Origin of the sequence: Pseudonocardia sp. EV170527-09, assembly GCF_008369905.1 — a bacterium.
Lineage (GTDB): Bacteria > Actinomycetota > Actinomycetes > Mycobacteriales > Pseudonocardiaceae > Pseudonocardia.
Genome location: NZ_VRMC01000019.1, coordinates 1 through 55,526, shown reverse-complemented (window position 1 = coordinate 55,526; position 55,526 = coordinate 1). Strand labels below are relative to the sequence as shown.

Sequence of the window (55,526 nt, the reverse complement as noted above, 5' to 3'; positions counted from 1 at the left end):
ATTCGTCCGTCCTCCGTCAACATCCACAACTGTCGTTTCCCCGGGTGCGCGCTCGGGGCACGCGCCGACCCGTGAGACCACATTGTCCCTCATCACCGGCGTCGAGGTGCAACCGAGGCGATCACGGCTCGGGAGCGATACCCGCGGCGTTCACGCAGCGCAACGGCCCGGCGACCCTACGACGACCCCGGTCCGGTACCCCGCGGGCCCTCCGGGACGGCCCCGGCCCGCCAGCAGTACGCGACGTGGTCGTCGACCAGACCGGTCGCCTGCATGAGTGCGTAACAGGTGGTGGGCCCGACGAACCGGAAGCCGCGCTTCTTCAGTGCCTTCGACAGCGCCGTGGACTCCCGGGTGGACCCGGGGACCTCCGACAGCGTCGCCGGACGCGGGTGCGCGGCCGGGTCCGGCGCGTAGGACGCGAGGAACGCGCCGAGGTCGGCCAGGTCGAGCACGGCGCGTGCGTTCGACACGGTGGCCTCGATCTTCTGCCTGTTGCGCACGATCCGGGCGTCGCCGAGCAGGCGGGCCACGTCGTCGTCGCCGAAGCGGGCGACGGTCTCCGGGTCGAAGCCGGCGAAGACCTCCCGGAAGGCGGGGCGCTTGCGCAGCACGACGATCCAGGACAGGCCGGACTGGAAGCCCTCCAGGGTGAGGCGCTCGAACCACGCCGCGGTGCCGTGGACGGGCCGGCCCCACTCGTCGTCGTGGTAGGCGACGTAGTCGGGAGCGGAGAGCGCCCAGTCGCAGCGGCCGCGGTCGTCAGGGGGCGTGATCGCCGGCGTCGTCATCGGGTCACCGGCCCGCCCGGTAGCGGTCCTCGGTCGCCTCGGCCATCCGTCGCAGCGAGTGCGCGACGCCAGCCCGGAACGCGGGACGCACCAGCGGCCAGCCGAACTGGCCGAGCGCTCCCAGCGGCAGGTCGAGCAGCTCGGTCCACAGGAACCGCGACCGGGCCGGACCGAGCTCGACGACGACGAACACGCCGTCGCCGCGGATCACGGTGCCGGTGTGGGTCACGACGATCCGCCGCTCCCCCGTCGTCCCCGCAGGCGGTTCGGTCCACTCGGTGACCCGCATCGTGTCGGCGACGCCGAGCGGCCCGACCCCGGTGACCGCGCGCAGCTCGGTGCCGACCGAGCGGCCGTCGCCCGCGGTGATCCCGACGGTGGTGCCGAGCATCCAGTCCGACTGGCCCTCGAGGTCGGACACGACCTCCCACAGGACGTCGGCGGGCACGTTGACGTCGACCGGGACGGTCAGCTCCACCCGGCCGCCGCCGGCCGGGCGCACACCCGGGGTCCGGTCGCCGACCCCACCGTCGCCGCTCCCGCCTGCGGTCCCGCGGTCACCACTGCTGTCGTTGCCCGTCACCGGGGTCCTCCTCGGCGCGCATCCGCGCGATCGTCGCCTCCAACCGGGCCACCCGGTCGGCGAGCTCGTGCCGGTCGGACCGGACCCGGTCCAGCTCGCCGGCCAGCCGGTCGAGCACCCAGTCCACTTCGGCCATCCGATATCCGCGCAGCACCTGCTGGAAACGCAGGTCACGGACGTCGGCGCCGGACACCTCGCGGGCGGGCAGCCGGGTGGGCGTCGCGTCCGGGGCGAACGGGGCGAGTTCCTCCCCACGGCCGAAGACCGCGGCCGCCAACACGAAGACCAGCGCGGCGACGCCGGCCAGGACGATCACGTACGCGAGGGCGGTCCCCATGCCGCCATCACATCACGCCGGTCCGACGACGGGTCTCACCCCACGCGGGCGGCGGGCGCGACCACCGGCTCGGCGGACCCTCCGTCGCGCACCCGCCCTGGTGGGGGCCGGTCCACCTGACGCAACGGACGGGTCTCGGCGCGCCATCCCGTCTCCACGGCGTGGCCGGGACGGGCGTCGTCGGAGCAGACGTCGTCGGGGAGGAACGCGGTCAGGCCGGCACCGGAGTCGTCGACCCCACACCGGGCCAGGGCCGTGGCGAGGACCTCCCGGGAGGTGCGGCCGAGCTCGTGCAGCGGGCGGTTGCGGTGCCGGCGCACGCCCAGGTCGGCCTGTGCGATGGCCGCGGTCCCGCCGACGACGGTGTCGGCGTCGGTGTCGAGCAGCAGGCCGATGTCGACGCCGTAGCCGGTCGCGAACGGGAGCCGGTCGAGCAGCTCCCGGGTCGCGGCGTACTCACCGCCGATGGGCTGGCGGACGTGCCGCAGCCCGGGCCGGAGCGCGGCGAGCAGGGGGCGGGCGAGCAGCTCGGTGACGCGGCCGCCCTCGTGCCCACCCGCGTCGTCGCTGCCGCCCGAGCAGCCGGGGCCTACGGAGCCGCCGGGGCCGGTCAGCGGGCGCCGGTGGTAGCCCTTGACCAACGCTGTCCCGGGCCGGGTGAGCAGCGGGGCGAGGAGCCGTTCGACGAGCTCGGGGTGCGGGTCGACGAGGTCGGCGTCGACGAAACAGACCATGTCGGCGGGGCGTGGCCCGTTCCCCAGCGCGACCACGGCGCGCCACATCGCCTCGCCCTTGCCCGGCAGCACCGGGACACCGGGCACCGCCCGTTCCCGGCCGAGCACCCGCGCCCCGGCCGCGGCGGCGCGCTCCGCGGTGCGGTCGGTGCTGCCGGAGTCGAGGACGACGAGGTCGTCGACCAGCGGGAGGTCGCCCTCGCACAGCCGGGTCAGCCCCGCGACGAGCGGACCGACCGTCGCCTCCTCGTCCAGGGCGGGCAGGACGACGGCGACGCGACGGCCGTCCTTGCGGGCGGCGAGCCGGGCGGCGAGGGTCACGGGCTCAGACGAGCGGACGGGCGCACTCGTCGAGCGCCACGCCGGCCAGCCCCGCGGGGTCGGCCGGGGCGGCGTCGTCACCGCGGACCTGCCGCAGCCGCTCGATCGGGGCCCGCGAGGCGAACCCGCGGTCGACGAGCCCGGCGACCCACTCGACGAGGCCGTCCCAGTGGCCGTCGGGGTCGAGCAGCACGACCGGTTTGCCGTGCAGGCCGAGCGTCCCGGCCGTCCAGACCTCGAACAGCTCCTCGCAGGTCCCGATGCCGCCGGGGAGTGCGAGGAACGCGTCGGCGCGGTCCTCCATCTGCTGCTTGCGTTCGCGCATGCTCTCGACGACGAGCAGCTCGTCGCTGTCGTGGTCGGCCCACTCCCGCTCGACCATGGACCGCGGGATGACCCCGACGGTGCGACCGCCCGCGTCCCGGGCGCCGGCCGCGACCGCCCCCATCATCGACTTGCGGCCCCCACCGGAGACGAGCGTCCAGCCGCGGGCGGCGACGGCGCGGCCGACCTCGCGGGCGAGGTCGAGGTAGTGCGGGGCGACGCCGTCGGAGCTGGCGCAGTAGACGCAGACGGCGAACCCGGGCTCCGGACCGGCCATCAGTGCGTCTCCTCCCAGGCGTGGTAGGCCTCGTTGACCACGTCGACGGCGTCGTCGATGTCGTCGGTGACGTGCAGCAGGTCCAGGTCCTTCTCGCTGATCTTGCCGTCCACGAGGACGGTCCGGGCGATCCAGTCGTAGAGCCCGCCCCAGTAGTCGCTGCCGAGCAGGACGACCGGGAACTTGGTGACCTTCTTGGTCTGGACGAGGACGAGCGCCTCGAACAGCTCGTCGAGCGTGCCGAACCCGCCGGGCAGACAGACGAACGCCTGCGAGTACTTGACGAACATCGTCTTGCGGGCGAAGAAGTAGCGGAAGTTGATCCCGAGGTCGACCCACGGGTTCAGGCCCTGCTCGAACGGCAGCTCGATGCCGAGCCCGACCGAGAGCCCGCCCGCCTCGGAGGCGCCGCGGTTCGCGGCCTCCATCGCGCCCGGACCGCCGCCGGTGATCACGGCGAACCCGGCTCCGGCGAGCCGCGCCCCGAGCTCGCGACCCAGCTCGTACTCCGGTGAGTCGACCCGTGTGCGGGCCGAGCCGAACACGGTCGCCGCGCGCGGGAGCTCGGCGAGCATCCCGAACCCCTCGACGAACTCGGCCTGGATCCGCAGCACCCGCCACGGGTCGGTGTGCACCCAGTCCGCCGGGCCGCGCGAGTCGAGCAGCCGCTGGTCGGTGGTGGTCGGCTCGATGCTGCGTTCGCCGCGCAGCACCACCGGGCCTCGCTGCTTCTCGGGCTGCTTCTCGTGCAGCGTCCGGGGATCGGCGTTCTCGTCGGCCATGGTGATCACGGTATTCGGGCCGCGACGACCGGGCCGCGCCGGTGGGGTCGTGGGCGGCGTCGGCCGCCCGACGAGGTGTCCGCAGCAGTGCCGGCAGCGGTATCAGCACAGCCTCGGCGCGGTGTCACCCGGTGCGAGCCCGTCCGGTGCAGGCCGTCCGGCGGGCTTCGGTCAGACAGTCTCCGGCCAGAGGGGCTCCGGCCAGACGAGCTGCGATCAGACGAGCTCCGATCAGGCAGGCTCCGATCAGGCGGAGTCGCCCGCGAGATAGCGGCGCAGCACCGCGGTGCAGGCGGTGATCGCGTCCTCGGCGACGTGCTCCTCGCGGGTGTGGGCGAGGTTCGGGTCGCCGGGCCCGTAGTTGACCGCCGGGATGCCCAGCGCGGCGAAGCGCGAGACGTCGGTCCAGCCGTACTTCGCCCGCGGCACCGCCCCGGTCGCGGCGACGAACTCCGCGGCCGCCGGTGAGGACAGACCCGGCAGCGCACCCGGCGAGAGGTCGGTCACCACGAGCGGGAACCCGTCGAACACCTCCCGGACGTGCGCGACGGCCTGCTCGGCCGACCGGTCCGGGGCGAACCGGAAGTTCACCGTGACGACGCACTCGTCGGGGACGACATTGCCCGCGACCCCGCCGCCGATCCGCACCGCCTGCAGCCCCTCGCGGTACTCGCAGCCGTCGATGTCCACCCACCGCGGCCGGTAGGCCGCCAGCCGCGACAGGATCTCCGCGGCCCGGTGGATCGCGTTGTCCCCCAGCCACGAGCGCGCCGAGTGCGAGCGCCGCCCCGCGGTCCGCAGCTCGACGCGCAGGGTGCCCTGGCAGCCGGCCTCGAGCGCGCCGTCGGTGGGCTCGCCGAGGATCGCGAGGTCGGCGTCGAGCCAGTCCCGGTGCTCGCGCTCGATGCGGCCGAGCCCGTTGCGCTCCGCCTCGATCTCCTCGCAGTCGTAGAAGATCAGGGTGAGGTCGTGCCGCGGCGCGGCCAGCGTGGCCGCGAGGTGCGCGAACACCGCGTCGCCGGACTTCATGTCCGAGGTGCCGCAGCCGTGCACGATCCCGTCGGCACGGCGCGACGGCACGTTGTCCGCGATCGGCACCGTGTCGATGTGCCCGGCCAGCAGCACGCGGTGCGGACGCCCCAGGTTCGTGCGCGCGACCACCGCGTCACCGGAGCGCAGCACCTCCAGGTGCGGCGCCTGGGACCGCAGCGCGGCCTCGAGCGCGTCGGCGAGCCGCCGCTCGTCCCCGGACACACTGGCGATGTCGACCATCGCAGCGGTCAGGGTCACCGGGTCGGACGTGAGGTCCAGCGCGGGCAGCGTCGTCGTCACCGGCCCGACGCTACCGACCCACCAGGACGGCCCTCCACCAGGACAGCCCTCACTCACGACCCGCCCGCACCCGGGAGCCTCGGACCGGTCCCGTGCGTCCCCGGGTCGGTGCCCCGGCCCGCCGCTGCGCCACCGGGGAGGGCTCCTCGGCCGTCGCTTTGCTCTGCTCACCGATACGCAGCACGGGCCCACGAGCGCCTCGCACGCCCCTGCCATCGCCGGGCACGACCGGGGTGCGAACGGTCTCCGGCCGCCTCCAGGGCCCGTCCCCGGTGGCGCCCGCTGCGTATCGGTGAGCAGAGCAAAGCGACGTGCGGACGACCACTGCCAGGACGGCCGCCCGGGCCCGCGGGCGCTGCGTCGCCCGTTGCCGGAAACGCTGACGGGCGGTTGTCCACAAGCGGGCGAGTTGTCCACAGGTTCGCAGGTCACCGGTGCATCCCGGGCTCGTGGGCGCAGGGTCGGTGCATGGACATCATCGAGGGCGACCGGTTGCCCGAGGAGCCGCCGCCGGCGCCGGTCGACGTCGTCGTCCCGGATCTGTCCGGGCTCGTCCGGCGGGTGCGGCGCAGCGCGGACCTGTCACAGCGGGAGCTCGCGGAGCGCACGGGGCTGGCGCCGTCGACCATCGCGCGGATCGAGAGCCGGTCGCTCGCGCCGGCGCTGGAGACACTGGCGGCGATCCTGGCCGTCGCGGGGCTGCGGATGATCGTCGTGGACGCGGAGAACCGGCGGGTACCGCCGATGGAGGACCCGCCGGGTGACCTGCGTGACGGGGCGGGCCGCCGGTTCCCGTCACATCTGGACGTGATCCTCGATCCGCTGCCCGGTGAGTGGTGGGGCGACCGGTACGGCTGCGCGCGCCCGCCGGAGACGTTTCACCGGGATCGGTCGCTGCGCGACGCGATGCGGCGGCGCAGCGTCTGGGAGGTGCGGGTCGCGCAGTTCCGCACCGCGCCGCCACCGCCGACGGTCGAGCACTGGATGGTGCTGCAGGCCCGGTGCCGGGCGTGCGGGCGACTCCCGGACCCACCACCGCCGCCGTTCGCGCCGGCAGCGGTGCTCCGCTACCTGCAGGCCGCCGCGGTGCTGCTCGCGGTGCGGGCGGCCGATCATGCCGACGTGTCCCGGCGCACCCACCGCGGCGTGCCGTGGGCGACGGCGGGACGGTAGGTTCGGGGCCCGTGAGCACCGAGTACCGCCGCGAAGGCGCTTCCGGAACCGGCCTGGCCACGGTCACGACCGACGGCACCGTCCTCGACGTCTGGTACCCGGCTCCGGTGCTGGGCGGGGACGCGTCCGACGACGGTGCCGAGCTGCAGCCCCTCGTCGGGACCGACGAGCTGCGTGGGGTCCGCACCGAGGTCGTGCGCACCGAGATCGGCTCGCTCGCCGACGCACCGGCCGATGCCGCCGACGTCTACCTGCGGCTGCACCTGCTCAGCCACCGCCTCGTCCAGCCCCACCAGGTGAACCTCGAAGGCCAGTTCGGGCTGCTCGCCAACGTCGTCTGGACCAACCACGGCCCGTGCCCGGTCCCCGGGTTCGAGCTCACCCGGGCGAAGCTGCGCGGGCGCGGACCGGTGACCGTCACCCACGTCGACAAGTTCCCGCGGATGGTCGACTACGTGATCCCCGCCGGCGTGCGGATCGGTGACGCCGACCGCGTCCGGCTCGGCGCGCACCTGGCCGAGGGCACGACCGTCATGCACGAGGGCTTCGTCAACTTCAACGCCGGCACCCTCGGCGCGTCGATGGTCGAGGGCCGGATCTCGGCCGGTGTCGTCGTCGGCGACGGCTCGGACGTCGGCGGCGGTGCCTCGATCATGGGGACGCTGTCCGGCGGTGGCAAGGAGGTCATCTCGATCGGCCGCCGCTGCCTGCTCGGCGCGAATGCCGGCCTGGGCATCTCCCTCGGCGACGACTGCGTGGTCGAGGCCGGCCTCTACCTCACCGCGGGCACCAAGGTCACGCTGCCCGACGGCAGCACCACCGCGGCACGCGAGCTGTCCGGCCGCAACGGGCTGCTGCTGCGCCGCAACTCGGTGTCCGGCGCGGTCGAGGTGCTGGCCCGCACCGGCGACGGCATCGCCCTCAACGCCGCGCTGCACGCCAACTGACGGCCCGGCAGCGGTTCACGGCGGAACACCCACAGGAGCAGGACGGCAGGCACATGGTGGGTACGGACGGGGCTGCGCAGCCTCCGGGGAACGACCTCTACGGCGCCGCGGACCTCGGTGAACCGCTGACCGCGGGCCCGCAGGACCCGGCGGTGGCGCACGTCCGTGCGCTGCTGGACAAGCGGCTGCGCGCGATGCTGCGGCACGAGCCCGGTGTGCGCGACGGATCCGACATCGAGGACCTCCACCAGATGCGGGTCTCGGTGCGGCGGATGCGGGCGGCGCTCAAGGCCGCCCGCCCCCTGCTCGACCACACCTGGGCGGACCTGCTGCGGGCCGAGCTCGGCCGGCTCGGCCGAGCGCTCGGCCCGGTGCGCGACCTCGACGTGATGATCGACCGCCTGCGCGGCGAGGTGTCCACGCTGCCCTCGGCCGAGCTGGCCGCCGGTGAGCGGCTGGTCGCGGTGCTGGAGGCCGAGCGGGTCGGCGCCCGCGCCGAGATGCTGGACGAGCTCGACTCCGACCGGTACGCCGCACTGCGTCGTTCGCTGGTCGAGGCCGTCTCGGCGCCGCTGCCGGAGCCGCCGGCGGAGGTCGCCCGCCCCGAGCTGATCGAGCTGGTCCGGGCCGAGACCCGCAAGCTCGTGAAGGCGGTGCGTCGCGCCGGGCCGAACCCGCCGGACATGACCTTGCACGACCTGCGGATCCGCACCAAGCGGTTGCGCTACACCGGTGAGCTCGTCGAGCCGGCGATGCGCGACGAGGACGGGTCCCGCACCGAGGACGCCCGCCAGGTCCGGCGGATGCTCAAGGCCGCCGCTGGGCTGCAGGAGGTGCTGGGCGACCACCAGGACGCCTGCGTCGCCGAGCACCGCATCCGCGCCCTGCTCGACGAGCTGGGCCCCGGACCCGACGCCCACGAGGTCTTCGTCGGCGGCCGGCTGGTCGAGCGCGAACGGGCCCGCGCCGAGGCGCTGCGCGAGCAGTGGTGGGCCGCGTGGGAGCACCTGGCCGAGCAGGCCGAGGTCCTCTGAGCCAGCCGCTCAGCGCGGGCGATCCCCGATCCGGACCACCGCGACGCCCTGCAGCACGGCACCGATCAGGAGCAGCCCGATCGCGGGCGGGAACCCGGCGGCGTCGATGACCACCCCCATCACCAGCGGCCCGATCCCGGCGCAGAAGTAGCCGATCCCGAGACCGAACCCGCTGACGGCGGCGCTGCGGGCCGGGGTCGGCGTCCGCCAGGCGATCACCGTCAGCCCCAGTGGGAACCCCGCGCCGACCCCGATGCCGATCAGGACCGCCCACAGCCACGGCAGCGGTGAACCCGGCGCGGGGGCGAGCAGCACCCCGAGCGTCCCTGCGGCGGAGCTGAGCACGGTCAGGGCCGCCCAGAACCGCCACCGGCGCCGTCGCTCGGCCGCGGCCGGGAACAGCAGTGCCGCCGGGATCTGCGCGATGCTCCACACCGCGAGGAGGAGCCCTGCCGCCTGCGGTGACCAGCCCTGGGACTCGTAGAACGGGGACAGCCAGGTCAGCCAGCCGTAGAAGATCGTCGAGGAGCCCGCCAGGTAGCAGGCGATGCGCCGGGCGAACGGGTCGTGGCGGACCCGGACCTCCTCGACGACCGACGGGCCGTAGTCGGTCGTTCCCCCCGCCTCCGAAGTGTCCGGACGGGCGCGACCGATCCGGCTCGCGACCGGTGCCCACACCGCGACGGCGAGCACCGCGGGCACCGCCCACACCGCGAGCGAGAAGGACCATCCGCCCAGCGCGACGGCCAGTGGAACCGCGACGGCGGAGGCGACCGTCGCGCCGATCATCATCGAGACGACGTAGGCGCCGGTCACCGCGCCGGCCCGCTCGGCCAGGTGCTCCTTCACGACCCCGGTGAGCAGCACCCCGGACACCCCGATGCCGAGCCCGACCAGCACCGAGCCGCCGACCAGGGCCGGCAACGCCGCCACCGACCGCAGCAGGCTGCCCACCCCGATCGTCGCCACGGCGACCCCGAGCAGCCGTTCACGGCCGACCCGGGTGGCGACGGCGGCCGCGCCGAACGAGCCCGCCGACATCATCAGCACCGCACCGGCCTGGACCAGACCCGCCGCGCCCGCCCCGATCCCGAGGTCGGCGCGCGCGGTCTCCAGCAGCGGCGGATACCCGGCGAGCCCGGCCCGCAGGTTGACCGCGAGCGCGAGCACCCCGAGCAGGACCAGCGCGGGCCGGACGACCGGTCGCGACCGGGCCGCGGGCGCCTCCGGCCCGGCGCCACCGGGAGTACCCGGACCGCCGGGACGCGGTGCCTGCATTCGACGGCTCCTTCGCCTGCCGGGGTCACCGGATCGGTCCACCGGCGTCGTCGCTACCGGGCCGATCCTCTCCCGAGGTCCTTGCTCATCGCAACGACAGGGGTCAGGCCGCGCCGAGCCGCTCGACGGCGGCATCGATGCGGTCGTCCGGCGCGGTCAGCCCCACCCGGACGTGCCGGGCGCCCGCGGGCCCGTAGAACTCGCCGGGAGCGACGAGGATCCCCAGACCGGCCAGCCGGTCCACGGTGTCGCGGCACGGCTCGTCCGCGCTCGCCCACAGGTAGAGCCCGGCCTGCGAGTGCTCGATCGTGAGCCCGGCCTTCTCCAGCCCGGCACGCAGACGGGTGCGACGGGCGTCGTAGCGGGCGGCCTGCTCCGCGACGTGCGCGTCGTCGGAGACGGCCGCCTCCAGCGCGGCCTGCACCGGACGCGGCACGATCATGCCCGCGTGCTTGCGGACCTCCAGCAGCCCCGCCACCAGCGCCGGGTCCCCGGCGACGAACCCGGCGCGGTACCCGGCCAGGTTCGACACCTTCGACAGCGAGTGGACCGCCAGCAGACCGGTGGTGTCGCCGTCGCAGACGTCGGGGTGCAGCACTGAGTGCGGCGCCGGCTCGGCATCGCCGGGCAGACCGAGATAGCACTCGTCGGAGGCCACGACCGCGCCCCGCTCCCGGGCCCAGGTCACGACCTTGCGCAGGTGCTCGACCGGCAGGATCCGGCCGGTCGGGTTCGACGGCGAGTTCAGCCAGACGAGCCGGACCCGTGCCGGACCGGCGGCGGTGAGGCCGTCGGAACGGACGTGCTCGGCCCCCGCCAACCGGGCCCCGACCTCGTAGGTCGGGTACGCGAGCTCCGGGATGACGACGGTGTCGCCCGCGCCGAGTCCCAGCAGCGTCGGCAACCAGGCGACCAGCTCCTTCGAGCCGATCGTGGGCACCACCGCGGCCGGGTCGACCCCGCTCACGCCGAAGCGCCGCTGCAACGAGGCGACGACCGCCTCACGCAGCGACGCCGGGCCGTGCGTCGTCGGGTAGCCGGGCTCGGCGGCGGCCGGTCCGGCCAACGCCTCCCGCAGCACCCCGGGGACCGGGTCCACCGGGGTGCCGACCGACAGGTCGACGATGCCGTCGGGGTGCGCCGCCGCGCGCTCGCGCGCGCCGGTCAGCGAGTCCCACGGGAAGTCGGGGAGGTCGAGCCTGCTCACTCGTCGTGTTCCTGCGGGGGCAGGCTCTTGGCAGGCTCCACGTCACGGTCGACCTTGCCGAGCTTCGACGCGCCGCCGGGCGAGCCCAGCTCGTCGAAGAAGTCCACATTGGCCTTGGTGTAGGCGGCCCACTGGTCGGGGACGTCGTCCTCGTAGTAGATGGCCTCGACCGGACAGACCGGCTCGCACGCACCGCAGTCGACGCACTCGTCGGGGTGGATGTAGAGCATCCGTCCACCCTCGTAGATGCAGTCCACCGGGCATTCCTCGATACACGCCTTGTCGAGCAGGTCGACGCAGGGTTCGGCGATCACGTAGGTCACTTCGGTGGTCCTCCACTCGGAGCAGCGGGCACCCGGCGATCATGTGGTGGTGGGGTGCCCGGTCAAACTGGGACGCTCGCAGGTTAACCCGCGGCCCCCGGCGGGGCAGGAGTGAGGTGGTCGGCTTCATGCTCGACGAGCTGGCAGGACGGCGAGTGGCCCTGCGCCACCGCATCGCGCCGGAGGACGCGCCGGGTCCCGGACTGACCGACGCGGTCGGTGAACTGGAACCCGACGGGCCCGACGCCGTCGTCGTCCACACCCGGTCGGGGCCGGTCCGGGTGCGGCGCGACGCCGTCGTCGCCGTCCGGGAGGTGCCGCCGGCCCCGGCCCGGCGGGCGTCGCGGGCGGCGGTGGACCGGCTGGAACGCGTGCGGGCGGCGGCCTGGCCGGCACCGGTCGTCGAGGAGCTGGGCGGCTGGCTGCTGCGCGCGGCGGGCGGCTGGACCCGGCGGGCGAACTCCGCGCTCGCGCTCGGGGACCCGGGGATGCCGGTGGAACGCGCCCTGGAACGGGTGCGGGAGTTCGCCGGGCGGCACGGCATCGTCCCGGTGGTGCAGGCACCGGTGGACGCGCCCTGGTCGAACCGGGTGATCGAGGCGGGCTGGACACGGGACGAGTGCCCCGGGACCTGCAGCGTGCTCGTCACCCGCGCCGCGCCCGACGCCCCGGCACCGCGATGGCCCGCGACGCCCGGACCCGACTGGTGGGCCGCGCAGGGCGAGCCGGAACCCGCGCCCGGCGCGCCCGCGTGGGCGGTGCTGACCAGGGCGTCTGCCGGGATGCTGCGTCCCGGTGAGCAGAGCAGGGCGACGAGCACCGACCCCGTCGAGGTCGGGTTCGGCACGCTCGCCGACGCCGACGGGACGCCGGTCGCGTCGGTGCGCGCTGCCGTCGTCGACGACCACGTCTACGTGTCACGCCTGTGGGTCGTCCCGGCCGCGCGGCGGGGCGGGCTCGCGTCCCGGCTCACCGGACAGGCGCTGGCCTGGGGCGCGGCGCACGGTGCACGGCACGGAATGCTCGACGTCGCCGACGACAACAGCGCGGTGCTCGCCCTCTACCGCGGCACCGGCTGGACCGACCACCACCGCTACCACTACCTGATCCCCCCGGAGCCTGCCTGACCGAGGATCAGGAGCTTCAGGCGAACCCGCGGTCGAGCAGCCAGGCGCGGGCCTGCTTGGCGGCACGCTTGAGCCCCGACCACTCCCCCAGGTACTTCCCGACGACGCCGACGACCGGCAGCAGCCCAAGCCACTGGTGGTAGAAGCGGCCGTGCGGACGCTTGTCGAGCTCGTCCTCGACGCCCCACAGGGCCCGCCCCAGGCGCCAGACGGCGCTGCCCACGCGCTTGAGCGTGGCCCGCTTGCCGCCGTCACCGGCGAGGTCACCGGTGAGCTCCTCGGCGCGGGCGTCGGCCGCGGCGTCCTCGGCCGCGGTGAGCTCCTGGGCTGCGAGGTCGAGCTCACGCTGGAACAGCACCGACGCCAGCAGCTCGACGAGCCGGTCCTCCGAGCGCACGCCGTGCTCGCCCGCGATCGCGACGAGCAACAGCCCCTCCCCCGCCGCGCCGACGGCGTCGGACACCGGCAGGGTGCGCGCCAGCGCCCCGCCCAGGCCCGGGATCGCGGCGATCAGCGTCGTGAACCGGCCGACCCGGTAGACCCACCAGTCGCTGCGGGCGGGGACGTCCATCGCCGCCCAGGCCGAGGTGCCGGGGACCTTCACCGACGCCAGCGCGTCGAGGATCTTGTCGGCCAACGAGCGTTCCTCGTCGCTCGTGTCCGCCGCACGGTCCGAGCCGGGTGTCACCCGGGCGCGCAGGCCGAACGGGTCGGACTCACGCAGCCCGTCGAGCACCGGCCGGGTCGCCCGCACGAACGGACGCAGGACCCGCACCAGGTCGTCGTCGGAGATCGTCATCAGCTGACCCTACGGTCGCGGCCGTCCGCCAGCCGGTCGAGCGCCCTGCGGAACGACACGACACCGGTCACGGCACCGGCGACGAGCAGCAGCAGCGACTCCCAGTTCACCGGGAGCAGGAGGTCCCCGCCCGGTCCGAAGAAGCCGAGCACGAGCACCGCCGCGAACCACACGACCAGCGGGGCGGCGGCACCCGCTGGGGTCGGGAGGATCTCGGTGGCCGTGGTGTGGATCAGCCACGGCAGCGAGACGACCACGATCACCGTGCCCAACGGCACCGGGACCGGCCCGATGTAGAGCATCTGGGACATCAGCTCGAAGGCCACCAGCAGCACCGAGATCACCAGCAGCACCAGCGCGAGCGGGAGCCTCGTCACGTCGCTCATCCGTCGACCCCCTCGAACAGGTCCGACTCCGTCGTGCCGGGCGGCGCACCGGCGAGCACGTACTCCTCGACCCCCAGCAGCGGCTGGACGATGCCGTTGCTCATCGCGAACGCGATCCAGCCGTCGCCGCTGCGGACCTCGATCTGGGTGGCGTGTGCCCGCATCGCGGCGACGCGTGCGTCGTCGTGGGCGTCGACGTCGACCCGGGTCGTGACGGCCGCGACGTCGTGGCCGGGGTGCTCGTCGGGCTCCGGCCAGCGCAGCCCGGTGCGGTCCGGGTCCCCGCCGAGGGCGGAGTGCAGCTCGGCGAGCCCGGCGTCGAGCAGCGCGCTCGACCGGACCGCGAAGTACAGCTTGGCGACGACGTCCGGGCGCGCTCCGGCGGCGGCGACGGCCAGCTCGTGCGCGCGGACGTGGTCGGGGTGGCCGTAGCTGCCGTCGGAGGCGTAGGAGACCAGCACCTGCGGGCGGACCTCGTCGATGATCTCCAGCAGCTGCGCGAGCTGGGTGCCGAACGGCTCCGGGGCGGCGAACGCCCGCGGGTGCAGCTGCGGCGGCAGCGCCGCGCGGGTCCCGTGCCCGGCCAGGACCATGCCGGAGTCGCGCCAGCGCCCGGGGCCACCGAGCCAGCGGTGCCGGGGCCCGCCGAGGGCGGCCAGCGCCGCGTCGAGCTCGCGGATGCGGTAGCCGCCGAGCTGGTCACCGCGGTCCGGGGCGAGCTCGGCCAGCTCCGGTCCGATCACCTCGCCCTCCTCACCGAGGGTGCAGGTCACCACGGTGACCTCGCAGTCGGGGTCGGCGGTGTAGCGGGCGATGGTCCCGCCGGTGGTCAGGGTCTCGTCGTCCGGGTGGGCGTGGACGAGCAGGAGGCGACGAGCAGGCACCCGGGGAGCCTACGGGGCGATGATCGGCCCCGCCGCAGCGTGGGGCACGACGGGCAGCGGGTACTCCGCCGCCTCCCCCGTCGCCGGGGGGAACGTGATCGTCGCGCCGGTCAGCGGGACGGTCGGGACGGCGGTCCCGGCCAGCCCCGCGGGGGCGACGCCGTCGCGGACCAGCAGATCGCCCAGGGCCGCGATCATCGCGCCGTTGTCGGTGCAGAGCCGTGGCGCGGGTACCCGCAGGGTGATCCCGGCGGCGGCGCAGGCGCGCTCCATCTCGGTGCGCAGCACCCGGTTCGCCGCGACCCCGCCGACCATGAGCAAGGTGTCCGCGCCACGTTCGGCACACGCCCGCAGCGCCTTGCGGACCAGGACGTCCACGACGGCCATCTGGAACGACGCGGCGACGTCGGGCACCGGGACCGCGCGACCCGCGTCCTGGGCCGCCTCGACGTGCCGCGCCACGGCGGTCTTGAGCCCGGAGAAGGAGAAGCCGAACGCGGCGTCGCGCGGGCCGGTCATCGGACGCGGGAACGCGATCGCGGCCGGGTCGCCGTCGAGGGCGGCCCGCGACACCGACGGACCGCCCGGGTAGGGCAGGCCGAGCAGCCGGGCGACCTTGTCGAAGGCCTCCCCCGCGGCGTCGTCGACGGTGTCGCCGAGGTGCTCGACGGGATCGCGGGCCAGGTCGCCCAGCGCCAGCAGCGAGGTGTGCCCGCCGGAGACGATCAGGCAGACGCAGCGGTCGGGCAGCGGCCCGTGCTCCAGGACGTCGACGGCGGCGTGCCCGGCGAGGTGGTGCACCCCGTAGAGCGGCACGTCCAGGGCCGCCGCGTACGCCTTCGCCGCCGCGACACCGACGTGCAGCGCCGGCGACAACCCCGGCCCCGCGGTGACGACGACGGCGTCGACGTCGGACAGCGACACCCCGGCCGCCTCGACGGCCGCGCGCACCATCGGGGTCACCGCGCTCACGTGGGCACGGGCCGCGACCTCCGGGACGACACCGCCGAAGCGGGCGTGCTCGTCCGCCGACGACGCCAGCCCCTCGCCGAGCAGCACCCCGTCCCGGACGAGACCGGCACCGGTCTCGTCGCACGACGTCTCGATCCCCAGAACCAGCGACACGCCACCCAGTTTCGCACCGGGTGGCGTGTCATGGCCGTGGGGCCCTGTGACTACAGCAGCGAGCGGACCTCGGCGAAGTGGCACGCGACGGGATGTCCGGCCCCGCGGTCGACGAGCTCGGGTTCGACGTCGGTGCACTGCGCCTGCTCCGACTCCGACAGTTCCAGGGCGAACTTCGGGCAGCGTGTCCGGAACCGACATCCGGACGGGGGGTTCGCCGGGCTCGGCAGGTCACCCACGACCGTGATCCGCTCGCGGGCGCGTTCCCGACGTGGGTCCGGCAACGGAATGGCCGAGATCAGTGCATGTGTGTACGGGTGTCCGGGCGACTCGAACAGTGCCGCCGCGGGGCCGGTCTCGACGACCTTGCCGAGATACATCACAGCGATCCGGTTCGCGATGTGACGGACCACGGAGAGGTCGTGGGAGACGAACAGGTAGGACAGCCCGCGCTCGGACTGCAGCTCCTGCAGCAGGTTGAGCACCCCCGCCTGGATCGAGACGTCCAGGGCCGAGACCGGCTCGTCGAGCACGATGAGCTTGGGCTTCAGCGCGAGCGCCCGCGCGATGCCGATCCGCTGCCGCTGCCCACCCGAGAACTCGTGCGGATAGCGGTTGCCGTGTTCGGGCTTGAGCCCCACGGTCGCCATGAGGTCGCGGACCTGCTGCCGCCCGTCGTCCCCGTACAGGTCATGAATGCGGAGCGGCTCCGCGATCAGCTCACTCACCGGCATACGCGGGTTGAGCGACGCGTACGGGTCCTGGAAGACGAGCTGCATCTCCCGGCGCAGGGCCCTCATCCGGGACCCGGACAACCCGGTGATCTCGTGGCCGTCGAAACGGACCTCGCCCGACGTCGCCGGAAGGAGGTTCAGCGCCACGCGGGCGAGCGTCGACTTCCCGCAGCCGGACTCGCCGACCAGCCCGAGGGTCTCCCCTTCGGCGATGTCGAAGGACACGCCGGACACGGCCTGCACCGCTCCCACCTGCTTGCGCAGAAGTCCCCCCGAACGGATCGGGAAGTTCTTCACGAGGTCGCGGACCGACAGCAGGGTCGGCGTGGACGTGGTGGTGCTCATCGGTCGACCTCCGTCGTGACTGCGCCCTGCGCGTCGCCGACCGGATCCGGATCCGCGACCGAGCCGGCCTCGAACAGCTCGTCCGCAGCGGTGTCCACCATCCGGTCGGAGTGGTGGCACGCAGCCCGGTGCCCGGGTCGGACGGTCGTCAGCTCCGGTTCGGAGTCGTGGCACACCGACGACACCAGGGGGCAACGCGGGGAGAAGGGACATCCCGACGGCATGTTGACGACCGACGGCGGCGATCCGGGAATCGGGGTCAGCCTGTCGGTCGGCTGGTCCAGGCGGGGAAGGCTTCCCAGCAGACCCAGGGAGTACGGCATCCGCGGGCGGTAGAAGATGTCCTCCACATCCCCGATCTCCACCGGCTTCCCGGCGTACATCACGAGCACCCGGTCGGCGTGTCCGGCGATCACCCCGAGGTCGTGCGTGATCAGCACCATCGCCGCGCCGGTCGCCTGCTGCGCGACCTTCAGCGCATCGAGGACCTGGGCCTGGACCGTGACGTCCAGTGCCGTCGTCGGCTCGTCCGCGATGATGACGTCCGGGTCGTTCGCCATCGCGATCGCGATGACCACCCGCTGCCGCATCCCGCCGGACAGTTCGTGCGGATAGGAGTCGATCCGCTGCTCGGGATTCGGGATGCGCACGGTCCGCAGCAGCTCGACCGCGCGCTCCTTGGCCTGGGCCTTCGAGACTTCCCGGTGGGCCAGCACCGCCTCGGCGATCTGATAGCCGATCGAGTAGACGGGATTCAGCGACGTCATCGGATCCTGGAAGATCATCGCGATGCGCTCGCCACGGACCGAGTTGAGCTGGTTCTCCGACAGTTCCAGGAGGTCCCGGCCGTCGAACCTGATCTCTCCGGTGACCTTCGCGGTGCGCGGCAGGAGCCCCATCACCGCCAGGGAGGTGACCGACTTGCCCGAGCCCGACTCCCCGACGATGCCGAGCACCTCACCGCGGCGGAGCGTGTAGTCCACCCCGCGGACCGCGCGGACCGCACCGTCGTCGCTGGGGAAGGTGACGGTCAGACCGGATACTTCGAGGACCGTGTCGTCCGCCCCGTTCGTCGTCGCTGTCACTGGCGCACCTTCGTCTGCTGCGGGTCGAACGCGTCACGCAGGCCGTCGCCGATGAAGTTGATCGTGAGCGCGATGATGATGATGAACAGGCCCGGGAAGTAGAACAACCAGGGCCGGGTCGTCAATGCGGTCTGAGCCTCCGAGACCAGCAGCCCGAGCGAGGTGTCCGGCGGGAGCACCCCGAAACCGAGGTAGGACAGCGCCGTCTCGATCAGGATCGCGATCGCCACCAGGATGGTCAGGTTGACGAAGATCGAGCCCAGTGCGTTGGGCACCAGGTGCCGGAAGATGATGCGGGCGTCCGAAGCACCCAGCGCCCTGGCTGCCTCGACGAACTCCTTCTCCCGCAGTGACAGGACGACCCCGCGAGCGACCCGGGACACATAGGCCCAGTACAACCCGGCGATCACGAAGGCGATGAGATACCAGGTGCCGCCGAAGTTGTGCGCCAGCATGGCGGCAACGGCGATCAACGGCAGGGTCAGGACCAGATCCGCGATGCGCATCATGAGGGTGTCGACCCACCCCCCGAAGTAGCCGGCCACGGAGCCCCAGACGGTGCCGATGGCCGTCGCCATCAACGCGACCAGGATCGAGACCTGCAGCGAGGTGCGGGTTCCGCCGAGCACCTGGGCGAGCTGGTCCTTCCCGACGGCATCGGTACCGAACGGGTGGGCCAGCGACGGCGCCGCGGAGTTCGCGTCGGTGATCTCCCCGACGCTGTAGGTCCACAGTGCCCCGCCGACGTAGGCGAGCAGGACCAGCAGCACGAGGACGACCAGGCTGACCATGGCGGCCCGGTGCTGGAGGAACCGCCGGACGACGAGCTGGCCCTGGGTGCGCTCGGCAACGGTGAACTCGCGGTCCGGCACGGTGGCGGACGACGGCACGGCCGGGCGGGTGTCGGCGGCGTCAGGCATAGCGAATCCTGGGGTCGAGAACGCCGTAGAGCAGGTCGGCGATCAGGTTGAACGCGATGACGATCGTCGCCGAGACGAGCAGCCACGACGCGACCGCGTAGGTGTCGAACTGCTGGATCGAGACGAGAAGGAAGTCACCCAGACCGCGCCACTGGAACACCCGCTCGGTGACCACTGCTCCCCCGAGAATCGTCGCCATGTCCAGCGCGGTCACGGTCGTGAGCGGGATCAGCGCGGTCCGCAGCGCGTGCTTGAACATCACGGTGCGCCGGGACAGACCTTTGGCCCGGGCGAGCCGCACGTAGTCCGAGTTGAGCGTCTCGAGCATCGAGGCACGGGTGAAGCGACTCCACGCGGCGTAGGAGACCAGCGCGAGGGCGATGGTCGGGAGGACGAGGTGGCCTGCGATGTCGAGAACCCGTTCCAGCCCGTGTTTGGAGGGGATCGACTCCGCCCCGATGGTCGAGATGACCTGGGCCCCGACGATCGTGTTGAAGTCGATGCCCGCCTGCTTGAGCAGGATGGCCAGCCAGAACGACGGCATGGCGAGGAACAGGAAGCCGACGAACGTCGCGGCGTAGTCGGACTTCGAGTACTGCCTGACCGCGGTCCAGACGCCCACGAGAACGGCCAGGACGAGTGCGACGGCCATCGCCACGAGGATCAGACGCATCGTGACCCAGAACCTGGCTCCGAGTTCGTTGCCGATCACCTGGGTCGAGACGACGGATGGCCCGAAGTCCCCCTGGACCACCCCGCCGAGCCAGGAGAAGTAGCGGGCAAGGAGCGGCTGGTCGAGATGCAGTCGTGCTGCCTCGGCGTCGAGGACGCTCTGCGGTGGGGGCGGGTTGCGTAGCCGGAGCGGTGTGAGCGGGTCCCCGGACAATGTTCCGAGCCAGAACACGATGAACGACGAGACGAGGAGGATCGGGATCGAGACCACGACCCTGCGCACTGCGTACAGAAGCATGTGGGGTCTTTCCGACATGTGTGGTGGGAGGGCCCCGGCTCGTGACCGGAGACCGTAGAGGTGGCCGACGGGACGCGCCGGGCCGATCGTGGAGGGCGAAAGCCCCGGCCGGTCAGACGCTCACTCGACGCGTCTGACCGGCGGGGCCTCCGTCGTACTCGGCGTCAGCTGCCGGAACGCAGCGCCCATTCGGAGACGTTGTACATCGGGCCGTCCAGGGTCGCGTTGCCCCGGACGTTGGCCACGGAGTTCTGCGTCGCGAGCAGGGTCGGCTTCTGGTAGAGCGGGAGAACGTAGGCGTCGCCCAGGATGATCTTGTCGGCCTCGTTCAGCTGCTGAGCGGCCGAGGCCTTGTCCGTGCTGGACGCCGCGGCGTTGATGAGCTGGTCGGTCTTCGGGTTGGTGTACTTGCCGAAGTTCGAACCGGAGGTGGACAGCCACAGCTGCTGGGCACCACCGAACGGGAACGGGGACTGCACCCAGGCGAACACCATGATGTCGTAGTCGCCGGCCGTCAGCGTGGTGCCGAGGTCGTCGGTCGGGGCGACGGTGACGGTGACGCCGAGTTGCTTGGCGTACCCGGCGAACAGCTCTGCGGTGTTCTGCCGAATCGAGTTGCCGACCGTGAAGCGGATGCGCATGTCCGGAACGGCCTGCCCGTTCGGAGCGACGAGCTTGGTACCCACACCCGTGTAGCCGGCGTCGGTCAGCAGCTTCTTCGCCGCCTCGATGTCACCACTCCCGAGCGAGGAACCCTGGAGGTTGTCGACGTACTCCGGCTGCTGCGGGAGGAACATCAGGCTGTTCAGCGGCTTCACGTCGGGGTTGAACTGCCCGACGGTCTTGGCGATGATGTCCTGCCGGTTGGTGGCGGTGTAGAGCGCCGCACGGAGCGCCTTGTCCTTCAGGACGGGGTTCCGCAGGTTGAAGTCGAGGTGCTCCCAGGTCAGACCGAGCTGCTGGACCTGCGAGGTGTTCGGGATCTGCTGCAGCTGCGAGACGATGTCGACCTGTGGCTGCGGGTAGACGACCTGGACCTCGTTGTTCTGCAGCGCGATCGGCTCCTGGGTGGCGTCGGTGATGACGCGCAGGATCAAGGTGTCGACCCTGGGCTTCGTCGCGCCGTACCAGGTGGGGTTCGGCTTCAGCGTCAGCGCCTGGTTGTCCTGCCAGTTCGCGATGACGAACGGGCCGCCCGAGTAGGTCGGGACGTTCTTGCCCAGCCAGTCGAACGAGGAGGCCAGCCCAGCCGGGGTGTTGATGTCACCGTGCTGGGCGGCGATGTGCGCCGGGTACAGCGGAGCCGAGGAGTTGAAGAACGACTGCCAGTCGGTGTAGGGCTTGTCCAGGGTCAGGGTGATCGTCTTGCCGTTGTCGGAGCCGACGACGTTCTTGATCTGGTCGAAGCCACCGTTACCCGCCGTGGCGCAGTCCGGGCACTGGCGGGCGTCCTGGGTCTTCCAGGAGTAGACGAAGTCCGGTGCGGCGATCGGGGTGCCGTCGCTCCACTTCGCCTCCGGCTTGACCTTGTAGACGATCGTCGTGGGGTTCGTCTGGTCGGCCGAGACCATCAGGTCGGAGTTCAGCTTCGTCGTCAGGTCCGGCTGCGAGGTGAAGGCGTAGGGCAGGAACGCCTTCGTCGCCATGCCCGTCTCGAAGACGTTGCCCTCGGCCGAGTTCACGTTCCAGTTCGGGATGTTCTTCTCGATCGCGAACGTGATCGTGCCGCCCTGCTGCAGCTGGTCAGCCGGGACCGCGTTGCAGGTGTTGATGTCCGTGGCACAGTCGGCGAAGTTCCCGCTGGCGGTGCTGCTCCCTCCGCCACCGCCACCCACTCCACAGGCGCTGAGCAGCAGGGCACTGATTCCTGCTACAGCGATCGCGGCTGCCGCCTTGATTCTCATCGTCCGCCGTGCCTCTCGAGATGTCGTGGGTGCACGCCGTTGTCGCACCCGTCCGGGACGCGACGGACCACCGGATGTGTGCCGGGGCCCGTCAGGGAGGCACGCTAGGAATCGCGGCCCTCCAGCGGCGAGGTCCGACGCCGATCGTGGCGAAACGGTGACCATTGGTCGACGTGACGGGCTCGCAGCCGAACCGGACAGTAACAACGGGAGCGTTGCGCCGCACAGCCCTCGATGCACGCCGAAACATAGTTGGTACTTACGTACCACTCGCCGTCACCATGCAGCAGCGGAGCGCGCCCGAACGGGCGCATCCGACGGTGTCAGTTCGGGTCGTCCTCGCCGGTCGGGCGCTCGCCCGAGCCCTCCGGCTCGGCCCAGGTCCGTGCACTCGACATCGGACCGGTCGCGATCGGGCCGGGAGTGACCCGGGTGGCCGCGTCGGTCTGCGGGTTGCTGATGACCAGACCCTGCGCCTGGTAGAGCGGCAGCGCGGGCAGCTGACGCCACAGCACCCGCTCGGCCTCGGCGACGACGGCCGGGTCCGGGCTGTCGGCGACCAACAGCTCGTCGAGCAACGGCTGCAGCGCGGGGAAGCAGGCCACGCCCGGCAGCTCGCCGGACACCGCGTCCGCGGGGCAGCCGTAGTCGGAGTCCAGTCGCGGCCCGATAGCGCCGTAGGCGGCCCGGGGTGCGACGAGCACGTCGACCGCGACCGGAGCGCCGGACCCCGGGGCACCGGACGTCGTCGGAACGGTGGTCGTCGCGGGCGGGGGCGTGGTGACCGGTGCGGCGCCACCGACGACCGGGCCTGCGCCCGGGGCAGGCGTGGTGGTGGGGGTCGGTGTCGTCGGAGCAACGCTCGGGTCGGTCAGCAGGTCCGGTGCCGACGGGGCGACGATCGTGGCGCCGATCCCGCCGGCCTTGAGCTGCTCGGCCACGACGCGGGCGACGTTCACGTCCTCGGTCCGCTCGGCCCCGGCACCGATGACCACGCTGAGCGGGCGCCCACCGAGGGTCCACCGGCCGTCCTGACCACGGACGTATCCCGCCTCGGTGAATGCGGCCGCAGCCGCGGCCGCGTCGGGTCTGCCGGGTGCACCGGCCGGCGCGGTCGCCACGTATCCGGGGTCCGACGGGGCGGCGCCGAAGGCGTTCACGGCCACGGCGTCGGGGTTGACGCGCTCCCGGATCGCGTCGCGGTCCAGCAGCGCCGCGATGCCCTCGCGGACCCGGGGATCGGCCAGCGGGCCGTCGGCGGTGCGGAACTCCAGCTGTTCGACGGCCGGTCGCGGCCCGCGCTGCACGGTCGGGGGCTTCGGGCCCCGGGCCAGGACCTCGAGGGCCTGGGTGATCTCCGGCCGGGCGTCGGGCAGGGCGAGGTCGACGCCCTGGCTCTCCAGCGCCGTCGGCAGGGTGTTCGCCGGGATGCGGCGCAGAACGATCTCGTCGACGACCGCGGCGGTCGCCCAGTAGGGATCGTTGCGGGCGAGCAGCACCTCGCCGCGGAGACGGTCGACCTGCATCAGCCGGAACGGGCCCCCCGAGGCGGGCACACCGCCCGCGAACGGGGCCGTCCAGCCGCCCGGCGCGTCCTTGAGCAGGTGCGCGGGGAGCAGGTCGCCGAACAGCTCCCGCCAGTGCGGGTAGGGCTCGCGGAACACCACGTCGACGGCCTTGCCCGCGGCGCGCGAGCGCACGTCGGTGATCTCGCGGTAGCCCGCGGCGCCGATCGTGTTCGGCTGGCTGCGCATCTGCTGCCAGAGGTAGACGAAGTCCTCGGCGGCGATCGGGGCGCCGGTGGACCACCCGGCATCGCGGTTGAGCTCGTAGCTGACGGTGAACGGGCTCTGCGACGTGACCGTCGCGGACGTGGCGACGGTCGTGTCGAGCTGCGGCACACCCCGGTCGTCGGGCCGGAACACCGACGGCAGGGTCATCGACGCGATCGCCGTGGTGACCGGCGACTGGTCCGACCGCAGGTGCGGGTTGAACCCGGGCCCCAGGTCGTCGACACCGACCACCACCCGGGTGGGGGCGGTGACCGGCTCGGTCGGGCGGTTCGTCTCCGGCGGGGGTGCCGGCTGCGGGTCCGCCGCGCAGCCCGTCAGCGCCAGCAGGGCGACCAGCAGGAGCGCCGGGAGCGCCCGGAAGCGTCGACGTGCTCTCACGTCCGCAGTATCCCCACCGCGGCGGAGGCGCCCGCCGGACGGGGTCCGGCGGGCGCCTGCGCTCTGCTCACCGATACGCAGCGGGGCCGGGTGTCGGCGAGGCTCTGCTCTGCTCACCGATACGCAACACCGCAGCGCACGAGCCGCGCGGGTCACTTCGTGGCGTTGGCCGCGGCCTTCGCACGGGACCGGGCGCGGGCCCGCAGGTTCGAGTCCAGCTCGATCTTGCGGATCCGGACGTTCTCCGGGGTGATCTCGACGCACTCGTCCGTCGCGCAGAACTCCAGCGACTGCTCGAGGCTCAGGATCGTCGGCGGGATCAGCTTGACCAGCACGTCGGAGGTCGACGAGCGGATGTTGGTCAGCTTCTTCTCCCGCGTGATGTTGACCTCGAGGTCCTCGTTGCGGGTGTACTCGCCGACGACCATGCCGCCGTAGACCAGGGTGGTCGGGCCGACGAACAGCGTGCCGCGGTCGGCGAGCTGGTCGATCGCGTACGGGGTGACGGGCCCGGAACGGTCCGAGATCAGCGAACCCTTGTTGCGGGTGCGGATCTCGCCGACCCACGGGCCGTAGCCGTCGAAGACGTGGCTGGCGATGCCCGCGCCGCGGGTGATCGTCAGGAACTCGGTGCGGAAGCCGATCAGGCCGCGGGACGGGACGCGGAACTCCATCCGGACCCGGCCGTCGCCGTGCACCATGTCGCCCATCTCGCCCTTGCGGGCGGCGAGCAGCTGGGTGACGGCGCCGAGGCTGTCCTCGGGCACGTCCACCGACAGCTGCTCGAACGGCTCGTGGAGCTTGCCGTCGATGGTCTTGGTGACCACCTGCGGGCGGCCGACGGTCAGCTCGAAGCCCTCGCGACGCATGGTCTCGACCAGGATCGCCAGCGCGAGCTCGCCACGGCCCTGGACCTCCCAGGCGTCGGGGCGCTCGGTCGGCAGGACGCGGATGGACACGTTGCCGACCAGCTCGGCGTCGAGCCGGCCCTTCACCAGGCGGGCGGTCAGCTTCTTGCCCGGGTGCGGGTCCCGGCCGGCCAGCGGCGAGGTGTTGGTGCCGATCGTCATCGAGATGGCGGGCTCGTCGACGTGGATGCGCGGCAGCGCGACCGGGTTCTCCGGGTCGGCGAGGGTGTCGCCGATGGTGACGTCGGCGATCCCCGCGACGGCGACCAGGTCACCGGCGCGCGCCTCGTCGGCGGGGACGCGGGTCAGCGCCTCGGTGCGCAGCAGCTCGGTGATCTTGACGCGCGGCGTGCTGCCGTCCTCACGGCACCACGCGACCTGCTGGCCGCGGCGCAGCACACCGGCGCGGACGCGGCAGAGCGCGATGCGGCCCAGGAAGCTGGAGGCGTCGAGGTTGGTGACGTGGGCCTGCAGCGGGGCGTCGACGTCGTCGGCCGGCGGCGGGACGACGTCGAGCAGGGTCTCGATGAGCGGCTGGAGGTCGTCGGAGTCCGGGAGCTCGCCGTCGGCGGGCCGGATCCGGGAGGCCTTGCCCGCGCGGCCGGAGGCGTAGACGACCGGGAGGTCGAGCAGGTGCGAGGTGACCGACTCGTCGAGCTCCAGCTCGTCGGCCAGCTCCAGCAGCAGCTCGAGGGACTCGTCGACGACCTCGGCGATCCGGGCGTCGCCACGGTCGGTCTTGTTGACCACGAGCATGACGGGCAGGCCGGCGGTCAGGGTCTTGCGGAGCACGAACCGGGTCTGCGGCAGCGGACCCTCGGAGGCGTCGACGAGCAGCACCACGCCGTCGACCATGGACAGGCCGCGCTCGACCTCGCCGCCGAAGTCGGCGTGGCCGGGGGTGTCGACGACGTTGATCGTCGTGCCGTGCCAGTTCACCGCCGTGTGCTTGGCGAGAATGGTGATGCCCTTCTCGCGCTCCAGGTCGTTGGAGTCCATGACCCGGTCGACGAGCTCGGCGCGCTCGGCGAAGGCGCCGGACTGGCGGAGCATCGCGTCCACGAGCGTGGTCTTGCCGTGGTCGACGTGCGCGACGATCGCGACGTTGCGCAGCTCGGGTCGGCCGGCCCGATCGGGGACGGCGTCGCTCTCGATCGAGGAACGGGCATCGAGGGCCGCGGCGGAACGAGGGATGGTCACACCTCAACGGTATCCGCTGCAAGTCCTTCACCACGCCCCGGGCGCAGGTTAGCCTGACCTCATCATGGGCAAGGTCAAGAAGAAGTGCTGCCGGTCCAAGCCGAAGCGGTGCAAGAGCTGTCCGGTCGTCGCGCTGCGGTTGCGCAAGGCGGGCGCCGACGATCTGAGCGGCAAGGCACTCACGCGCGCGATCAAGATCGCGCGTATCTACTGAACGGACGTATGACCCGCTGACCTGCGACGACGTCTCGGTCCGGGTTGCGTGCGCACCGCCGGTGAGGTAAAGCGGCGGCAGGTCGGTCGACGTCGTCCGACGGGTCCGCTCCTTCGTGTGCCCGGACCCCGGACCGGCCTTCACGACCACCCCGTGGGCAGTGACGACGCATCCGGCACACGGACCCGACATGGCCGGAATCACAGTCGTCCGGGCGGCCCGACGACCCCGCGTGTGGTGGGGTTCGCCGGTCGTTCACCCCGCGGCCCGCCCCGCGGCACCGCCGGGCCCCGCCGGATGGCCGGTGACGGCCTCGTGGAGGCGCGCCAGGAGTTCCTCGGGGCACCGGAGCTCCGCCGGTTCGACGACGAGTGTCCGCCACCCGTGCCGGCGCAGCACGGCCCGGCGCCACGCGGAGCCGCAGCCGTCGGCGCCCGTTCCGGCGTCGACCGGGTCGTGCACCTCGACGGCCAGCCTGGCCGCGGGGAACGCGAGGTCGAGCAGGACCCCGGCCACGGTGACGTCGGTGCGCCAGGCCCGCACCCCCCGGGCGGCGAGCAACGCCCGCAACCCGTGCCGGGCACGGACGGCGACCCGGCGCGACGCCCCGGCCAGCATCCGGCCGACCACGCCCGACCCGTGCGCACCGAGGTTGCGCGCATGCGCCTCGACCAGCTCGGCCACGCCGACCGATCCCGTGCCGAGGACGTGGTCGAGCAGCGCGTCCCCGGGCACCGCCGGGTCGGCCGCGCCGTCCAGCACCGCGGTCGCCGGCCGGGCGACGACCACCCCGTCGTGAGTGGTGACGTCGACCGGGTCCAGGTCACGGCGCCGGACGAGGACCCCCGCACGCGACCGCGGCGCCCGCCGTCGCGGCACGGTGACCGTGACGACCGCGGGGGCACCGGGCAGCAGCCCCCACCACCAGGCCGCGGCGGCACCGGTCAGCACGGCGTCCTCCCCGGCCCAGAGCACGGCGGCTCGGACCCGGGACCGCTCGCTCGGCCGGTGGGCGGCGTGCCGGTAGACGCGGGGGTGCACGGGGATCCAACGGCGGGCGGCGAGCCTGCGGTCGACCTGGTCGGTGGACAGGCCGTGGGCGAGCGCCTGGGCCCGGGTGACCAGGCCGTCCTGCGCGGCGAACAGCCGGGCGAGCGGGTCGGTGCCCCGCGCGGTCCGGGAGCGGCGGGCCGCCCCGTGCGCAGCGGTCGGGAGGACGGACGGGAGGGGCGCGGCGGCGTTCCGGTTCATGTGGCTTGGACGACGCCCGACCCGGATCGGTTCCACCGGATCCGGTGGTGATCGTCGTTCCGGCACCGGGGACCGCGCGTCAGGTCCGCAGCAGGTCCACCAGCTCGGCGACGACGGCCCGGTCGGCGTCGAGCCAGCCCAGGGCCGCCACCTCGTGCGGCCCCACCCAGCGCAGCGCCCGGTGCTCGCGGGCCTCCGGCTCGGGGGAGCCGGGCTCCAGCCGGGCGGTGTGGATCTGCAGCACACGTCTCCCGAGTGGCAGGTCGGTGCCCAGCCGCTCCCCGACCACCACCCGCGCACCCAGCTCCTCGGCGCACTCCCGGACCAGGGCCCGGGGCCCGCTCTCGCCGTCCTCGACGCCGCCGCCGGGCAGCTCCCAGCGGCCGGCCAGCTCGGCCGGGTAGGAGCGCTGGGCGACGAGCAGCCTGCCGTCCCGGACGATCGCCGCCCCGACGACCACCCCGGCCCGGCCCAGCTCCGCGACCCGCTCGGCGAGCACGTCGCGGCGGGCCCGGAGCAGGCGGGCACCGAACCGGCGCAGCACCGGGTCGGAGATCCGGCCGAGCACACCGAGGGGCGGCTGCCAGGTGAGCTCGTCGTGGACATGGCTGCCGCCCCCGGCCGCGGCCACGACCCGGGTCGTGTGCCGCAGCACCGCCGCGGGACCCGCCGCCAGCTCCGACCACACCCCACCGGCCCCGGCGCGGGTGATCCGTGTCCGGCAGACGAGGAACCCGCCGGGCAGCACGACCCGGACCTCGTCCCCGGCCACGAGCAGCGCCGACGGCGCGGTGAACCGGGCTCCCACCCGCGCGACCGCGCGGGCCGACGGGGCCGATTCGCGCAGCACCCCCGCGACGAGTCGAGGCGGTCCGTCCACGTGATGGTCCAGGCTCAGCACCGGCACGCCGTCGATCCTCGCAGCCGGGCCCGCAGCCGCTCGGAGCGGCCGATCGCCGGCCCCGCACCCGGCCGGAGTGGCCGAACTCGGCGAAAACGGCCCGCTCGCGCCGCCGCACGGTCACGCTGGGTGCCGTGTACCCGACGTCCGCCCCCCTCGACCCTCCCGAGCCGCCCCCGGCGCCGCGCCCACCGGCGGTGCGCGCGATCGGCCTGTCCCGCGGTTTCGGCGCGGTGCGCGCGGTCGACGGGGTGGACCTGGATGTGCCGATGGGCGCGGTCCTCGGGCTGCTCGGCCCCAACGGCGCGGGCAAGACGACGCTGATGCGGATGCTGCTCGGGCTCCTCGCCCCCAGCGACGGCGAGGTCGAGCTGCTCGGACGGCGGCTGCCGCACCGCGCGTCGGAGGTGTTGCCGCACGTCGGCGCCCTCGTCGATGCGCCCGCGCTGCACCCGCACCGCACCGGTCGGCAGAACCTCCTGCGGGCCGCGGCCGCCGAACCGCTGCTGGACTCGGCGCGGATCCCGGCCGCCGTCGACGCCGTGCTGCGCCGGGTCGGGCTCGCCGAGGCGGCCGACCGCCGCGCCGGCGAGTACTCCTCCGGGATGCGCCGGCGCCTCGGGCTGGCCGTGCCGCTGCTGACCCGGCGGCGCCTCGTCGTCCTCGACGAGCCGACCGACGGGCTCGACCCGGCGGGCACCCGGGAGGTGCGCCGGCTGATCGCGGAGATGAACGCCGCGGGCGCGACGGTGATCGTCAGCTCGCACCTGCTCGGGGAGATCGAGGCGACGTGCAGCCACGTCGCGGTGCTCCGGGCCGGGCGGCTGCTGTGCGCGGGCCCGCTCGACGAGCTCGTGGACTCGGGCCCGTCGGCGCTGGTGGTGACGACGCCGGACGGCGAGCGCGCCGTCGCGGCCCTGCTGGCCCGGGGCATCGACGCCGAGCAGGGACCCCGGGACCGGGTGTTCGTGCCGGCCGGGCCCGCCACACCGGACGTCGTCGCGACGCTGGTGCACGCGGGTGTCGCCGTGCACGGGGTGACGCGGCCCGCGGCCCGGCTGGAGGAGTTCTTCGCCCGGCTCACCGAGGAACCGGCCCCGACGGGTGCCGGGTACGGGGCGGGGCGGTGAGCGCGATCGTGCGCCCCGAGCACACCTGGGGCGCCCCGGACCCCCGCCCCGGCGACGACTGGGCCGCCGCGCCCCACGGCTCCCCCGGCGCCGTCCCGGGCGACCCGGCGGTCGCTCCCGCGCCGCGCGACCGGGCCGGCGGCTCCCCGGCGACGACCGGGGCCCGGGCAGTCACCCCCACCGGGGCGGCCTACTCGCAGGCACCGGCACGGCCGCGGTCCGCCGGCTCCCCCCGCCCACGCTCCGGGCCGAGGCCCGGTCGCCCGGCACGCCGCCCCACCGCGGCCCCCTTCGGCCGGCTGCTCCGCTCGGAGCTGGAGCTCGCCCTGCTCCGTCCGCGCACCGCGGTCGTCCTCGCGTCGGCGGCGCTCGTGCCGTTGCTGGCGACGATCGCGCTGGCCACCGACGACGGCCGGCTGTCCTTCGCACTCGGGACCCTGACGGTCGCGCTGTCCGAGCCCGCGGCGTTCGCGCTCGGGATGCCCGTCGTGCTCGTGGCGGCCGACGCGTTCGCCGCGGAGCGGGCCCGCGGCACCCTCGACGCCTTGCGGCTCTCCCCCGTCGGCCCGGGACGGCTGCTCGGGCTCAAGGCCGCCGCGGTCGCGGTGACCTCGCTGCTCGCCGCGACGACGACGGTCGTCTCCGCCCTGGTCTGCGGCGGGCTCGCCCTGGGCGCGGGCCCGTTCGGGGTGGGCGACACCCTGCTCCGCGCGGTGGTGCTCACCGGCTGGGCCGCGGCGCAGCTGTGCGGGCTCGGGATGCTCCTGCTGGCGATGTCGGCGCTGGTCCGGCGGCCCGCCGGGGTCGTCGCGACGGGTCTGGCCGCGCTGACCGTCGCTCCGCTGGCGACCGTGCTGTGGGAGCCGGTGGCGCCGGTCCTGCCGTCCGGGCACTGGCACGAGGTCCTGGCCGGGATCCTCGCGGTGCCCGCCGACCCGTCGGCGCTGTGGGCGACCACGGCGCGGGCCGCCGGCTTCGCCGTCGCCGGGGCGGGGGTCGTGGTGTTCGCCCTGACCCGCCGCGACGGCTGAGCGCTCCGGGACGATCCGGACACCCTCCATCGCGACGGGGTGCACCGTCTGCGCCACGATGGGCCGATGCCCACCCCGACGCTGACCGACGCCGAGATCGCCGACGCCCTCCAGAAGCTGCCCGGTTGGGACCGCGACGGCGACTCGATCGTCCGCACGGCCACGCTGCCCGACTTCGAGTCCGCGATCGCGGTGGTGGACCGGGTCGCCGAGGACGCCGAGGACGCCGACCACCACCCCGACATCGACATCCGCTACGCCACGCTGACCTTCCGGCTGTCGACGCACTCCGAGGGCGGACTGACCGCGAAGGACGTCGACCTCGCCGCGCAAATCTCCGACCGTCTCAGCACCGCGGGCGGCTGAGCCACCCACGGCCGGGACGGGCCACGCACCGCTCCCTCACCGCGACGCCCGCCGGCGCCGCGCCCCGACGCGGCGCCCGACCGCCGAGCCATCGGACGCGGCCGGGCACGGCCGGGCGCGGCTCAGAACCGCCGGTTGGCCAACACCGGGATCTGCTCGCGGACGGTCGTGGCCTCCGCCGGGTCCACGTCGACCACGAGCAGCCCGGGCTCGGCGCCGAGCGCGTCGACGACCTCGCCGCGCGGGCCGGCGACCAGGCTGTACCCGATCCCGGTCGGGGCCTTGCCGTGTTCGCGGCCGACCGTGGTCGGGTCGGCCTGGTCGCACGCCACGACGAACGAGCCGGTGTCCACCGCGCGGGCCCGCACGAGCAGCTCCCACTGCTCACGCTTGCCCGGGCCCGTGCCCCAGGAGGCGGGGACCAGCAGCACGGTGGCGCCGTCGTCGGCCAGGCGCTGGTACAGGCCGGGGAAACGCACGTCGTAGCAGGTGGACAGGCCGACCGTGACCGGATCGTCCCCGCCCACCCCGACCACGATCGGCTCGCTCCCGGGCTCGACGGTGTCGGACTCGGCGAAGCCGAACGCGTCGAACATGTGGATCTTGTCGTAGTGGGTGTCGACACCGCCGCCGGTGGCGAGCAGCGTGTTGCGGACCCGGCCGTCCCCGGACGGGGTGAACATCCCCGCGACGACGGTGGTCCCGGCCGCCGCGGCGAGCTCCCGGACCCGGGTCGCCCACGGTCCGTCCAGCGGCTGCGCCACCGGGCCGAGCCGGACCCCGAAGCAACACATGGTGGCCTCGGGGAACAGCACCAGCTGTGCGCCGGCGTCGGCGGCGGCGCGGGTGTTGCGCTCCACCTCCGCGAGGTTCTCCTCGGGATCCGGGGTGGACACGATCTGGGCCAGGGCGATCCGCATGTGCCGGTCGTACCACGCCCGTCCCGTGCGTGGGGTACGGTCGAGGTGTGCTGAACGCGTACTACTGGTTTCGCCGGCCGGCCCGGGATGGGCTGGCAGGTGCCGTAGCGCGCTGACCTCCATCCCCTCGAGCCGGCATTCCGGACCGGCTCGGTCGAGGTGATCCGGGGCGGTCCGCCGGGTAAGGACCACCGTCTCCGATGAGTGCGAGCACCACCCCCCTGCAGGTCGCCCCGACCGACGACCGCCGCATCGAGCGGATCAGCCCGCTGATCTCGCCCGCGCTGCTGCGGCACGGCCTGCCCTGCGATCCCCGGGTCGCCGAGACCGTCACCCGCGGCCGCGCCGCGGTCACCGACATCCTCGACGGCGACGACGACCGGCTGCTCGTCGTCGTCGGGCCGTGCTCGGTGCACGACCCGGACGCCGCCCTGGACTACGCCCACCGCCTCGCCGCCCGTGCCGAGGAGCTGTCCGGCGAGCTGTGTGTGGTCATGCGGACCTACTTCGAGAAGCCGCGCACGACCGTCGGCTGGAAGGGCCTGATCAACGACCCGGGCCTGGACGGCACCTTCGACGTGAACCGCGGCCTGCGCACCGCGCGCACGCTGCTGCTCGACATCTCCGCGCTCGGGCTGCCGGTCGGCTGCGAGTTCCTCGACCCGATCACCCCGCAGTACATCGCCGACGTGGTCACCTGGGGCTCGATCGGCGCCCGCACCGCGGAGAGCCAGGTGCACCGCCAGCTGGTCAGCGGCCTGTCGATGCCGGTCGGGATCAAGAACGCCACGGACGGCGACATCCGTGCCGCGATCGACGGGATGCGCGCGGCCGCGGCGTCGCACGTGTTCATGGGGGTCAACGCCGACGGGCTCGCCGGCCTGGTCACCACCATCGGCAACCCGGACACCCACGTCATCCTGCGCGGCGGGGCCACCCCGAACTACTCGGCCGCCGATGTCACCGCGACCGCCGACACCCTGCGGGCGGCGGGCCTGCCGGAGCGGATCGTCGTCGACGCCAGCCACGGCAACAGCGGCAAGGACCACGTGCGGCAGGCCGGCGTCGTGACCGAGCTGGCCGAGCGGATCGCGGGCGGCGAGCGCGCCGTGACCGGGCTGATGATGGAGAGCTTCCTGGAGGCGGGACGCCAGGAGCTGGGCCCGGACATGGTCCGCGGCCGCTCGGTGACCGACGCCTGCATGTCCTGGCCCACCACCGACGAGCTGCTGGGCACGCTCGCCGACGCCGTGCGCCGCGGCCGCCGCTGAGCCCGGGCCGCTCACCCCGGGCCGTCCAGCCGGTCGAGGACCCGGCGACGCAGCAGCTCGTACTGGGCGCGGCAACGGCGCGGCGGGCCCTCCGGCCGCACGACCACCCGGGGCGGGTGGACCTCACCCGGGCCGAACTGGTCCCGGGTGAGGTCCACCTCGGCGCCGCCGGGCAGCCGGTTCCACCAGTGGTAGCCCTGCAGCGTGCCGTCGGCGTGCCACACCTCGGCGAGCAGCAGGTCACCGCCGAACAGGTCGTGCAGGACCAGCGCCGTCGCCCCGCACTGGCCCCGCGACGGACGGTCCGGCGTCCAGTCGCCGACGTCCGCGACGTCGCAGGTGTCGCGGCTCCAGGAGGCGCGCAGCGCGGCCACCACCCGCGACGGGACGGGTGGCGAGGCCGGGGGCGACGGCGGGGCGGTGGTCATGGCTCCGACGCTACGACCGACCCCCGACAGTTCCGCTTCGCCGCAGCTCAGCGGTCCCGCGGGCCGAGGTGCCGGGCCATCAGGACGTCGTCGACGGCGACCCCGTCGACCACGAACTCGGCGCGCAGCACGCCCTCCTCGACGAAGCCGCAGCGGCGGTACAGCTCCCGGGCCCGGGTGTTCGGCCCGAGGACCCGCAGCGTGACCTTGTGCCCGCCGGTGTCGCGGGCCCGGGCCACCGCGGCGTCGACCAGCGCGCGGCCGACGCCGCGACCGGCGTGGCCGGGGTGCACCGCCAGACCCCCGATGTAGCGGACGTGGTCGTGCGCCGGGACGGCGGGCGGCGCGTGCCCGACGATCACGAACCCGACCACGGCGCCGTCGTCGGCGACGAGCACGTCCCCGACCGGGGTCCGGTCGAGGAACGGTTCGGGCCGCGGCGGAGCGGGGCTGACCTCGGCCGTCCAGGTCAGGGCATCGATCCGGGTCAGCTCGGGGTCGTCGGCGGGCGCCGCGGGCCGGACGGTCAGCACCGCGGGACCGGACGGCCGACGGGCCGGTCCATCCGGGTCTCGCTGATGCCGTCGGGGCGCTCGACGACGCCCCGGTCGACGAACCCGAGCCGGCGGTAGAACGCCGCGGCGCGGTCGTTGCCGACCACCACGTGCAGCGCCAGCGTCCGCGCGCCCCACCCGGCGGCGCGGTCGAGGACCGCGTCGACGAGCGCGGTCGCGGCGTCGCCCCCGCGCGCGTGCGGGGCGACCCAGAGGGCGATGAGGTCGGCGACGCCGTCGTCGTCCGGCGGGACGGCCACGACCTGCCCGGCGGGTCGGCCGCCGACCTCGACCACCAGGTACCGACCGGGCGCGGCCAGCCGGTCGCGCCATTCCTGCTCGCCCGCGCCGAGCCAGTCGGTGAGCCGGCTGTGGAACGCGTCGGGGGCCTCGGCCAGGGCGGCGAGGCGCAGGTCGCGCCAGGTCTCCCAGTCGTCGGGGCCCAGCTCCCGGACGGTGATCACGCATGGCCTCCCGGACGGACGGAGGCGCCGAACCTAGCAGCGCCCCGCAGCGCTCCCGCCGCCCGTCCGGCGATCGTCGATCCTGATGAGCCTGGTCCGCACGGCGCAACATCGACCCGCCGTCCGACGAGAGGACCGGCATGACCACGCCGCGCCGCCGTACGCGTCCGACCGGGCCCGCCTCCGCCGGCACGGACCGTTCCGCGGCCCGGACCGCGGCCGGATGTCCCTGATCCCGCCCGGCGGGCGACGAGATGCCGGGTCGCCGCAACCGGGTGTCACCCGTTCGGCAGAATGGTGAGCGTGGATCCCCGGGCGGTGCGCACGCGACGGCGTCTCCAGGACGCGCTGCTCGCGCTGGCCAGGGACCGCTCGCTCGAGTCGATCACGATCGCGGACGTCGCGGAGCACGCGTCGGTGAACCGCAGCAGCTTCTACCAGCACTACACCGACAAGGAGATGTTGCTGGCCGACGCGCTCGCCAACCGGGCGGCGGACGCCGGGGCGGACCTGTCGGACCTGTCGATCGACGACATCGGGCCCGAGCCGCCCGCGGCCCTGCTGCGCTGGTTCCACCACCTCGCGGAGCACGCGCCGTTGTACCGGCAGGCACTCGGCGGTGCCGCGGCGCCGGACGCGGCGGCCGGGATGCGCCGTCGGATGCAGTCGGTCGTCGCCGACACGACGGTGGGTCTCGGCGTCTCCGAGGACGCGTTCGGCATGCCGTTGGACGTGTTCGCCGCCGGCCTGACCTGGACGCTGCTCGGCGTCGCGGCGAGCTGGCTGGAACGCGATCCGCTGCCCCCACCCGAGGTCGCCGCCGGGTGGGCGTGGCGGATGCTGGTCCGCCGGGACTTCTGAGCTCCGCTCGGAGGGGCCGGTCGGCCGTACCGCCCGGGCCGGGTCAAGCGGCCCGGGCGGTACGCGCCTCACGGGTGTCCCGCGGCGCTCAGCCCTGCACGATGCCGGAGTTGCCCTGGTCGACCGTGGTGGTCGACTGCGACACCGGGCCGCCGGACAGCAGACCGCCGATGTTGATCGACGGGTTGACGGTTGCCGCGACGTCGATCAGGCCGCCGCGCTGCGAGGCGTACCCGCCACCGCCGTGCTTGCCGCCGGACTGCAGGATCCCGCTGTTGGAGTCGTCGACGGTGGTGGTCGACTGCTGCACCGGGCCGGAGTTCAGGATGCCGCCGATGTTGGCCGACGGGCTGACGTCCAGACCCAGCCCGACCAGGTCGTCGACCTGCACGGCGTCGCCCGCGCCGCAGCCGCTCTGCACGATGCCGGAGTTGGACCGGTCGAGCTTGGTGGTCTGCTGGGAGACCGCACCCTGGTTCAGGATGCCGCCGACGTTCAGCTGCGGGTCGACCGCGGCGTCGAGGCCGAGCAGACCGCCCTTCTGGTACGCCGAGGACGGCGCGCAGTCGCGACCCTTGTCGTGGTGCTTGCCGCCGTCGCCGTAGTCACCGGCGAAGGCCATTCCGGCCGAGCCCAGGACCAGCGGGACGGACAGGGCGCCGGCGGCGGCGATCCGCCGGGCGTTGCGACGGGCGGGAGTCGTCTCGGGGGCGTTCATGGCACTCCTTCTGTGGCGATGTGATCCGGCCGTCGTACTGACACTCCGTCACTGGCCGGTGCCGCAGAACGTACGGACGCTGATCACCCAAGCGAGAGCACCCCCTCGTTCGGGCGGCGTTATGTCCGTTCCTGTACGCACGAACCGACCGCTCGCCGCTGAACAACTACACAGAGTGCTATCCACCAGGTGTCGTTTAGCTACTCTCCGTATAAGAACGACAGCTCGCCGATCGTTACAGAAAGCACCTGAGAAGTGGCATGAATCACAGATACGCAACGAGGCCGGCGAACGGGCGTCTCTAGCTCCCGGAGTCACTGCCCACACCGGGCGGACACCTCGCGATACCCCCATCCACCTGCGGGAATGGGCCGGACGGCGTGACGGGACTCGACCGTTCGTCGCGCGGGGCGTGGCCGCCGGGTGTGTATCGATCGCCGAACGGCAGCCCGGAACGGGACTGGACAGCGCTTCGCGCCAGACTGTCGCGCGCCGGTCAGGCCCTCAGAATGGTCAACGACGTGGTCCGTCCGGAGTAACGCTGTCGGGGTGGATCCACACCCGGACGGGTTGTTCGGGGGTCGACGTCGCTTTGGGAGCCACGGTCGTGGTCGGCGAGGACCGGCGGCGCCCGGCCGTCGCGGGCCGGAAACCCGGTGTCGCGCGGGACGGACGACCGCGATCCTGGGCGGGTGCACATCGGACTGCGGCGCCTCGACGAGCCCCTGCTGGCGGCGTTGTGCGACACGGCGGTCGCCGGGGCGGACCCGCTCGGGGTGATGCCGCCGGTGCCCGGTCCGCCGGGGTGGACGGTGCGGCGGCGCGCGGCGTTCGTCGCGTTCCACCGGGAGCGGTCGGTCACGGCACCGAGACCGGTGGAACGGACCTGGGCGGTCGTCGTCGACGGGGAGGTGGCCGGGGCGGCGCGGCTGGCACCGGTCGACGGCGGCGAGGAGGCCGGGATCTGGCTGGCCCGGCCGTGGCGGGGCCGCGGCGTCGGTGCCACCGTGCTGCGGATGCTCGTGGAACGTGCCGACGGACCGGTCGTCGCGGAGACCACCGCGGACAACGGCGCAGCGGTCGCGGTGCTGCGCGGGCTCGGGGCGGGCGTGACCGTCGAGGGCGACGCCGTGCACGCCCGGTGGGACCGGGCTGCCGGGCGGCCGGGCAGCGATGCGGGCAGGGCGGTCCTGGCCGCGGGCCGACGGCACTCGGCCGGGCTGCGGGCCGACGGGACCGTCGTCGCCGCGGGCGACCGCACCGGCGGGCGCTGCGACGTCGACGGCTGGACCCTCGCCGTCGGCGCACCGGGATCGACCGGCGGCCGGTACTCACCACCCGGGCCCGGGTGACCGCTCAGTTCCCGCCGCCCGCGCGGTCGTACCGGTCATGTCCGCAGCACACACCGCCCGCCGGATGTTCGAGCTGATCGAGCCGATCTGCCTGGTCACCTACCTCACCGACGAGCCGAACGAGGAGCTGGCCGCGCTCGGTCACCGCACCTACTGGGACGGCTACTTCGCGAGCCGCGCCGCACCGCTGGGCCGAGTCCCGGCCGAGGTCGTGCACGCGGCGTTCTACAGCTTCGCCGACGGCGAGGCCGCCCGGCACATCCCGAGCGCCTGGGCGACCGCCGCACCGGAGGAGTCCTTCGCCGCGTGGCGCCGGGGTAGCGTCGCGGCGCTGCGCCGGATCCTCGGCACCGAGGTGTCCGACTCCCCCGGCGTGGCCCGCGCCGCCGACCTGCTCACCACCGCTGCGACGGGCGCGCCCGTCGAGGGCCGGGTGATGTACGCCGGGATGCGCACCCTGGAGGTCCCCGCCGACCCGCTGACCCGGTTGTGGCAGTCCGCGACGACGCTGCGCGAGCACCGCGGCGACGGGCACGTCACCGCCCTGCTCGCCGAGCGGGTCGGGGGCACCGAGGCCCACCTGCTGTCCGCGCTGGACATGGGCATCCACCCGCCGGAGACGTTCGGGCGCGTGCACCACCTGCCGGCGGCCCGGCTGGCCGAGGTCATGGCCGGGCTGCGGCGACGCGGCCTGATCGACGACGACGGGTGGCTCACCGACGGGGGCCGGGAGGTCAAGGCGCGCGCCGAGGCGCTGACCGACGAGCTCGCCGCACCGCCGTACGCGGCCCTGTCCGACGCGGAGCTCGACGAGCTGGTGGCGGGCCTGGAGCCGCTGTCCACGGTGATGTCGGCGGCCTGGTCGCAGTGACCGTCGGTCAGGGCAGCAGCGCCGCCACCGCCGCCCGCGCCTGCCGCGCCGGCTCCGGGCTCCCGCTGATCGCCGCGGTCACCATCGCACCCTCCGCGAGCAGGCAGACCGGCTCGACGGGGTCCACCCCGGCCGCCGACGCCCACCCCCCGAGCTCCCGGTGGAACAGCTCCTTGTGCCTGCGCACCTCACGCAGCACCGGCTCCGAGGTACTGCCGAGCTCGCCGTAGGCGTTGATCCAGGCGCAGCCGCGGAACCCCGGCCGGGCGAACCACTCCCCCAGCCAGTCGAAGGCGGCGAGGAGCCGCTGCCGCGGGTCCTCGACCCGGGTCACGTACGCCGCCAGGTCGGCACGCCACCGCTCGTCGCGCCGACGGAGCACCGCGACGACGAGGTCCTCCTTGGTGGCGAAGTCCCGGTAGATCCGCTTGAGCGGGAGCCCCGACGCCGACCTGACCTGGTCCATCCCGACGGCCCGGATGCCGCGCTCGTAGAACAGCAGCTCCGCCGCCTCCAGCAGGCCGTCCCGGTCGAGACGGGCCTGTTCCTCGGTGATGGCCGCAGGCACCGATGACCTCCTTGACATCGAGAACGGTCGTTCCCTACGTTACCGGAACGCATCGAGAACGATGGTTCTCGACCCATCGAGGAGGCAGCCGTGGCCGAAGGCCGTCCGCCCTACCCGCCGTTCACGCCGGAGACCGCGCGACAGAAGGTGCAGGCCGCCGAGGACGCCTGGAACACCCGTGACCCGGAGCGCGTCGCGGGCGCGTACACACCGGACTCGGTGTGGCGCAACCGCGACACCTTCGCGACCGGCCGGCAGGAGATCGTCGAACTGCTGACCGCGAAGTGGCAGCGCGAGCAGGACTACGCGCTGCGCAAGAGCCTGTGGGCGTTCGACGACAACCGCATCGCCGTCCGGTTCCAGTACGAGTCCCGCGACGCCGACGGCCAGTGGTGGCGCAGCTACGGCAACGAGCTGTGGGAGTTCGACGAGCTGGGGCTCATGCGGCGGCGGGAGGCCAGCATCAACGACGTCCCGATCACCGAGGCGGAACGGCGGATCCATGGCCCGCGCCCCGACTCCGAGCGGGGTGTCGACATCCCGCTGCAGTGAGCGACGTCAGACCGTGTCCGCGCCGATGGTGTTCCGCATCCGGGTGAGCAGGTCCTGCTGTTCCCGCCCGGGCTGGTCCGGCGCCGCGGGCCGGATGCGGCCGTCGACGTCGTGCAGCGGGATGTCCGAGCGCCCGATCGCGGAGATGCGGGCCATCGACCAGCGGGAGAACACCCGGGAGTCCACCGTCGTCGACTCGAGGACCGACACGTCGGTGTGCCGGTCGTCCGCCTCGATCTTCTCGAACAGCCCGGTGACCACCGCCTCGTCGCCCTCCAGGGTCTGGACGAACCAGTTGTCCGAGATCAGCAGCGCACCGGTCACACCGGCCTTCTTGTTCTTCGACCGGGCCACGTCGAAGATCTCGGCGAGGACCTCGTCGCGGCGGTCGCGGGGCACGGTGCTGTGGCTGCGGTAGATCAGCCTGTGGACCTGCTCGGCCATCTGGCTCCCCCGTGTCGATCGGGCCGCCTCACCGGAGACGGGCGCGGAACCGTCACGGACCCGGATCCCGGGTGATCGTCACGGCCGACCCGACGGTAGTGGCGTACGACACAGTCCGACGTCGCGATATGAGACATCCTGTCGGAAGATCAGCCGCTACCGGACCCCGTCGAACCGGACGTCCACCCGGACCTGTCGTCCGTCCCGAACCGCCACACCGTGGTCCGGTCGTTCCTCACCGTCGACCCGGACCCGCAGCGGTGCGCCCTCGCCGGTGAAGTTGCGCCACCAGTTCTTCCGGTCCGGCAGCTCGACACGGATGACGCCGCCGTCGCCGGCGGGCTGGAAGGCCACGGGAAGCCGGAACTCCGTGCCGGATCGGCGTCCGTGGTAGCTGATCTCCGTCAGCGGACCGAGCCGGCCCGAGCGCGCGAGGGGCGCGACGACGGTGTTGACGACCCGGGCCATGCGCTGGAGGAGGTTCACGCTCCGCCAGGGTAGCCGCCTCCGACCGACACCGCCCGCGTCGCGACCGGGCGGTCGGGGCAGGTCAGCAGTCGCTCCGGGGCACCAGGCCCCGCTCGCACAGGTACTGCATCTGGGTCTCGCCGCTGGTCGGTGCCCGCCCCGCGGACGTACCCGGGTCGAGGTACCCCTGGTAGGCGGAGCACGACGGGTCGAACCGGCCGGCCGCCATCGCCCGCGCCGCGCAGTCGGCACCGGAGGTCGTCGCCCTGCTCCGCTCGGCCTCCCGCGCCTCGGCCGCCGCAGCCCGGTCCATCGCCCGGCGGGCCGCGGTGATCGCGCCGTCCACCGCCGCGCCCGGCACGGACGCCGCCGGACCGACCCGGAGCAGCACACCGGTGGCGGGTGCGAACCGGGCGGACACCGGAGCGACCGCGGGTTCCGGGACGGTGCTCGGCTCGGCCCCGGACGCCGCGGCGCACGCACTGGTGGCGAACACGGCGGCGACGACGGCTGCCACGGCGAAGCGGCCCATGCCCATCGTCGTTCCCCCAGCCGGTCGCTCCGGCCTCGCTCGCCGAGGCCTCGCGCACAGTGTCGTGGGTGGCGCGACGACGGTCAGCGTGTGCGCCGGATCGTCACCCCTTCTGATGAGCGGGGTGCGGAGACGGGGCGGGTCGGACGTTGAAAGGGAACGACTCTGCACGATCCGCGGACCTGCGGCGTTCGCGATCGCACACTCGGGATCTCGCGGAAGCCTGCTGCGCGGTACAGCGATGATCAGACGGCCGCTGCGTCGGCCACCGTCACCCAGGCAGCCGCGCGATCGGCGTCGACGCCGGCGGATCGGGCGATACTGCGACCGAGGAGGTGAGCCGTCTCCAGGTCGTCGTAGCTGAGTTTCAGGGCAAGCACGGCGACGTCGTAGGCGGCTTCGCCGTTCATCCCTCGGGGGGCGATGAACCACAGCCGCGAGTTGCCGTGGAGCACGTGGGGCGGCGAGAGGTCGGCGTGGCACAGGCCGGCCGGCATGTCGGTGGCGAGCTGGTCGAGAACGACACCGGCGTCCGGATCGGTCAGCCGTGCCCGGAGCCACGGCACCATGCTCGGCACCGAGGGCACGCCGTCCTCGTCGGCGAGGGTGCGCAGCATCGCGGCTGCACCCTCGAGGTCCCGCGGCCGTGGCTCCCGCTCGGCGAACGATGCCCCGGGCTCGACCGCGTCCAGCGCGGTCCACGTGCTCGTGGGTGTGTTCCGCAGGAGATGGACCGCAGGCGCCAGACCAGCACGCGCGAGCTGCTCCAGCACCGCGGCCTGGTGAACGGCGTCCGGGTCGGGGCTCGACCGCAGGACCACCCGAGCACCGGCGCTGGTCGTCGCCTCCACCAGGTGGGCAGACCCGGCGGAGAACGTCGTGCCGGTCGGCGTGACCGAGAGCGCGGCGCAGACCTCGGCCAGCTCGACGGGGAGCGCCTCGATCCAGGCGGGTGCGCGGTCGGGCCATCGCGCGTGTGCGGCTCGGGCGACGTCGGGGTGCAGCGGGGTCACGGGCGCAGTGCGGTGGCGACGGCGGACCGGGTCAGACGTTGAACCGGAACTCGACCACGTCGCCGTCGTGCATGACGTAGTCCTTCCCCTCCATCCGCACCTTCCCCGCGGCCTTCGCGGCGTTCATCGACCCCGCGGCGACCAGGTCGTCGAAGGACACGATCTCGGCCTTGATGAAGCCCCGCTCGAAGTCGGTGTGGATGACCCCGGCCGCCTGCGGCGCGGTGGCGCCCTGCGGGATCGTCCAGGCCCGCGACTCCTTGGGCCCGGCGGTCAGGTAGGTCTGCAGCCCGAGGGTGGCGAACCCGGCGCGGGCCAGCTGGGCCAGTCCCGGCTCGTCCTGCCCAATCGACTCCAGGAGCTCGGCGGCGGAGGAGTCGTCGAGCTCCAGCAGCTCGGCCTCGACCTTGGCGTCGAGGAACACGGCGCGGGCGGGGGCGACGAGCTCGGTGAGCTCCTTGCGCCGGGCGTCGTCGGTGAGGACGGCCTCGTCGGCGTTGAAGACGTAGAGGAACGGCTTCGTCGTGAGCAGCGTCAGCTCGCGCAGCAGCTCGGTGTCGGCCTCGGCCTGGAACAGCGTCCGGCCCTCGTTGAGGATCGCGACGGCGGCGTTCGCGGCGTCGAGGACCGGCTTGCGGTCCTTCTGCGTGCGGGCCTCCTTCTCCAGCCGCGGCACCGCCTTCTCCAGCGTCTGGAGGTCGGCCAGGACCAGCTCGGTCGCGATCGTCTCGATGTCGCTCGCGGCGTCGATGCGGCCGTCGACGTGCACCACGTCCGGGTCGTCGAAGACGCGGACGACCTGGCAGATCGCGTCGGACTCGCGGATGTTCGCGAGGAACTTGTTGCCCAGACCCGCGCCCTCGGACGCGCCCTTGACGATGCCGGCGATGTCGACGAACGACACCGTCGCCGGGATGATCTTCTCCGACGAGAAGATCTCGGCCAGCTTCCCCAGGCGCTCGTCGGGGAGCGGGACGACGCCGACGTTGGGCTCGATCGTCGCGAACGGGTAGTTCGCGGCGAGCACGTCGTTGCGGGTCAGCGCGTTGAACAGGGTCGACTTGCCGACGTTGGGCAGGCCGACGATGCCGAGGGTGAGGGACACGGACGACCAGGGTAGTCGGGACTCCTCAGCCCGGTTCGAGCCGGTAGCCCGCACCGCGCACCGTCGCGATCCAACCGGCGCCGAGCTTACGACGCAGATAGCGCACGTAGACGTCGACGACGTTGGACGAGGCCCCCGACTCGGCGGGCCCCCACACCAGCCGGAGCAGCTGGTCGCGGGACAGCACCTGGCCCGGGTGGCGCAGGAACGTCTCGGCCAGCGCGCACTCGCGCGTGGACAGCTCGACGGTGCGGCCGTGCACGCTCACGTGCCGGGTGCGGGGGTCGAGCTCGAGTCCGTGGAAGGTCAGCAGGTCCGGGTCCGGGACCGGGCGGGCGCGCTCCAGCCGCAACCGGATCCGGGCCACCAGCTCCTCGAACCGGAACGGTTTGGCCATGTAGTCGTCGGCGCCACCGGTCAGCCCGGCGACGGTGTCGTGCACGCTGTCGCGCGCGGTCAGGATGATCACCGGAACGCTGCTGCCGGCCGCCCGCAGTCGTCGCAGCACCTCGAAGCCGTCCATCCCGGGCAGCCCGATGTCGAGCACCAGCAGGTCGAACCCCCCGGACACGGCGTGGTCGTGCACGCCGGGCCCGTCGGCGACGACCGTGACCTCGAACCCGGCCCCGACCAGGCCCTTCTTCACGAAGGACGCGATGCGCGGCTCGTCCTCGGCCACCAGGATCCGGCTGGTCACGTCTCGCTCCTCGGCAGGTCCAGCGTGAAGGTCGCCCCGTGCCCGGGAGTGCTCTCGAGCAGCACGCGACCGCCGTGCGTCGTCGCGATGGCCTCGACGATGGACAGCCCGAGCCCGGCGCCGTCGGAGCGGGGTGCGTCGTCGCCGCGCGCGAAGCGCCGGAACACCCGCTGCCGGTCCTCCGGTGCGATGCCCGGTCCGGTGTCGGCCACCCAGATCCGCACCCGCCCGTCGACCGCCTCCGAGCCGAGCGCGATCCGGTCGCCGTCGCCGGTGAAGCGGGTCGCGTTGTCGGCCAGCGCGACGACGGCCTGGGTGATCCGCTGCGGGTCCATCCGGCACCGCACCGCGGCCACCGCCTCCAGCCGCCAGTCCCGGTCGGCGAGGCCGGTCAGCTTCTCGAACAGCTCCCGGGTCAGTGCGGCGACGTCGACGATCTCGGTCCGGAGCAGCGACGGCTGCTCGGCCCGGGTCAGCGCGAGCATCTCCGACACCAGCCGGTTCATCCGCTCCAGCTCGTCGTCGACCAGGGCGACGGTCTCGACGACGTCGTCGGGGTCGTGCGGATCGAGCACCCCGAGGTGCCCCCGCACGATGGTGATCGGGGTGCGCAGCTCGTGCCCGGCGTCGTCGACGAACCGCCGCTGGGACACCATCCCGCTCTGCACCCGGTCGAGCATCGCGTTCAGCGTGATGGCCAGCTCGGCGATCTCGTCGCGGGCCTGCGCGCGCTGCGGCACCCGACGCGAGAGGTCCCGCCCGGTGATGGTGTTGGCGGTCGCGGCGACGTCGCGCAGCGGCCGCAGGATGCGCCCGGCCACCAGCCACGCCCCGACCGCGGACAGCAGCGCCGTACCGAACCCGACCAGCCCCATCAACCGCGCGGCCTCGTGGGCGAAGTCGTGCTCGCGGTCGGTGAAGTAGCCGATCACGATGACGCCGCGCTGCGGGTCGCCGGCGAGCCCGACCGGCAACGCCGACCAGCGAACCTCGCCCGCCGAGCTCTCGTAGGACCCGCGGGTGGGACGACGGACGTCGGCGACCAGCGCGGTGAACGCCGGGTCCTCGCGCAGCAGCACCCGCGGGCTGGTCCGCCGGGACTCCCAGCGGAAGCGCCCGTCGAGGTAGCCGAGGAACTTCTCGTTCGGCCGCGCGACGTTCGCGGCGATCACCGACCGCAGGATCTCGTCGACCGAGGAGTACGGCCGGCCGGTCGTCGGGTTGATGCCGGTCTCGGTGACGCGGGCGAACTCGGCGATCTCGGAGTTCAGCGCCCCGTCGATCCGGCGGTCGGTCTCGTCGATCAGCAGCATCCAGGTCAGCAGCGTGACGACGCCCAGCGAGGCCAGCACCAGCAGCACAACCCACCCGACGATGCGGGTGCGGGCCCCGATCGCCCGACCGACGCGGCGGGGCCCGGGGCCGGACCCGACGGCCTCGGTCGCGATGATCGCCTCCAGTTCGTCCGTGCCGGTGACCATGATCCCGTACCCGCTGCGGGACGGGCGCACCGTGGGCAGCGCTCTCGTGCCGACACCCGGCGCGGATGAGCACCGTCGGTCGCCGATGCAGCTCCGTTGGGAGTAAGACCTACTCCGCCACGCGTCGCACAGGTGACACACAGCCATCATCGAGCCGCTCCCACCACCCGGACGGCCGAGCACCACATCCGTCCGGGCCGAGCTTCGACGACCGCTTCGCCTGCGATCGGGGATGGGCCCCGGGCGCGCTCTGCCCCTGGACCGGACCCCGGACACCGGTGACCGATTCCCGCCAGTGACGACGGCCGCCCAGTGGCATCGTCGGTGCCGTGCTGCTCGACCACGACTCCTGCTACCGCGCCGTCGCCGCCAAGGACGCGCGGTTCGACGGCCAGTTCGTCACGGCCGTGCGCACCACCGGTATCTACTGCCGTCCGTCCTGCCCGGTACCGCCCCCGCGCTCGCACAACGTCGAGTTCCTGCGGACCGCGGCCGCCGCGCAGACCGCGGGCTACCGGGCCTGCCGGCGGTGCCTGCCCGACGCCGTCCCCGGCTCGCCGGAATGGAACCTGCGTGCCGACGCCGCGGGGCGGGCCATGCGCCTGATCGCCGACGGCGTCGTCGAGCGCGACGGGGTTCCCGGGCTCGCGTCGCGGCTGGGCTACTCGACCCGCCAGCTCGGCCGGATCCTCACCTCCGAGGTGGGTGCCGGGCCGTTGGCATTGGCCCGCGCGCAGCGCGCGCACACCGCCCGCATCCTGGTCGAGACCACCTCGCTCGGGCTGGCCGACGTCGCGTTCGCCGCCGGGTTCGGCAGCGTCCGCCAGTTCAACGACACCGTCCGCGCCGTCTACGGCGTCCCGCCCTCCCAGCTGCGCGCCGAGGCCGCCCGCCGCACGCGCAGCCGCGAGCCCGGCCCGCCCGGGGCCCTCGTGCTGCGGCTGCCCTACCGGTCCCCGTTCGACCCGCACGGCCTGCTCGACCACCTCGCGGCCCGTGCCGTCGCCGGTGTCGAGACCATCAGCGGCGGCACCTACCGCCGCACGCTGCGGCTGCCGCACGGACCGGCCGCCGTCGCACTGGACCTGACCGTGCGGCCCGGGGCCGTGGTGGCGACGCTGCGGGCGTCCGACCCGCGGGACGTCGGGCCCGCGGTCTCGCGGCTGCGCCGGCTGCTCGACCTCGACGCCGACCCGCTCGCCGTCGACGCCGTGCTGGGTGCCGACGACGCACTCGGCCCCCTGGTCACCGCGACGCCCGGGATCCGGCTGGCAGGCACCGTGGACCCCGCCGAGACGGCGGTCCGCACGGTGCTGGGTCAGCAGGTGTCGGTCGCCGCCGCCCGCACCGCCGCGGCCCGGCTCGCGGCCACGCACGGGGCGCCGCTGCCCGCGGAGCTGTGCGACGACGGCGGGCCGCACCTGCTGTTCCCCGAGCCGGGAACCCTCGTCGACGCCGATCTCGCGGGCCCGGCCCGACGGGCGTCGTCGCTGCGCGGGCTGTGTGCCGCGCTCGCCGACGGCACCCTCGCCCTCGACCCCGGGCGCGATCCGGACGACCTGCGCGCCGAGCTGTGCGCGCTGCCCGGGATCGGCCCCTGGAGCGCCGGCTACCTGGCCATGCGCGTCCTGGGCGACCCCGACGAGCTGCTCGCCTCCGACCTCGCGGTGCGCCGCGGCGCCGAGGCGCTCGGACTGCCCGGCGACGAGGCCGCGCTCACCGCGCGCGCCCGCGCCTGGGCCCCCTGGCGGTCCTACGCCGCCACCCATCTCTGGCGGGCCGCGACGTCCGCCGCCACCACCACCGCTCGGAGGAGCGCATGAGCACAGCAACGTGGTCCACACGGGACACCCCGGCCGGACCGTTCACCGCGGTCGTCGACGACGACGGCCACGTCCTCGCCTCCGGCTGGACCGCCTCGGTCGACGAGCTGCTGGCCCTGGTGCACCACTCACTGGCCCCGACAACCGTGGTCGAGGGCGACCTCGGCGCGGTCGGCGAGGCGGTCGACCGCTACCACGACGGCGAGCTGTCGGTGATCGACGACGTGCCCGTCCGCCAGCGGTCCGGCCCCTACCGGGAGCTGGCGTGGGACGTGCTGCGGACCGTGCCCGCGGGGGCGCCGGTCACCTACACCGGCTACGCCGAGAAGACCGGCCGCCCCGCGGCGGTGCGTGCCGCGGCCGGCGCCTGCGCGTCCAACGCGGCGGCGCTGTTCGTCCCGTGCCACCGGGTGCTGCGCAGCGACGGGACCCTGGGCGGGTTCCGCTACGGCCTGGCCGTGAAGCGGTGGCTGCTGGAGCACGAGGCGGTCTGAGACCGTCCCGGCGACCGCGGATCGCGCGCCGCGGCCGCCGGGTGCCCCGGCACCGGTGCCCCCGGGTCAGCCCTCGGTGACCGGTCCGACCTGGATCCCGGCGTCGACGCCGATCGGCCCCCGGGCCAGGAAGCTGCCCGGGATGTCACCGCCGGGACCGTGCAGCGAGAACTCCAGCTCGTTCGCCGGGGTGGGCCCGGCGGAGTTGCGGATCTGCACGTCGAACTGCACGGGCTCCCCCGGCCCGAACTCGACGGCGCGGGTCTGGTCGCCGTAGGGCACCGCGACCTCGGAGGCGCGCGGCGAGCCGTTCAGGCTGAACACCAGGTCCGACGGCGATCCGGACAGCAGGCACGGCGCGGTGCCCGGGGCCGCGCTGAGCACGACCGAGTAGTGACGGTGCCCGGCGCTCGCCGGCGCCGGGTGGATGGTCGCCTGCTGGTTCGCCGGTCGGCAGGCGCTGGGCGCCGGGTCCCCCGCCGGCGTCGCGGGTGCGGCCGAGGCGACCCCGGCCGGGACGAGCACGGCCGCGGCGGCGACAGCCAGGGCGGCGGTGGTCGTGGCGACCGTACGGCCAATGGTGCGGGCGAGTCGGGTGGTCATCACAGGTACCTCTCTCACTCTCGCGGCGTCCGGGCCCCCCGGCCCGGACCGTCGGCCCCCGAAGGTCCGACACCGGAGAAGACGTGTGCATAGCGAACCGGTTCGCCCCGCGTGGCATCCGTCTCGCCGGGGCAACCCACCCGGCCGCCGGCCGACCCCTGCGGTCCGGCGCGCGACACCGGACTCCGGACACGCCGGCGACCTGCGGCGACGCGGAACTGTCGGGGGTGCGGTGCATGCTGCGGGGGTGGACGTCCTCAGCCTGCTCCTCGGATCGACGCTCGGTGCGGCGGTCGCCGCCGCCGTGGTCTGGTCGGTGGCCGCCGCCCGGTTCCGTGCCGAGGCGGCCGAGGCGGCCAGGGCCGCCGCGAACACCGCCGCCACCACCCGGGCGGACGCCGCGGGCCTGCGCGCCGAGCGCACCGCGCTGCTCGAGCGGGTCGAGGAGCTGCACGAGTCGCTCGACGACGCGACGAACCGGGCCCGGCGCGCCGAGTCCGAGGCCGCCGGGGCCACCGCCGCGCTGCGCGCCGAGCGGGAGGCCCGGGCGCAGGCCGAGGCCACGACGGTGCGCCGTGAGGCCGAGCTGAAGGACTCCTTCGCCGCGCTGTCGCAGGACGCGCTGGCCCGCAACAACGAGGCGTTCGTGGCGCTGGCGGAGAGCCGGATCAAGGAGGCGACCGCCGCGGTCGCGGCCAGGGCCGACGGCGACCAGGCAGCCCGCGCGAAGGCCGTCGAGCAGCTGCTCGACCCGGTCTCGGCGGCGCTGGGCCGGGTCGAGGGGCAGCTGCGAACGGTGGAGAAGGAACGCGAGTCCGCCTATGCCGGGCTCCGCGAGCAGGTCAGGGCGATGGCGGCGAGCTCGGACAGGCTCGGCACCGAGACGAAGGCGCTGGTCAACGCGCTGCGGGCGCCGCAGGTGCGGGGCCGGTGGGGTGAGATGCAGCTGCAGCGGGTCGCCGAGATGGCCGGGATGCTCGAGCACTGCGACTTCTCCACCCAGGTGTCCGCCGCCGGGGAGGACGGCGGGGTCCGCCCGGACATGCTGGTCCGGCTCGCGGGCGGCAAGCAGGTCGTCGTCGACGCGAAGGTGCCGTTCGCGGCCTACCTGCAGGCGGTCGAGGCCTCCGACCCGGACGTCCACACCGAGCGGCTCGCCGCGCACGCCCGGCAGCTGCGCACGCACGTGGACCAGCTCTCCGCCAAGGCGTACTGGGAGTCGTTCGAACCCACACCGGAGTTCGTGGTGCTGTTCGTGCCCGGCGACCCGTTCCTGGAGGCCGCACTCCGCTCGGACCCGGGGCTGCTGGAGTACGCCTTCGGCCGCAACGTCGTGCTCTCGACGCCGACCACCCTCGTCGCGCTGCTGCGCACCGTCGCCTACGGCTGGAAGCAGGAGGCGCTGGCCCGCAACGCCGCCCAGGTGCACCGGCTCGGGCGCGAGCTGCACGGGCGCCTCGCGACGATGGGCACCCACGTCGCGAAGCTCGGCCGCAGCCTCGACGCGGTCGTGGACAGCTACAACCGGACCGTCTCCTCGCTGGAGGCCCGGGTCCTGGTGAGCGCCCGGAAGTTCACCGAGCTGCAGGTGTCCGACACCGAGCTGGAGACCCCCGCGACCGTCGACCGGACCCCGCGTGGGGTCTCCGCACCCGAGCTGGTCGCCTCCGCCGGGGACTCGCTGGTGTCCCTGGAGGACCTCGGGCGGCCCGACCACAACCGGACGGACGGCACCCGATCCGGCGGTGGCCGACCCGACGGCGCACATCCGGGCACGTTCGGCGACGGCGACACGGAACACGACGAGGCGGCCGGGACACCGTGGCGGGAGGGGTTAGGCTGACCGGGTGACCACGGCCCGATCGAGTTCGGCCCGCCGGCCCGGCCGGGGGTCCGCCCCCGCGCGCGGTGGCTGGCCGGTGCGCGAGCGGTCCCTGCTCCCCCCGGTCCTCGGGGTCCCGCCGCTGGCGGCGACCGGCCTGGCCGTCGGCACCACCGCTCTCGGGGTCCTGGTGGACCTGCTGCGGATCGGCACCGTCGGCCGGGTGTTCGAGGTCTGCTACCTGCTCGGTTGCGTGCTCGCGGTGTCCTGGGTCCGCCGGCGCAGCCTGTTCCTGCCGGCCGTGCAGCCGCCGCTGCTGCTCGCCGTCGTCGTGCCGCTGGTCGCGGTGCTCATCGGCGCCCCGTCCGGTGGCGGCGCGGCCCAGAGCCTGCTCATGGCGGGCGCGCCGCTCATCAACGCGTTCCCGGCGATGGCGGTGACCACGCTGGTCGTGCTGCTCGTCGCCGGCCTGCGGGTGCTGCGCCAGCGGCTCGGCCCGGACGACGTGGTCGGCCGGCTGCGGCAACGCCTGGGCCGAGACCCGGGCGGGTACGACCCGGACGGGCCCGGCGGGCGGCCCCGAGCGCCGCGCGGTGCGGGCACCCCCCGGCACGGCGACCGCGGCCCGGTCCCGCACCTCCGGCACCGCCCGCACCGGGTCGGCCACCGGGTCGACCCCGACCGGCTCAGCCCGACGCGACGCGGCCCGCACCGGGTCCACCGCGCGCGCCGGGTCCACCGGCACCGGGGTCTCGCGCACCGGCTCCGCAGCGCGCTCCACCGGGATCTCGCGCACCGGTTCGGCGGCACGCTCCACCGGGTCCGCGCGCTCCGGCTCCTCCCGCGCGGAGTCCTCCCGTGTCGATCCGTCCCGCTCCGAGCCCTCCCGCGGGTCGACGCGCGGGGCGACCGGCCGGACACGCCGCGACACCCGTTGACGGCCGAACCGGCGCTCCGCGTGCATCCGCCCAGGTGGACGGCCGGAACGTACCCCGCAGACCGCCCGGGTGACGACGGACCGGACAATGGGAGCAACCCACTGCCCTCCCGAGCGTCTTCCCCATCGGGGGCACGGCGTGACCCCGCCGCTCCCCCCGACGCACGCCGGAACCACTGGAGAGCCATGTCGATCACCCGCAGCCCCCGCAGGACGCGACCCGCGATCGTCGTCGCGCTGGTCACCGCGGCCGTCGCGCTGATCGGCGTCGGCACCGCGGTCGCCGGCACCCCGGCCGCCCAGGCCTTCCGGGACCAGCCGCTCGTCGCGGGCACCCCGTGCACCGTCACGGCCCGCGCCTGTGTCGACCTCGACTCGCAGCGCTCCTGGCTGTTCACCGACGGGAAGATCACCCACGGTCCCGTCCCGGTCGCCATCGGCGGCCCGGGCAAGGAGACCCCGATCGGCCACTCCCTGCGGGTGTACCGCAAGGAGCAGCTGCACAAGAGTGGCGAGTACACGATGACCAACGGCGAGCCCGCCCCGATGCCGTGGGCGGTGTTCTTCCAGGACGGCGGCATCGCCTTCCACGAGGGCCGCACCGACACCCCGTCGGCGGGCTGCGTCCGGCTCGCCCCGGAGAACGCGAAGCTCTGGTTCGACACCCTGCAGATCGGCGACCAGGTGCAGGTCGTGTCGGCGAAGCAGGTCCAGGCGGACCGCGCGGCGGGCTGACCGCCCCACCACCTGTACGACGCAGGCCCCGGACCGACTCGGTCCGGGGCCTGCGTCGTGCGTGACGGGCTCAGTTCACCGGGGTCAGGCCCAGCGACCGGCCGCGCGGCGGGCGCAGCTCACGGGGCAGCGAGAAGGTCAGCGTCTCCTCGGCGGTGTCGACCTCCTCGACCGAGCCGAAGCCGCGCTCGGCCAGGTACTCCACGACGCCCTGCACCAGGATCTCCGGCACCGACGCGCCGCTGGTGATCCCGACCGTCGTGACGCCGTCGAGCCACGACTCGTCGATCTCACGGGCGTAGTCGATCAGGTACGAGGCACCGGCCCCGGCGCCGAGGGCGACCTCGACCAGACGCACCGAGTTCGACGAGTTCCGCGACCCGACGACCAGCACGAGGTCGCAGCGCGGCGCCATCGTCTTCACCGCGACCTGACGGTTCTGCGTGGCGTAGCAGATGTCGTCCGACGGGGGGTTCTGCAGCTTCGGGAACCGCTCGCGCAGCGCGCGCACGGTGTCCATCGTCTCGTCGACGCTGAGCGTGGTCTGCGAGAGCCACACGACCTTCTCCGGGTCGCGGACGGTCACGGAGTCGACGTCGGCGGCGGACTCGACGAGCTGGATGTGCTGGGGCGCCTCACCGGAGGTCCCCTCGACCTCCTCGTGCCCGGCGTGCCCGACGAGCAGGATGTCGTAGTCCTCGCGGGCGAACCGCTTCGCCTCCTGGTGGACCTTGGTCACCAGCGGGCAGGTCGCGTCGATGGTCTGCAGGTTCCGGCCCGAGGCCTCGGCGCGGACCGCGGGCGAGACACCGTGCGCGGAGAACACGACGTGCGCGCCCTCCGGGACCTCCGACGCCTCGTCGACGAAGATCGCGCCGCGCTCGCGCAGCGTCTCCACCACGTGCTTGTTGTGCACGATCTCCTTGCGGACGTACACGGGGGCGCCGTACTGGTCGAGTGCCTGCTCCACCGCCTCGACGGCACGGTCGACGCCCGCGCAGTAGCCGCGGGGCTTGGCGAGCAGGACCTGCTTGGCAGAACCGGACATGCCCCCAGGGTACGGACCACCCCGGGAACGGGCAGCCGTACGTGACCGGCCCGACCGGGCGCCCGGCGCGACAGGCGACCGCGGATCGGGGGACAATGGCGTGCATGTCTCCGCTGCCGTTCCCCGTGCGGATCGCCGCCGGCCTCGTCGTGACCGCCGTCGAACAGGCCCGAGAGCTGCCGCGACACGCCGTCGAGCTGCCGGTGACCGCGGTCAGCCAGGCGTTGCAGGTGTCCATGCGGGTCCAGCAGCGGATCACCGAGCTGGCCATCAAGGGCGACCGCGCGCTGGGCACCCTGCGTCCCGCCGACGACGTCCCCAGCTGGGCGACCTTCGACGACGACCTGGCCGACGGCGCCGACCTCTCGCTGCCCGACCCGGAGCCGATCGCCCCGCCGCTGCCGCCCGCCGCCCCGGCCGGCTGCAACGGAACCGTGTCGTCGCTGCGGCCCGCCCGCACCGGCATCCCGATCGACCGGTCCCCGTCGTCCCGGCCGGCGGCGGCGTCGAACCGGGCCGAGGCGAGCGCGACCGTGCCGGCCGCGCTGCCCGAGTACCCGACGGTGACCGTGCCCCAGCTGCGCGGCAAGCTCCGCACGCTGAGCCTCGACGACCTCGCGGACCTCCTCGCCTGGGAGACCGCACACGAGAACCGGCCGCCGTACGTCACGATGCTGACGAACCGGATCGCGACGGTGTCCGAGAACCGTTGAGCGCCACGACCTCCGAGGAGGACCCGTGGCCGGTCCGCACGGTCGCCCGCAAGATCGCCGAGTGGGTCGACCGGCTCGGCGCGGTGTGGGTCGAGGGCCAGCTCGCCCAGGTCAACGCCCGCTCCGGGACCGCGTTCCTGACCCTGCGTGACCCGGCCGCCGACATCTCCCTGCAGCTGACGGCGCCGGCGGCGCTGGTGCGCGACGCCGGCGGCGCCGTGACCGAGGGCAGCCGGGTGATCGTGCACGGCAAGCCGTCGTTCTACCTGGGCCGCGGCACGCTGTCGCTGCGCGTCGACCGGATCCGCGCGGTCGGTCTCGGTGAGCTGCTGGCCCGCATCGAGCGGCTGCGCAGGCTGCTCGCCGCCGAGGGACTGTTCGACCCGTCCCTCAAGCGGCGGCCGCCGCTGCTCCCGCACACCATCGGTCTGGTCACCGGGCGCGACTCCGCGGCCGAGCACGACGTGGTCCGCAACGCGACCGCGCGCTGGCCCGCGGTGCGGTTCCGGATCGAGAACGTCGCCGTACAGGGCGGGCTGGCCGTGGAACAGGTCGTCGGCGCGCTGCGGGCGCTCGACCGCGACCCGGACGTCGAGGTCATCGTGCTCGCCCGCGGCGGCGGCAGCGTCGAGGACCTGCTGCCCTTCTCCGACGAGACGCTGTGCCGCGCCGTCGCCGCCTGCCGCACCCCGGTCGTGTCGGCCATCGGGCACGAGCCGGACACCCCGCTGGTCGACCACGTCGCCGACGTGCGCTGTTCCACCCCGACCGAGGCCGGACGCAGCCTGGTCCCCGACCTCGCCGAGGAGACCGCCCGGATCTCCGGGCTGCGCGACCGGGCCCGCCGAGCCCTGCACGGCTGGGTCGACCGCGAGCAGCACCGCCTCGACGACCTGCGCCGGCGGCCGGTGCTCGCCGACCCGCTGCGCATGGTCACCGCCCGGGAGGGCGAGATCGCCGACGCCCGCGCCACCGCCCACCGCGCGGTGCTGCGCCGGCTGGACCGGGCGTCGTCGGAGCTGGAGCACCTGGGCGCCCGGCTCGCCGCGCTCGGCCCGACCGCGACCCTGGCGCGCGGCTACGCGATCGTGCAGCTCGCCGACCGCACCGACGACGTGCCCCCGCTGCTGCGGTCGGTCGCCGACGCGCCCGCCGGAACCGGCCTGCGGATCCGGGTCGCCGACGGCGCGGTCGCCGCCACCGTGACCACCACCCCCGACCCGGAGACCCGATGAGCGACCGACCGGCAGTGGAGACCCTGGGCTACGAGAAGGCCCGCGACGAGCTCATCGAGGTCGTGCGCGCGCTGGAGGTCGGCGGCCTCGGCCTGGACGAGTCCGTCGCGCTGTGGGAGCGCGGCGAGGCCCTGGCCAAGCGCTGCGACGCCCAGCTCGCCGGCGCCCGCACCCGCATCGAGGAGAAGCTCGCCGACGCCGACGCCGACCCCGACGCCACCTGAGCCTCCGACACGGGAACCGGCGTCCCACACGGGTTCCGGCCCCGTGTGGGACGCCGCATCCGGTGTGGGAGGTCACCGGGGCGGCAGCCTTGCGCGGAGGCGGATCAGGAGGGCGGTGGGGGCGTCCAGGTCGCGCCAGGTCCACCGGACGACGTGCAGGCCCAGGTCACGCAGCCGGTCCTCGCGGATCTTCTCCTCGGTGATCACCTGACCCGCCGTCCTCCCCGGCGGGAGCAGACGCCCGTACTTCACCTCGCCGTCGAACTCCCCGACGACGGGCGGGCTGCCGTCCCACCAGAAGTCGACGGTCGCGCACCACCTGCCGCCGGCGTCCCGGACCTCGCGCTGCAGGTCGGGGACCGGGAGCCCGGCCGCGTGGAACAACACGCGGCTCCGTGACTCGCCGGGGCTCGCGGCGCGCCCGTCGGCGAACCGCGCCACGCGCACCGCGGCCGCCGTCCCCCGGCGACGACGCTCCGGGCGCGCCGCGGTCAGGAGCTCCGCGGTCCGGAGCCCGTACCGCCGGGCCAGACCGTCCGCGACGACGACCGCCTGACCGAACGGCACCGTCCTGGCCACGTCGGCGACGGTGCGGGCGGGGGTGGTCACCAGGAGCCCGCGCACCCACACCGTCTCCGCGGGATCGAGGGGCACCGCGTGGAGGACGAGGTCGTGTCCCCGGCGAGCCCCGGTCGGCGC

The 55,526-nt window shown here is 74.1% G+C and carries 59 protein-coding genes and 1 pseudogene (1 of these 60 running past the window's edge); 20 read left to right on the top strand and 40 right to left on the bottom strand.

Annotated elements, in window-relative coordinates:
- From FVA95_RS08270 to dapE, 8 genes are all read right to left on the bottom strand, one after another.
- Positions 1 to 2 carry a 2-nt sliver of a DUF3117 domain-containing protein gene (locus FVA95_RS08270; protein ID WP_010241564.1) on the bottom strand. Its footprint begins 166 nt before the window's first position, so just 2 of its 168 coding nucleotides fall inside the window; its start codon straddles the left edge of the window (only 2 of its three bases are visible, at positions 1 to 2); its stop codon lies beyond the left edge, outside the window.
- Between the two features lie 174 nt (positions 3 to 176).
- Positions 177 to 791, bottom strand: a complete 615-nt coding sequence (locus FVA95_RS08265) for a DNA-3-methyladenine glycosylase I (protein ID WP_149663672.1) — start codon at positions 789 to 791, stop codon at positions 177 to 179.
- Positions 792 to 795: 4 nt separating this feature from the next.
- Entirely contained in the window at positions 796 to 1,374 is a 579-nt protein-coding gene (locus tag FVA95_RS08260; RefSeq protein ID WP_368667308.1) for an SRPBCC family protein, read from the bottom strand.
- Positions 1,349 to 1,711 (bottom strand): DivIVA domain-containing protein, encoded by a 363-nt coding sequence (locus FVA95_RS08255; protein WP_149663671.1) that lies wholly within the window; start codon positions 1,709 to 1,711, stop codon positions 1,349 to 1,351. Before FVA95_RS08255 ends, FVA95_RS08260 begins: the two co-directional genes overlap by 26 nt.
- Positions 1,712 to 1,746: 35 nt before the next feature.
- On the bottom strand, positions 1,747 to 2,766 hold the full coding sequence (locus tag FVA95_RS08250; protein ID WP_149663670.1) for a glucosyl-3-phosphoglycerate synthase: 1,020 nt from the start codon (positions 2,764 to 2,766) through the stop codon (positions 1,747 to 1,749).
- Between the two features lie 4 nt (positions 2,767 to 2,770).
- Positions 2,771 to 3,367 (bottom strand): TIGR00730 family Rossman fold protein, encoded by a 597-nt coding sequence (locus FVA95_RS08245; protein WP_149663669.1) that lies wholly within the window; start codon positions 3,365 to 3,367, stop codon positions 2,771 to 2,773.
- Positions 3,367 to 4,149, bottom strand: a complete 783-nt coding sequence (locus FVA95_RS08240; RefSeq protein ID WP_149663668.1) for a TIGR00730 family Rossman fold protein — start codon at positions 4,147 to 4,149, stop codon at positions 3,367 to 3,369. Before FVA95_RS08240 ends, FVA95_RS08245 begins: the two co-directional genes overlap by 1 nt.
- 246 nt (positions 4,150 to 4,395) lie before the next feature.
- Positions 4,396 to 5,469 carry a succinyl-diaminopimelate desuccinylase gene (gene dapE / locus FVA95_RS08235; protein WP_240051347.1) on the bottom strand — a complete coding sequence of 358 codons (1,074 nt, stop codon included), beginning with the start codon at positions 5,467 to 5,469 and terminating at the stop codon, positions 4,396 to 4,398.
- A gap of 480 nt (positions 5,470 to 5,949) precedes the next feature.
- Here dapE and FVA95_RS08230 point away from each other — a divergent pair, with 480 nt between their 5' ends.
- Genes FVA95_RS08230 through FVA95_RS08220 form a run of 3 tightly spaced genes read left to right on the top strand, consistent with a single transcriptional unit; the run spans position 5,950 to position 8,635 of the window.
- A complete protein-coding gene (locus tag FVA95_RS08230) occupies positions 5,950 to 6,654 on the top strand; it encodes a helix-turn-helix transcriptional regulator (RefSeq protein WP_193564323.1) in 705 nt (234 codons plus the stop codon).
- Between the two features lie 11 nt (positions 6,655 to 6,665).
- Positions 6,666 to 7,601: a 2,3,4,5-tetrahydropyridine-2,6-dicarboxylate N-succinyltransferase gene (gene dapD, locus FVA95_RS08225; protein WP_149663666.1), complete on the top strand. Its 936-nt coding sequence runs from the start codon at positions 6,666 to 6,668 to the stop codon at positions 7,599 to 7,601.
- A 53-nt stretch (positions 7,602 to 7,654) separates the two neighbouring features.
- Positions 7,655 to 8,635, top strand: a complete 981-nt coding sequence (locus tag FVA95_RS08220; RefSeq protein WP_149663665.1) for a CHAD domain-containing protein — start codon at positions 7,655 to 7,657, stop codon at positions 8,633 to 8,635.
- A gap of 9 nt (positions 8,636 to 8,644) precedes the next feature.
- Here FVA95_RS08220 and FVA95_RS08215 read toward each other — a convergent pair whose 3' ends face one another.
- From FVA95_RS08215 to fdxA, 3 genes are all read right to left on the bottom strand, one after another.
- Positions 8,645 to 9,913, bottom strand: a complete 1,269-nt coding sequence (locus FVA95_RS08215) for a CynX/NimT family MFS transporter (protein WP_149663664.1) — start codon at positions 9,911 to 9,913, stop codon at positions 8,645 to 8,647.
- A gap of 103 nt (positions 9,914 to 10,016) precedes the next feature.
- Positions 10,017 to 11,120, bottom strand: coding sequence for a succinyldiaminopimelate transaminase (gene dapC, locus FVA95_RS08210; RefSeq protein WP_149663663.1), 1,104 nt, complete (start codon positions 11,118 to 11,120; stop codon positions 10,017 to 10,019).
- Positions 11,117 to 11,443, bottom strand: a complete 327-nt coding sequence (gene fdxA / locus FVA95_RS08205; protein ID WP_020626080.1) for a ferredoxin — start codon at positions 11,441 to 11,443, stop codon at positions 11,117 to 11,119. Before fdxA ends, dapC begins: the two co-directional genes overlap by 4 nt.
- 116 nt (positions 11,444 to 11,559) lie before the next feature.
- On the opposite strand from fdxA, the gene FVA95_RS33665 reads away from it, so the two are divergent.
- On the top strand, positions 11,560 to 12,570 hold the full coding sequence (locus FVA95_RS33665) for an N-acetyltransferase (protein WP_149663662.1): 1,011 nt from the start codon (positions 11,560 to 11,562) through the stop codon (positions 12,568 to 12,570).
- 16 nt (positions 12,571 to 12,586) lie between these two features.
- Here the strand turns inward: FVA95_RS33665 and FVA95_RS08195 are convergent, their stop codons facing one another.
- The 11 genes from FVA95_RS08195 to typA all read right to left on the bottom strand — a co-directional run bounded on the left by FVA95_RS08195 (position 12,587) and on the right by typA (position 25,956).
- Positions 12,587 to 13,369: a hypothetical protein gene (locus FVA95_RS08195; RefSeq protein ID WP_164514842.1), complete on the bottom strand. Its 783-nt coding sequence runs from the start codon at positions 13,367 to 13,369 to the stop codon at positions 12,587 to 12,589.
- The gene (locus FVA95_RS08190) at positions 13,369 to 13,755 is read right to left on the bottom strand and encodes a hypothetical protein (protein ID WP_149663660.1); all 387 of its coding nucleotides are present in this window, start codon (positions 13,753 to 13,755) and stop codon (positions 13,369 to 13,371) included. Before FVA95_RS08190 ends, FVA95_RS08195 begins: the two co-directional genes overlap by 1 nt.
- Positions 13,752 to 14,639 (bottom strand): N-acetyl-1-D-myo-inositol-2-amino-2-deoxy-alpha-D-glucopyranoside deacetylase, encoded by an 888-nt coding sequence (mshB, locus tag FVA95_RS08185; protein WP_149663659.1) that lies wholly within the window; start codon positions 14,637 to 14,639, stop codon positions 13,752 to 13,754. Before mshB ends, FVA95_RS08190 begins: the two co-directional genes overlap by 4 nt.
- A gap of 9 nt (positions 14,640 to 14,648) precedes the next feature.
- Positions 14,649 to 15,764, bottom strand: coding sequence for a tRNA (adenosine(37)-N6)-threonylcarbamoyltransferase complex transferase subunit TsaD (gene tsaD / locus FVA95_RS08180; RefSeq protein WP_149663658.1), 1,116 nt, complete (start codon positions 15,762 to 15,764; stop codon positions 14,649 to 14,651).
- A gap of 50 nt (positions 15,765 to 15,814) precedes the next feature.
- Positions 15,815 to 16,843, bottom strand: a complete 1,029-nt coding sequence (locus FVA95_RS08175) for an ABC transporter ATP-binding protein (protein ID WP_149663657.1) — start codon at positions 16,841 to 16,843, stop codon at positions 15,815 to 15,817.
- A complete protein-coding gene (locus FVA95_RS08170; protein WP_149663656.1) occupies positions 16,840 to 17,928 on the bottom strand; it encodes an ABC transporter ATP-binding protein in 1,089 nt (362 codons plus the stop codon). Before FVA95_RS08170 ends, FVA95_RS08175 begins: the two co-directional genes overlap by 4 nt.
- Positions 17,925 to 18,848, bottom strand: a complete 924-nt coding sequence (locus FVA95_RS08165; RefSeq protein WP_149663655.1) for an ABC transporter permease — start codon at positions 18,846 to 18,848, stop codon at positions 17,925 to 17,927. The genes FVA95_RS08170 and FVA95_RS08165 overlap by 4 nt, the downstream gene beginning before the upstream one ends.
- Positions 18,841 to 19,818, bottom strand: a complete 978-nt coding sequence (locus FVA95_RS08160) for an ABC transporter permease (RefSeq protein ID WP_149663654.1) — start codon at positions 19,816 to 19,818, stop codon at positions 18,841 to 18,843. The genes FVA95_RS08165 and FVA95_RS08160 overlap by 8 nt, the downstream gene beginning before the upstream one ends.
- A 164-nt stretch (positions 19,819 to 19,982) precedes the next feature.
- Complete coding sequence (locus tag FVA95_RS08155) at positions 19,983 to 21,653, bottom strand: ABC transporter family substrate-binding protein (RefSeq protein WP_368667307.1); 1,671 nt, start codon at positions 21,651 to 21,653, stop codon at positions 19,983 to 19,985.
- A gap of 392 nt (positions 21,654 to 22,045) precedes the next feature.
- Positions 22,046 to 23,893, bottom strand: coding sequence for an ABC transporter family substrate-binding protein (locus FVA95_RS08150; protein WP_149663652.1), 1,848 nt, complete (start codon positions 23,891 to 23,893; stop codon positions 22,046 to 22,048).
- 152 nt (positions 23,894 to 24,045) lie between these two features.
- A complete protein-coding gene (typA, locus tag FVA95_RS08145; RefSeq protein ID WP_149663689.1) occupies positions 24,046 to 25,956 on the bottom strand; it encodes a translational GTPase TypA in 1,911 nt (636 codons plus the stop codon).
- Between the two features lie 109 nt (positions 25,957 to 26,065).
- Between typA and FVA95_RS31480 the strand changes: the two genes are divergently transcribed.
- Positions 26,066 to 26,215, top strand: coding sequence for a hypothetical protein (locus FVA95_RS31480; RefSeq protein ID WP_020626377.1), 150 nt, complete (start codon positions 26,066 to 26,068; stop codon positions 26,213 to 26,215).
- 255 nt (positions 26,216 to 26,470) lie between these two features.
- On the opposite strand, the gene FVA95_RS08140 is transcribed toward FVA95_RS31480, so the two are convergent.
- A complete protein-coding gene (locus tag FVA95_RS08140; RefSeq protein ID WP_149663651.1) occupies positions 26,471 to 27,466 on the bottom strand; it encodes a type IV toxin-antitoxin system AbiEi family antitoxin domain-containing protein in 996 nt (331 codons plus the stop codon).
- Between the two features lie 79 nt (positions 27,467 to 27,545).
- Entirely contained in the window at positions 27,546 to 28,373 is an 828-nt protein-coding gene (locus tag FVA95_RS33660) for an NUDIX domain-containing protein (protein ID WP_304627177.1), read from the bottom strand.
- A gap of 128 nt (positions 28,374 to 28,501) precedes the next feature.
- On the opposite strand from FVA95_RS33660, the gene FVA95_RS08130 reads away from it, so the two are divergent.
- The 3 genes from FVA95_RS08130 to FVA95_RS08120 all read left to right on the top strand — a co-directional run bounded on the left by FVA95_RS08130 (position 28,502) and on the right by FVA95_RS08120 (position 30,894).
- On the top strand, positions 28,502 to 29,497 hold the full coding sequence (locus FVA95_RS08130) for an ABC transporter ATP-binding protein (protein WP_149663650.1): 996 nt from the start codon (positions 28,502 to 28,504) through the stop codon (positions 29,495 to 29,497).
- Positions 29,494 to 30,528: an ABC transporter permease subunit gene (locus FVA95_RS08125; protein WP_149663649.1), complete on the top strand. Its 1,035-nt coding sequence runs from the start codon at positions 29,494 to 29,496 to the stop codon at positions 30,526 to 30,528. The genes FVA95_RS08130 and FVA95_RS08125 overlap by 4 nt, the downstream gene beginning before the upstream one ends.
- A 66-nt stretch (positions 30,529 to 30,594) precedes the next feature.
- Positions 30,595 to 30,894: a 4a-hydroxytetrahydrobiopterin dehydratase gene (locus FVA95_RS08120; RefSeq protein WP_149663648.1), complete on the top strand. Its 300-nt coding sequence runs from the start codon at positions 30,595 to 30,597 to the stop codon at positions 30,892 to 30,894.
- Positions 30,895 to 31,016: 122 nt separating this feature from the next.
- Here the strand turns inward: FVA95_RS08120 and FVA95_RS08115 are convergent, their stop codons facing one another.
- Positions 31,017 to 31,814, bottom strand: a complete 798-nt coding sequence (locus FVA95_RS08115; protein ID WP_149663647.1) for a carbon-nitrogen hydrolase family protein — start codon at positions 31,812 to 31,814, stop codon at positions 31,017 to 31,019.
- A gap of 200 nt (positions 31,815 to 32,014) precedes the next feature.
- Between FVA95_RS08115 and FVA95_RS08110 the strand changes: the two genes are divergently transcribed.
- Positions 32,015 to 33,085, top strand: coding sequence for a 3-deoxy-7-phosphoheptulonate synthase (locus FVA95_RS08110; protein WP_149663646.1), 1,071 nt, complete (start codon positions 32,015 to 32,017; stop codon positions 33,083 to 33,085).
- 11 nt (positions 33,086 to 33,096) lie between these two features.
- Here FVA95_RS08110 and FVA95_RS08105 read toward each other — a convergent pair whose 3' ends face one another.
- From FVA95_RS08105 to FVA95_RS08095, 3 genes are read right to left on the bottom strand one after another with little or no spacing between them, the layout of a single operon-like run.
- Positions 33,097 to 33,513 (bottom strand): hypothetical protein, encoded by a 417-nt coding sequence (locus FVA95_RS08105; protein WP_149663645.1) that lies wholly within the window; start codon positions 33,511 to 33,513, stop codon positions 33,097 to 33,099.
- Positions 33,514 to 33,560: 47 nt separating this feature from the next.
- Entirely contained in the window at positions 33,561 to 34,046 is a 486-nt protein-coding gene (locus FVA95_RS08100) for a GNAT family N-acetyltransferase (protein WP_149663644.1), read from the bottom strand.
- Positions 34,040 to 34,531: a GNAT family N-acetyltransferase gene (locus FVA95_RS08095; protein WP_020622669.1), complete on the bottom strand. Its 492-nt coding sequence runs from the start codon at positions 34,529 to 34,531 to the stop codon at positions 34,040 to 34,042. Before FVA95_RS08095 ends, FVA95_RS08100 begins: the two co-directional genes overlap by 7 nt.
- Before the next feature lie 303 nt (positions 34,532 to 34,834).
- On the opposite strand from FVA95_RS08095, the gene FVA95_RS08090 reads away from it, so the two are divergent.
- A complete protein-coding gene (locus FVA95_RS08090) occupies positions 34,835 to 35,392 on the top strand; it encodes a TetR/AcrR family transcriptional regulator (protein ID WP_161992232.1) in 558 nt (185 codons plus the stop codon).
- A gap of 88 nt (positions 35,393 to 35,480) precedes the next feature.
- On the opposite strand, the gene FVA95_RS08085 is transcribed toward FVA95_RS08090, so the two are convergent.
- Positions 35,481 to 36,110, bottom strand: coding sequence for a hypothetical protein (locus tag FVA95_RS08085; RefSeq protein ID WP_149663642.1), 630 nt, complete (start codon positions 36,108 to 36,110; stop codon positions 35,481 to 35,483).
- A 692-nt stretch (positions 36,111 to 36,802) separates the two neighbouring features.
- Between FVA95_RS08085 and FVA95_RS08080 the strand changes: the two genes are divergently transcribed.
- Positions 36,803 to 37,462 carry a GNAT family N-acetyltransferase gene (locus FVA95_RS08080; protein WP_240051343.1) on the top strand — a complete coding sequence of 220 codons (660 nt, stop codon included), beginning with the start codon at positions 36,803 to 36,805 and terminating at the stop codon, positions 37,460 to 37,462.
- Between the two features lie 37 nt (positions 37,463 to 37,499).
- A complete protein-coding gene (locus FVA95_RS08075; protein WP_240051342.1) occupies positions 37,500 to 38,333 on the top strand; it encodes a MarR family transcriptional regulator in 834 nt (277 codons plus the stop codon).
- A gap of 7 nt (positions 38,334 to 38,340) precedes the next feature.
- Here FVA95_RS08075 and FVA95_RS08070 read toward each other — a convergent pair whose 3' ends face one another.
- On the bottom strand, positions 38,341 to 38,901 hold the full coding sequence (locus tag FVA95_RS08070; protein WP_149663641.1) for a TetR/AcrR family transcriptional regulator: 561 nt from the start codon (positions 38,899 to 38,901) through the stop codon (positions 38,341 to 38,343).
- 90 nt (positions 38,902 to 38,991) lie between these two features.
- Here FVA95_RS08070 and FVA95_RS08065 point away from each other — a divergent pair, with 90 nt between their 5' ends.
- A complete protein-coding gene (locus tag FVA95_RS08065) occupies positions 38,992 to 39,453 on the top strand; it encodes a nuclear transport factor 2 family protein (RefSeq protein ID WP_075308225.1) in 462 nt (153 codons plus the stop codon).
- 6 nt (positions 39,454 to 39,459) lie between these two features.
- On the opposite strand, the gene FVA95_RS08060 is transcribed toward FVA95_RS08065, so the two are convergent.
- The 7 genes from FVA95_RS08060 to FVA95_RS08030 all read right to left on the bottom strand — a co-directional run bounded on the left by FVA95_RS08060 (position 39,460) and on the right by FVA95_RS08030 (position 45,193).
- A complete protein-coding gene (locus tag FVA95_RS08060; protein ID WP_020623134.1) occupies positions 39,460 to 39,897 on the bottom strand; it encodes a BLUF domain-containing protein in 438 nt (145 codons plus the stop codon).
- Positions 39,898 to 40,053: 156 nt separating this feature from the next.
- Positions 40,054 to 40,383, bottom strand: a complete 330-nt coding sequence (locus tag FVA95_RS08055; protein WP_205015796.1) for a hypothetical protein — start codon at positions 40,381 to 40,383, stop codon at positions 40,054 to 40,056.
- A gap of 64 nt (positions 40,384 to 40,447) precedes the next feature.
- Entirely contained in the window at positions 40,448 to 40,897 is a 450-nt protein-coding gene (locus FVA95_RS08050; RefSeq protein WP_149663640.1) for a hypothetical protein, read from the bottom strand.
- Between the two features lie 245 nt (positions 40,898 to 41,142).
- Positions 41,143 to 41,910 (bottom strand): aminoglycoside phosphotransferase family protein, encoded by a 768-nt coding sequence (locus tag FVA95_RS08045; protein WP_149663639.1) that lies wholly within the window; start codon positions 41,908 to 41,910, stop codon positions 41,143 to 41,145.
- Between the two features lie 31 nt (positions 41,911 to 41,941).
- The gene (gene ychF / locus FVA95_RS08040) at positions 41,942 to 43,015 is read right to left on the bottom strand and encodes a redox-regulated ATPase YchF (RefSeq protein ID WP_149663638.1); all 1,074 of its coding nucleotides are present in this window, start codon (positions 43,013 to 43,015) and stop codon (positions 41,942 to 41,944) included.
- Between the two features lie 25 nt (positions 43,016 to 43,040).
- A complete protein-coding gene (locus FVA95_RS08035) occupies positions 43,041 to 43,712 on the bottom strand; it encodes a response regulator transcription factor (RefSeq protein ID WP_149663637.1) in 672 nt (223 codons plus the stop codon).
- Positions 43,709 to 45,193 carry a cell wall metabolism sensor histidine kinase WalK gene (locus FVA95_RS08030; protein ID WP_149663636.1) on the bottom strand — a complete coding sequence of 495 codons (1,485 nt, stop codon included), beginning with the start codon at positions 45,191 to 45,193 and terminating at the stop codon, positions 43,709 to 43,711. Before FVA95_RS08030 ends, FVA95_RS08035 begins: the two co-directional genes overlap by 4 nt.
- Before the next feature lie 329 nt (positions 45,194 to 45,522).
- Between FVA95_RS08030 and FVA95_RS08025 the strand changes: the two genes are divergently transcribed.
- Both FVA95_RS08025 and FVA95_RS08020 read left to right on the top strand, forming a co-directional pair.
- Positions 45,523 to 47,016, top strand: coding sequence for a DNA-3-methyladenine glycosylase 2 family protein (locus FVA95_RS08025; protein WP_149663635.1), 1,494 nt, complete (start codon positions 45,523 to 45,525; stop codon positions 47,014 to 47,016).
- Positions 47,013 to 47,510: a methylated-DNA--[protein]-cysteine S-methyltransferase gene (locus tag FVA95_RS08020; RefSeq protein ID WP_149663634.1), complete on the top strand. Its 498-nt coding sequence runs from the start codon at positions 47,013 to 47,015 to the stop codon at positions 47,508 to 47,510. Before FVA95_RS08025 ends, FVA95_RS08020 begins: the two co-directional genes overlap by 4 nt.
- 66 nt (positions 47,511 to 47,576) lie before the next feature.
- Here the strand turns inward: FVA95_RS08020 and FVA95_RS08015 are convergent, their stop codons facing one another.
- On the bottom strand, positions 47,577 to 48,113 hold the full coding sequence (locus FVA95_RS08015; protein WP_149663633.1) for a hypothetical protein: 537 nt from the start codon (positions 48,111 to 48,113) through the stop codon (positions 47,577 to 47,579).
- Between the two features lie 247 nt (positions 48,114 to 48,360).
- Here FVA95_RS08015 and rmuC point away from each other — a divergent pair, with 247 nt between their 5' ends.
- Positions 48,361 to 49,956: a DNA recombination protein RmuC gene (gene rmuC, locus FVA95_RS08010; RefSeq protein ID WP_240051341.1), complete on the top strand. Its 1,596-nt coding sequence runs from the start codon at positions 48,361 to 48,363 to the stop codon at positions 49,954 to 49,956.
- A gap of 76 nt (positions 49,957 to 50,032) precedes the next feature.
- Positions 50,033 to 51,607 (top strand): DUF6542 domain-containing protein, encoded by a 1,575-nt coding sequence (locus FVA95_RS33655; RefSeq protein WP_304627176.1) that lies wholly within the window; start codon positions 50,033 to 50,035, stop codon positions 51,605 to 51,607.
- 70 nt (positions 51,608 to 51,677) lie between these two features.
- Here FVA95_RS33655 and FVA95_RS08000 read toward each other — a convergent pair whose 3' ends face one another.
- The gene (locus FVA95_RS08000; RefSeq protein ID WP_060713231.1) at positions 51,678 to 52,655 is read right to left on the bottom strand and encodes a 4-hydroxy-3-methylbut-2-enyl diphosphate reductase; all 978 of its coding nucleotides are present in this window, start codon (positions 52,653 to 52,655) and stop codon (positions 51,678 to 51,680) included.
- 104 nt (positions 52,656 to 52,759) lie between these two features.
- Between FVA95_RS08000 and FVA95_RS07995 the strand changes: the two genes are divergently transcribed.
- The 3 genes from FVA95_RS07995 to FVA95_RS07985 are packed head-to-tail and all read left to right on the top strand — an operon-like array spanning position 52,760 to position 54,827.
- Positions 52,760 to 53,368 (top strand): lipid droplet-associated protein, encoded by a 609-nt coding sequence (locus tag FVA95_RS07995; protein WP_149663631.1) that lies wholly within the window; start codon positions 52,760 to 52,762, stop codon positions 53,366 to 53,368.
- Positions 53,365 to 54,603, top strand: coding sequence for an exodeoxyribonuclease VII large subunit (gene xseA / locus FVA95_RS07990; RefSeq protein ID WP_149663630.1), 1,239 nt, complete (start codon positions 53,365 to 53,367; stop codon positions 54,601 to 54,603). Before FVA95_RS07995 ends, xseA begins: the two co-directional genes overlap by 4 nt.
- Complete coding sequence (locus FVA95_RS07985; RefSeq protein ID WP_149663629.1) at positions 54,600 to 54,827, top strand: exodeoxyribonuclease VII small subunit; 228 nt, start codon at positions 54,600 to 54,602, stop codon at positions 54,825 to 54,827. Before xseA ends, FVA95_RS07985 begins: the two co-directional genes overlap by 4 nt.
- A gap of 72 nt (positions 54,828 to 54,899) precedes the next feature.
- Here FVA95_RS07985 and FVA95_RS07980 read toward each other — a convergent pair.
- Positions 54,900 to 55,526 (bottom strand): annotated as a pseudogene (locus FVA95_RS07980) (hypothetical protein); the annotation flags it as partial.

Excerpts from the sequence above, each read along its gene's own strand:
- FVA95_RS08265 (WP_149663672.1), bottom strand. The coding sequence starts at position 791 with ATGACGACGCCGGCGATCACGCCCCCTGACGACCGCGGCCGCTGCGAC.
- FVA95_RS08255 (WP_149663671.1), bottom strand. The coding sequence starts at position 1,711 with ATGGGGACCGCCCTCGCGTACGTGATCGTCCTGGCCGGCGTCGCCGCG.
- FVA95_RS08245 (WP_149663669.1), bottom strand. The coding sequence starts at position 3,367 with ATGGCCGGTCCGGAGCCCGGGTTCGCCGTCTGCGTCTACTGCGCCAGC.
- FVA95_RS08240 (WP_149663668.1), bottom strand. The coding sequence starts at position 4,149 with ATGGCCGACGAGAACGCCGATCCCCGGACGCTGCACGAGAAGCAGCCC.
- FVA95_RS08230 (WP_193564323.1), top strand. The coding sequence starts at position 5,950 with ATGGACATCATCGAGGGCGACCGGTTGCCCGAGGAGCCGCCGCCGGCG.
- FVA95_RS08220 (WP_149663665.1), top strand. The coding sequence starts at position 7,655 with ATGGTGGGTACGGACGGGGCTGCGCAGCCTCCGGGGAACGACCTCTAC.
- FVA95_RS08215 (WP_149663664.1), bottom strand. The coding sequence starts at position 9,913 with ATGCAGGCACCGCGTCCCGGCGGTCCGGGTACTCCCGGTGGCGCCGGG.
- FVA95_RS08195 (WP_164514842.1), bottom strand. The coding sequence starts at position 13,369 with ATGACGATCTCCGACGACGACCTGGTGCGGGTCCTGCGTCCGTTCGTG.
- FVA95_RS08190 (WP_149663660.1), bottom strand. The coding sequence starts at position 13,755 with ATGAGCGACGTGACGAGGCTCCCGCTCGCGCTGGTGCTGCTGGTGATC.
- FVA95_RS08175 (WP_149663657.1), bottom strand. The coding sequence starts at position 16,843 with ATGAGCACCACCACGTCCACGCCGACCCTGCTGTCGGTCCGCGACCTC.
- FVA95_RS08165 (WP_149663655.1), bottom strand. The coding sequence starts at position 18,848 with ATGCCTGACGCCGCCGACACCCGCCCGGCCGTGCCGTCGTCCGCCACC.
- FVA95_RS08160 (WP_149663654.1), bottom strand. The coding sequence starts at position 19,818 with ATGCTTCTGTACGCAGTGCGCAGGGTCGTGGTCTCGATCCCGATCCTC.
- FVA95_RS31480 (WP_020626377.1), top strand. The coding sequence starts at position 26,066 with ATGGGCAAGGTCAAGAAGAAGTGCTGCCGGTCCAAGCCGAAGCGGTGC.
- FVA95_RS08140 (WP_149663651.1), bottom strand. The coding sequence starts at position 27,466 with ATGAACCGGAACGCCGCCGCGCCCCTCCCGTCCGTCCTCCCGACCGCT.
- FVA95_RS08120 (WP_149663648.1), top strand. The coding sequence starts at position 30,595 with ATGCCCACCCCGACGCTGACCGACGCCGAGATCGCCGACGCCCTCCAG.
- FVA95_RS08115 (WP_149663647.1), bottom strand. The coding sequence starts at position 31,814 with ATGCGGATCGCCCTGGCCCAGATCGTGTCCACCCCGGATCCCGAGGAG.
- FVA95_RS08110 (WP_149663646.1), top strand. The coding sequence starts at position 32,015 with ATGAGTGCGAGCACCACCCCCCTGCAGGTCGCCCCGACCGACGACCGC.
- FVA95_RS08105 (WP_149663645.1), bottom strand. The coding sequence starts at position 33,513 with ATGACCACCGCCCCGCCGTCGCCCCCGGCCTCGCCACCCGTCCCGTCG.
- FVA95_RS08085 (WP_149663642.1), bottom strand. The coding sequence starts at position 36,110 with ATGAACGCCCCCGAGACGACTCCCGCCCGTCGCAACGCCCGGCGGATC.
- FVA95_RS08075 (WP_240051342.1), top strand. The coding sequence starts at position 37,500 with ATGTCCGCAGCACACACCGCCCGCCGGATGTTCGAGCTGATCGAGCCG.
- FVA95_RS08060 (WP_020623134.1), bottom strand. The coding sequence starts at position 39,897 with ATGGCCGAGCAGGTCCACAGGCTGATCTACCGCAGCCACAGCACCGTG.
- FVA95_RS08050 (WP_149663640.1), bottom strand. The coding sequence starts at position 40,897 with ATGGGCCGCTTCGCCGTGGCAGCCGTCGTCGCCGCCGTGTTCGCCACC.
- FVA95_RS08030 (WP_149663636.1), bottom strand. The coding sequence starts at position 45,193 with ATGGTCACCGGCACGGACGAACTGGAGGCGATCATCGCGACCGAGGCC.
- FVA95_RS08020 (WP_149663634.1), top strand. The coding sequence starts at position 47,013 with ATGAGCACAGCAACGTGGTCCACACGGGACACCCCGGCCGGACCGTTC.
- FVA95_RS08015 (WP_149663633.1), bottom strand. The coding sequence starts at position 48,113 with ATGACCACCCGACTCGCCCGCACCATTGGCCGTACGGTCGCCACGACC.
- FVA95_RS08000 (WP_060713231.1), bottom strand. The coding sequence starts at position 52,655 with ATGTCCGGTTCTGCCAAGCAGGTCCTGCTCGCCAAGCCCCGCGGCTAC.
- FVA95_RS07995 (WP_149663631.1), top strand. The coding sequence starts at position 52,760 with ATGTCTCCGCTGCCGTTCCCCGTGCGGATCGCCGCCGGCCTCGTCGTG.
- FVA95_RS07985 (WP_149663629.1), top strand. The coding sequence starts at position 54,600 with ATGAGCGACCGACCGGCAGTGGAGACCCTGGGCTACGAGAAGGCCCGC.